Here is a 57,671-nt window from a genome sequence, read left to right as displayed (position 1 = left end):
TTAAAGGTTGACTAAATTTAGAGTCTTCCCATAAATCTTCTATTCCCTCTACGATTCTTTCTGGGGTACGACGAGATTCCCTGAGTAACCCTGCCTCTTTATAAAAATCTTCAACCCATGCAGCATCCTCTATATCAGGTAATGAACCATCATCTTTAAGTTCATTTTTGGCTTGATTTGCTAAATAGCCACGCTTTGCGGATACAGGATAGACTTTTTCTTTTTTGATTAATCCATCGGTTAAACCTGTTATAAATTCTTTAACTTCATCCTCTTTCATGGCATTGCGATCTTTATTATCAAACTTATTCACCAAAGCATAGATACGATTTTTAACTGTATTGCCAATTGCTTTTAAATCATCACGAACTTGTGCATCTGCTTCGGACTTTAACTGGGTATAGTCCATTACCGCCAACACAGCAGAAGCCTTTTTAAGTTGATCTTGTAGCATTAGACGTAAATGTGCTTGCCCTGCTTCATTTGGTCCTGGGGTATCAAGCAGAATCAGTTTCCCTGAACTTTCTTCGACTTCTTTTAGGTGCGTAAACTCCACTTCGATTACAGGTAAGTGATCAATTTCCTGATATTGATCAAATGGAAACTTTTCACCGAACTTAGGGGCGATACGAACTAAATCATTTACAGAAACAAGAAAGTCAAAAATCTCTTTTTCACCTAATGCTTGATTGGCAATCTGAATGCCATTTTGGATTCTTTCAATCGTGACATTCAAATCTTTATCTGATTTAAATTTGTTAAGTTCTTCCTGATACTTTTCATCTTTGAATCTTTCTCTTAAATTTTCTATGAGTTGATTTGCAGGTTGACTGGCTTTTTGGGTAAATGTTAAGCGTGCCTGTTTCTGACCTTTGCTATGTTTAATCAATGTTGGAATCGCTGTCATCGGTGCATTACGATTCGGTAAAATCTCTGTTCCGACAATGGCGTTAATCGTAGTCGATTTACCTGCTTTCATTGTCCCAACAACGGCAAGTACCATTTCCAATTCAGCAAGTTTTAATCCCTCTCCCCTTAATGTCGCAATTTCTTGCTTCACTGATTCGGTATCAATTGTTGCACGATCAGATTGTTCAGTTTCCTCAATTTTAGTATCTTTTGACTTATCTGATTTTTTGGATTTAGCTTTAGTATTATCTAGTTGTTGGATATTCTCATCTGGCTTATCCAAAACACCGTGGTCTGTCATTTGATTTAAAAGACTTTGCTCAAGTTGTAATAAAACTTGTGCTTCTTCTCTTAAGTTTTCAACAAAATTACTCATACACTCATCCCCCTTAAATTCTAAATTACTAAGTTAAGCTATATCAACTAAACGCTTTTTTAATATCTGAGTAGACTTATTTACTAAAGTCATAGTTGACAATATTTCATTTAAATCTTCTCTTTGCCTTATTAATCTCAGTACTTGCATATATTTCTTAAAAATTCGAGTGTGCTTTTCACGTAAACTTTTTATAGTATTTCGCCATTGATCATTCACAAGATTCTCTTTTCTATCTAATATATTTTCAATTTCAGTCAAATCATTTTGTAAATCTAAAACTATTTTCTCTGACTCTCGATTTTCTAAATAAATTGATTTATCAAAAGCAGAAATAACTGGATTTAACTGATTTGTATAATTAGCCAATTTATCTAATGCTGATTCTAAAGCAATTAATGCAGCCTTATCATGTGCAACCTCAATCACTTCTTTCAAGGGTTGCGTAAATTTAGAATCTCCCCACAAGTCTTCTATACCCTCTGCAATTCTTTCTGGAGTACGGTGAGATTCTCTGCGTAGACCTGCTTCCTGATAAAAATCTTCTACCCATGCAGCATCCTCTATATCAGGTAATGAACCATCCTCTAAACAATTATGTCTGGCCCTATTTGCCAAATAGGCAAAGCGTGCAGATACAGGATAAATATTATGTTTTTTTATTAAACCATCTGTTAATCCCTCAACAAACTCTTTTACATCACTTTCCTGTATTCCATTACGATCACAGTTATCAAACTTATTCACCAAAGCATAAACTCGATCTTGAGCAATATTGCTAATTGCTTTTAAATCATCCCGAACCTGAGCATCTGCTTCGGACTTTAACTGGGTATAGTCCATTACCGCCAATACAGCAGAAGCCTTTTTAAGTTGATCTTGTAGTAGTGGACGTAAATGTGCTTGCTCTGCTTCATTTGGTCCTGGGGTATCAAGCAGAATTAGTTTCCCTACATTTTCTTCTGTTTCTTTTAAATGCGCAAATTCCACTTCAATCACAGGTAATTGATCAATTTCCTGATATTGATCAAATGGGAACACTAAACCAAACTTTGGAGCTATACGCACTAGATCATTAATGGCTTGTAATGCCTTAATAACACGATGCTCATCTAGTGCCCGATTAACGACCTTAATGCCTTTCTGTATTTTTTCAACTAATTCATATAAATCATAATCCGATTTAAGTCGCTCAAGCTCTTGTTGATAGTTTTTATCTTTAAAAGCTTTCTTTAAATCCTGAACAAGTTGATTAATTGGCTGACTCGCTTTTTCTGAAAAAATAAAACGAGGCCGTTTTTGCCCTTGAGTATGTTTAATCAACGTTGGAATGGCTGTCATTGGTGCATTACGATTCGGTAAAATTTCCGTCCCTACAATGGCATTAATTGTGGTCGATTTACCTGCTTTCATAGTCCCAACCACTGCAAGCACCATTTCTAATTCTTCAAGTTTGATATGTTCCCCACGAAGAACCTCTATCGCTTGATATGCAGATGCCTCATCAAACTCTGTATTTATTAAAAATTTTTGATCTACAATTTGTTGAATAGTTTTTTGTCCGAGCTGTAATAATGCTTGTACATCTACTCTTAAACTCTGTATTACAGTATTTTTCATTATTTCCAAACCAATATTGTTTATCTTAAGCCCTAAATTAATAATTTGTTAAATAGTCCCTTAGTCCCCGTTCAAGATCGTTTTGTAAACTTTTAGGACTCACAATTTTGATATGTGGAATCCAGTAGCGAACTAAAGGTAATAATTGGGTATGATGAATAATTTTAGAAGAAACCAGCAATCCACCATCATGTAACTCTTTGACAATTTGCTGCTCGGGCAGTATCGGACGTTGCTTAAAATAAAAAGAAACCTGACTATCAATAGATAAAATGATTTCCTGTTTATCCTGTCCAAACCAGATGCTGTCATCATCTTCCACAAGTTTTACAATATTTTGATCTGGAATAAATTGTGAATAATCATGCGAAGAGTGCGTAAGCTGAATATGTGAAATGCGATAAGTACGCAATTGATCTTTTCTAACTGCTGCCAAATACCAACTACCATGATGATGAATCAAGCGATAAGGTTGAACCAGTCTAGGTTCTCCTTTATATACAAAACCAATTTGTCGATATTCTTGAATTGCTTTTCCAAGAACTTTGAATAGTCCTTTAAACTGACTTGCATCTTCAAAAGAGTACCCCTTAGCACTATAAATCTGATGAGCTCGACTATCTAAAAGTTCACGTAGAAAAGACATATCCAATGACGGATACAAATGACTAATTCCTGATAGCTGTGCAAAATTGCGGATATCCTTCGGAGCAATTTTCCCTAAATAATTTGACTCCAGATAATATCTTTTATTTTCAACATCCTGCTGTATCGGCAAATAAGTAGTGAGGCGATCAAAATCTCTCGAAATCGTACGAGTACTTACCCCAAACTCTTCGGCGAGTTCTTTTATACTTAACTGATACCCCATATTTAACTTTGTTAAAATATTGGCCAATCTGTCAGCTAAACGCTCATGAATAGAATCATCACGTTGCATAGATTATCTCTAATTATTCAAAAGTAATACTTGATTTATATTTGAAATATAACACATTAAAAATACAAAAAGTTACACCAATTCACAAAAAAAATAAGCTTCATTTTTCTTTAAATAGAGTTTAGTCGATCTAAATAACGCTCCAAATGCAACATGGCTACATAGTACTTTTTCAACTCAAATTTATTTATTTTTCCAAAAAGAAAAGCCCTAAAAATACGCTTTAATGCCTTCATCTTATGCTTATTGGTAAATGTATAAGGACATATTTTCATGTAAATTTCCTTTCAATATTGCTTTTAAACTTGATTTGCTTAAAGTAACTATTCAACTGAAAGATGAAGATAAGGCATGAAAATGACAGGAGATGTCATAAAAGTTTATTATATTTCTTAATTTTCTTCTTTTTGAAATCGTTATTAAATAAAGGAGGTGGTGGCAATTGAACTCACCCGAAATCTTTAATGAAATCTAACTATTAGAAAATTTGAAGTACTAGATTTTTACCCCAATTTACCCCATCATCTTTTCGAACAATAATTCTCTATTTATAAAAATGTTTAAAACAGAAAATTACTATCGTGTCGATTATTTAGGTGAAGAAGGCATGACAGAAACATGTCTATTAAGCCTGCACAATTTGATCCAAACTCATGCAGATCTAAGTTACGCTCTATTGCTGACAAGTAAACAATCTCATGCCTTTATCCTGCAAGATCTAACCGAAAATTATTACGTCATTCGCTCTGGCTTTACATCTGGTTATTCAGGTGAAGGACCAAAGGGCCTAGCGAAAGCATTAGCTCTTTTAAGCAAACATAGAATTGAAACTGAAGAAATTCTAATACCTACAAAGCTTCTCAATAGATTGAATAACTCATCATTAAATGATCAGGATATCGATTTTATTTATCAGCAAAAAATCATTCGTCCTATTCGTCTACATGATTATATCTATCCCTTCGAAAATGAAGTAGCTCAAAATACTAAGTCAAAGTGTTACTACCCTTTAGAATTACCCTACTCCATTATTGATGACAGAATTTTTGACTTAGCGTTACTGTTTAAGCAAGATCCCGACTCTGCTTTAACAAAAGCGTATAAACGTCTTGAAGATATTATTCGTACACGTACAGGTATTCGTGAGCATAGCACCAAGCTATTTGCTCAAGTCTTTCAAGGTGAAAATGCCATTCTCACTTGGGATGTACCAGACAGTGCCGAGATCAAAGGTCGAATCAATTTATTTACGGGTGCATATATGGCATTCAGGAATGCTCGTGCCCATCGCGAGAAAGATGAAAACTTAATTCATCAGTACCGAGAGTTTTTATTGATCAATGAGTTATACCTACTAGAAGCTGAAGCAATAACAATAGAATCAAAATAAGACAAAGCCATATGGCCTTGTCTTATATCACTATGCTAAATCTTTACCGTTACTTAAGATGAATTTCCGCAACATTGCATCCACTCGAATATTCACTTTGAAAGGAGGAATAGTAGCTCCGTCTTTAGCTTCTAAGTATTGTTTTGATTTGGCTTTATCCACCGAAGCTAGAAGCTCATCAAAACGTCCAAACTCATTGATGTTGTTTACAGTCACCTGCGTATTCATGAGTTGTCTTAACTTCGTTTCATCGAGTCCTAGTGCTTCTGCAAGATCATGAATTCCATCTTCTTGTGCTTGGAATTGATACTCAGTAATGTAATCCCTGAACGATTTACCAACTACAAGAGTCACATCTCCACTCTGTACATCATGCAAGAAGATATTGGCAAACTTCTGTTCTTCGGCACTGAGCATTGCAAAACTCTTATGCAATTCATTTAACGCATCTTCAATAGAAAGTTCTAAATCACCATTACGCAGTGCTTTCAGATATTTATCAAAACGACTGTTCATGTAATCTGAATCGATTTTGTCTGTATCGATTTCTGTTAAATAGCCTTCTACTTCAAAAGGTATGCTCCCACCACCTGATCCGCCACCACCGCCATTCGAGAACAGTTCTTTATAACGCAGTGCCAGAACTAAGAAGGTTTGTTCATCCAACTTTAATTGAATCGTAAATTTCTTTTTATGCTCATCAGTAAATTCATAACTTAACTTATCCCATTTAAAGCCCTGAATTTTAGCCGCTTCAAGATATTCGTTGAGTTGTTTAAACAGTTTTGCAAATAATGCACATGACTGATCGTCTTCTGGTAACTTCTCAAAATTAGATACATTAGCATTTTTAAATAGGTCATCAATTTTTTCGAAGATGTCATTAATGTTTTTTAAATTGCTTGGCAATTTATCGACAAATAAAGCCAATGGCTTATCACCTGAATATAATTTTACCGCAGCATCGATATTACGCTTCATGGTGTGCGGACGACGATAATAACGAATAATGCCAAATGGCTTATCTTTGCCAAACAAGCGATTGGTACGTGAGAAGGCTTGGATTAAGTTTGCATATTCTAATACCTTATCCAAATACAGCGTATTAACCCATTTTGAGTCAAAACCTGTCAGCATTTGATCCACTACAATTAACAGATCAAGCTGTTTTTCAGGCGTATTTTCGATGCGTTTATAGGCTTCTTTGTGTGATAGGCGATCTGCAATATCTCTCTTCATCTTGGCATGAGTAGCTAAACTAAAGTCCACACCATAAAGTGCATTGTAGTCTTGAATAATTTCAACTAAGCCATCCTGTTTAAAGGCAGCATTACCATTGTTATCAATATTTGGATCAAATAAGGCTGTGACTTTTAGCTCTGGCATCGACGTTTTAATCAGTCGATAGTACTCAATTGCTTCAGGAATACTACTGGTTGCAAACATGGCATGGAATTTATGATTTTGGCTAAACTGCATCCAATTGTCTTTAATATCTTCAACAACTTTATTGCGATGCTCAGTACGATGATATTGTGATGTTGGCAGATAGTCTTCGATTCCTTTTATGTATTTGCCAGACTTATCTATACGCCCTGCCATTTCAACTTGCTTACTGTCCATAAAGTGTTGATAGACTGCTTTTTTGTCAGGATCATCGATGGCTTCTTTTTCTGTATTGGCTTTTGCCTGATACAGTGCAACTTCTTTACGCAATTTAGAATCTTTATAGGTTGAAACCAAATAAGGGTCAAAACCTAAAACGTTTTTATCTCGAATACCATCTGCAATGCTGTAACGGTGTAATTCATTACCAAATACCGTTGCAGTGGTATTCATATTTTTTTCGTTTTCTTCTTGAATTGGTGTACCTGTAAAACCAAAGAATACTGCTTGTGGGAAGGTATCTTTAATGGTCATCAACATTTCACCAAATGTAGAGCGATGTGCTTCATCTACAATGATGACAATCCGTTTTTTATTGATCAGTTCAATGTCATGTGCATTTAAACCGCCATCTTCATCTTTGATATTACTCATTTTTTGAATTGAGCTTACGATCAAGACTTCATTTGGATTTTTACTTTTGAGCTTACTGACCAAAGCGTGGGTATTTTCAGTGGCTTGGACAAAGTCTTCAATTTCAGCAAAGTTGTTATATTGCTCAAGTGACTGCACACCCAACTCAATACGATCCATTAAGAAAATCACTTTATCTGCATCTTTGCTCAGCGCAATCAAATGGGCTGCTTTAAAGCTGGTCATGGTTTTACCAGATCCAGTGGTATGCCAAATATACCCCCCTAAACGATCTCGACCATCCAATTCAATACTTGCCACCCGATCCGTGATTTCATGTACAGCAAAACACTGATAACTGCGCATGACTTTTAAAATACCATCTGTTTTATCAGCAATGGTATAGAAACCAATCAGTTGATGTGCCATGGGTATAGAAAGCAGATTCCCCGCAATATCTTTCCAATAGTTCACAGGTTCGTTATTAAAATCTCCCCAATTAAAATAGAAATCTGAGTTAAATGTGCCATCGGGTCCCGGGTTGGCAAAGTACCATGTTTCTTCTGGGTTCATTGCCACGAAGATTTGTACCAATGCAAACAAACCTGTAAAGATGCCCGAACGTGCATAGTTTTCAATTTGGTGTGCCGCTTGACTCACTGGCACGCCTGAGCGTTTTAGCTCGATATGAAACACTGGCATACCATTAATGAGCAGCATTAAGTCGCCACGACGGTCATTTAAGATTGTAGATTTGGTTGGGAATTTCGGTTGTTGCGCAATTTGATAACGGCTTTTACCTGCTGCAATTTCCTGACGGTCGTAAATAGTTAAGCTGACTTCTTTACCACAATGTAGTTCATCATTTGGATTATCACGTTTAATGGATACAGTTTTACCGTTAATAAATCCATTCAGGGCAAAAGGCGTGCGGAGTGTATTGATCTGTTCAATAATCTGAGCCATTTCTCCTTGAGTTAAAGGCTGATTATTCAATCGATCAATTTCTCGGTTATTTTGGAAAAGAATCTCTGCCCAGTTATCGATGAGATCCTGTTCCGTTGGGTTTTTAATGACATCTTGCCAACCTTTTTTTAAAAGGAGGTCAATGAGTGCTTGTTCGAATGCTGTTTCACTTTTAAAAGTCATATTTGTTTGGTTTTATAAAGTCAGTATTTAGATTTTAAAAATCCCCCTTACATCAAGGGGGATATAACAATGATTAAACAAACATTTTTTCTAACAATGCTTGTTTCAGATTTTTTAAGGTTTGAAGTTGTTGTTTTAGCAATAGACATGTTTCATCAATTTTTTGAAAAAACTGACCTAGTGCAATCTGTTCATCTTCATTTGGGAAACTAAATTCCATTTCTTTAAACATTGCCGTAGTAATCTGATTAATAGTAGCGCCTAGATTTCGACTAACAGCGACATCAAACAGATTTGTATCAAATAAAGCATTAATGAAATATGGATTAGACGCTTTCACTCCTGTCATAAAAGCACCAATAACGGTATTTTCCATTTTTTCATTGATAACAGCATGCTTACCTATAAGGTTTCTTGAACCATTTCTGACTACAACTATAATGTCTCCAACTTCAACATTCTGAACATTAATGGCTTCATTATCTACATATACATTATTTTCAGTAACAATCTGATTATCATGTACGTTTGATGATCTTAATACTAAAGTTCCATTTTTATCAGTAATGTCATTTGGTGAATAAGTTAATCCACTAAAAAACTCTACTTCATTTTCTAATTTTTTCTTTTCCCAATCCCCACTAAACCCTTTTAAACGAATTTCAGGACGCTTACTCCCCTGTTTCGGAAACATTTTTTCTAACATCGCTTTTTTAAAGTTTTGGGTTTGAGCTAGTTTTTTTTCATGTAATGCAATGGACTCATCAAGGTTTTGGAAGAAGTTACCTATTTGCCCTTGTTCTGTTTTATCAGGAATATTAATTTCTATCGCATGGATTGCTGAACTTGTAAGACTAGGAACACCCGTCGAAGTATTATGATGGCGCCAATTAATTTTTTGAAAAATCGAATATACGAAATATCCTACTACTTCTGAAGATAATTCAGAATAAAATAAAGTATCTACAGTCCAAAAGGGTGAATTCATATAGTACGGCTTATCAATCGTACCTTTTCGACCAATAAGTACACTTTCTTTATCATAAAGTGCTGTATTTGTTCTGCCAATTTCACCACCAGTAGCTAAAATTGGATAGATACCTTTTTCTACTTCAACATTCTTTTGAGACATACCACTTTTAATTTTGAGTATGTCCTCAATAAGTTTGGAATCCCATAATCTATCAAATTTTTTAAATCTCACTTCAGGGCATTTTTGATTTTCCACATTACACCCCTTTTAACAATGCTTGAAACTGAGCCAAACCTTGCATATCAAACTCATCACCTGTTAAGTCATCAATCAAGTCTGCAAGGCTATGCTCTGCTTCTGTCAGCTTCTGCGTAGTTTCCGTATAGGTTACTGCATACTTATCTGCTAATGCCTGTACCGTATCAGTCAAATGCTCAATCACTTCATTCGGCAATGCCAAAATCGCAGAAACAATCGGTTCAACCCACTTCGCTTCTAACAATGCTTTAACTTGAGCATCTTCTAAAGCTTCAATGGTAGATTTGGTTAAAAGATGCAGTACAGTTTCGTCTTTACTAATCTGTGCTTTTAACTCTTTCTCTTGTGCAAGTAATTCATCGACCTGTACCAAAGTTGCCTCTAAACTGCCTTCTTCAAAACTAAAGCCTGAGCGCAATTGCTTTAAATACGCTTTAACTTTTGGTGCCGCATAAGTACCGTCTTTATTCGCTTCAATATTTGACCATTGCACTTCTGCATGGTCTTTTACAAACTGCTCTTTTGGGGGCTTTTTAGGCTTTGGATCTGTAGCTAAAAACTCAAGATACTCATTGAGTGCCACAATTTCAGGCGTTTCAATTTCGGCATACGCTTGCTTCAAGGCTTTAGCAATTTCAGCAGGCACAAAGGCATCATTGGCTTCATTTAACAATTGCTCTTTATCTTCTTCAGATAAAGACTCCATCAAAGACTCAATCTCTGCACTGTCTTCTGCAAGTTCACGCTCTTTGGCTTTTAATGCTTCCAACTCTTTAGACAATAAACGCTGCTGTACAAGATCAAATGGCAATACATAGCCTACCCAACCTTCTTGTACTTCATGCTCTTTACCATCTTTCTTTTTAATCACGATATTTGGATTAACGATTTTGGCAGCATCCAAACCTTCAGATTGAATAATCTCCAAATCACCTGCAATACCTTGCCATTGGTCATCTAAAGCTTGGTAAGCCTGATATTTATCCACCAATGGAATATCAGCTAAACGTTTAAATATGTCTTTACTTAAAACATTTTCTTGTTGAGCAATATGCAAGCTTTGCATTTTGCCAATGAGTTCGCCTTTTAAGTAATCCTTAAAATCAGCAAATGCGGTATTAAACTGAGTCACAAAGCCCTTCACATCTTGATGGCTGTGAATCGCTTGGCTAATTTCAGTTGTCGCCAAATTCACGTAAGGCGTATCGCTTTCTGTAAATAAGTCTTGGCGTAATTGTGGGAATGCCTTCCAATATGCACTGTGCGCATCAATTTCTTTTTTCGGAATACCGCCAAACATCGTGGCATAGATATCCCATGTTTCAGCCGTTGCTGAAGAGTCTACATAACGAGGAATATTCAGGTTGTAGCCCTGATCCTGAATTTCTTTTTGCGTCACTAGACGTGAGAACTGCTCAACATCTTTACGCTCAATCACAGCATCGACAATTTTCTTAATATTCGATGCTTGAAGATGGTTGTTTTTACCGAGCTTCACAAAGCCTTTAGATGCATCAACAATCAACACGTCTGTAGTTGGACGTTGTTGTTTTAAAATAAGGATGACCGTTGGAATACCTGTACCAAAGAAAATATTGGCAGGTAAACCAATAATCGCATCAATGTGGTTTTTCTTAATTAAATTGGTACGTATACGCTCTTCTTCACCGCCACGGAACAATACGCCATGTGGTAAGACAATCGCCATAATGCCATTTGGTTTTAAATGATATAAATCATGCAACAAGAACGCATAATCCGCCTTAGTTTTAGGGGCTAAACCGAATTCTTTGTATCGAGGGTCTGCATCTTTATTTGCTGGATCCCAGGCTTGTGAATATGGTGGATTCGATACCACTGCATCTACATAGAGTGGTTCGTAAGTATTGATGGGATCATTGTCTTCAAAAAATGGCCAGTCATCTTCTAAAGTATCGGCATTTCTCGCCACAATATTGGCAGGTAAAATACCACGCATCACCAAGTTCATACGGGTTAAGTTATAGGTATTCTCTTTTAATTCTTGTGCGTAGTATTTGATTTTATTGGCATCATTGACATGCTTCGCCACAGAACTACCAATATTAATCAGCAATGACCCCGAACCACTTGTTGGATCGTAAATTTTGATTTCAGGCTGGTCTTTTAAATGATGCGCAATAATTTCAGACATGAGGACTGAAACTTCGTGCGGTGTATAGAACTCACCTGCTTTTTTACCTGCATTGGCAGCAAAAGACCCAATTAAGTATTCATAAATGAAACCAAGCACGTCATAGTCTTGCTTGTTATTCATTGGAATGACTTTGATCAGTTGCAACAAGTCACTGATCGCTTTGGTCTGGCTATTTGAGTTATCGCCTAATTTACTTAGACCTGTCTCTAATGTCTTAAAGATGCCATCAAACACTTTTTTGTGAGAGCTATGAATGTGACGTGAGAAAGCGGATAGCGCATCACGGACATCAGCAACGGTAAAGTCTAAGCCTTTATTGAGCCATGTTGAGAACAGGTCATCATAAGCAATGAAATAACCGATACCATTTTTAATAAATTCTACGGTTTCAGCATCTTCTTCTGTCAGTGCTTCAATATCTGACTGTGCAAAGTCATTGGCTTCTAAAAAACTTAATTCTTTATCAGAGAGAAACTTGTAGAACATGAACCCTAGGATATAGTCTTTATATTCATTCGCCTCAATCTTTGAGCGCATTTTATTGGCTGATTCCCAGATTTTAGAAGCAAGTTGTTGTTTGTTCATAGGGTTGTCTACAGTTCTTAAATAAGGTTAAAGCCTTTAATGACCAGAAGGCTTATGATGCCTGTATTTTCGTTGATTTGGGGGGTATTCTCAATAAGAACCGTCAAATAAGAAATATTTATAATTTTAAAGTGTTTTATAATTCATTAAATTTAATATAATATTTTCATGCATTTAACTTGAATAATACTCACAATATGGCAACTTTAGAAAAAAACTTAGAAATAGCAAATTTAGTATGTAAATTTGGGGATCACAATTTATTAGACTTATATAAAGAAGTTGTGGAGCCTTCATTTTTCAAAAACAAAAATCGAAAAGCTGGCAAAAGTAATTTCTATTTTGATGAAGTTTCATTGGTGAATCTAGGTGACGATATCCTAGGGGAGAAAAATACTCTTGCTTTAGTTGGCCGATTTGTTAAACAGACCAAACTTGAACGTGAGCAGTATCGTGATGCAGCTGGAAAGTTAGTAAAAGATAAGAAAAAACTTGATTCGGCACCTTCTGCGATTTTTGCTTTAATTTTAAACAACCATAGATTACTTTATGCTGCTGAAACGAAATATGCTCCAACTCCAGAAAATTTTAGAAGTACATTGTCATATTTTTTAAGAAATGAACAAATTAATTATAAAGATAGTTTACCGAAAGAAGAAAGAAATCCCTTTTTAAAAGAATTCCCAATTGTTGAGCTGACACTGACTCCGCTGACCAACCAAAAAACTTTAAATGAGAATATATACTTATTCAATAAGTTGAAAAAAGTTACATTTATTCTCAATGATCGTAATTCTGAAATTGATGGAGAGGATATGTTCCGTCAAATGCAAGAAACTTCAGATGAAGCCGGAGGTCAAGGAAAATTTGAAATTACTAATAACAAAGGTTTAAACCAAAAAGTTATTGCGAAAGAAGCTAATAAAGCAACTATACAAGGCAACCAAAATATTATACTTCTTGGTACTGACGCCACTGGAAAAAAATTAAAAATTGACAATGAAGATGTTAAAATTCAAACAACTATTGATGTCGTTCAAAATAATATTTTTGCTACCGTTGTACATATGTTTTCAGCCTTTACAAAACTTATTCAGTCCAAAGAAATTAAAGTCAAACAAACAGATGCGGAAACCCAAGAAATTCTAAATACTATTGATACAAATAAGGTTATGACAATCCATCAGAATGAGACCGAATGATGAACGGATTATTGGAAGAAAAAAATATTCGTGAGATCTATAAAAAATCCAAAGCTATACCTTTGTCAAATTTTAATAAGTTTTTCCCAATCCTACTCGGCCTATTCTTTTTCTTCATCCTTATAATTAATGATGTAAGCATTGAAACAAGTTACACTAAAATTAACGAGTTGGTTTCTTTCTTGTTTTCATCATTATTTGCAACATTAGGTTTTTTAGTAGCTGGATATACAATATTTTGTACAATAACTCCCTTAGATTTACAAAAAAAAATGATTGAATACACTGATAACAAATCTAAGCTAATTTTTTTTAAGAAAGTTCATTTTACATTTATTAGAGTATTCATTTATTTTATAATATTCAGCTTCTTATTGTTTATTATATATTTTCTTAAAGACCTAAATTTAAGTTTAGGAAGCGATACTTTTAAAATAGATACCCTAAGGGACATCTATAAATACACTAACTATTTAGTTCTTACATTCTTAGTAGCTGGTACTACTTTTCTATTTTGCGAACTTAGCTCATTTATTTTCAATATTTATAATTCAGTTGCTACAACTTTGCACTGGTTGATAAATATTAAATCTGATTCCAATAAAGACCATTAAATATATCCTGATGGGAGTAAGGGGTTACACCTTATGATTATCGACTATGCATATTAACTTCAATCAATTGATCCCCAAAACCACATCAAGTAATTATTTTCTTTTCCCTGTGCATAAGCCCACTCCGCCACTTTATGCGACCGCTCCTTATCTGTCAGAAAACCAAGCACTGAGATCCGATCCACAATAATCAAATCGTGTTCTTCATTGCGCTCCTGCCATTTATGCAAAAACTCATCAGATGCGAGCAAATTACTTTTCTTAGAATTACAACTTGAATCTGCTAATACGAAGTTATGCCCTGTATCTGATGGGTACATCGACCAAGGAATAAAATGATCGACTGCATAATTGCCTTTTTTCATTGGCTTATTACAGTAGAAGCATTTACAGTCTTGTAGCTCGACCAAAACATTTACTACTGCATTTAATTGGTTCCGACTTGGCTCAAACATGAATTGTTATAGGTTCGGCAACTGATTCAAGATTGGAGAGTTACTGCTGTTCTTACGGATGTAGTCTATCTTTCCATATCAACGTTTAACGATGCTTGTGCAAACTCACCCGCATGTTGATTGTAATAATTTATTGTTTTCACTCTTAGTACTTAGGCTAAAACTAAGCTTAGTCTACAAAAAAAACAAAAAAATAAGGGAGCAAAGCATCCCTTATTCTCGACTCGCCAACTTATTTTCAATCCACTTATGGATCTCATAAGCTGACCAGCCAATACGGTTTTGGGTAATTTTAACTTTCTTTGGAAATGTCGGATCATAATACGGTGAGTTTTCATCCATCATTTCATAGATCGTAGAACGTGCAACACCTACAATTTCTACAACCTGCTTAATATTGATGAGTTGATTCATTTGAAAAGTTTGACCAACAAACGCATTCATGAGTTTACTCCTAATCATTCATGCGAGCGGTTATTCGCTCAAATGATATGCAGCTCCGTAAAAATTTAATCTCCTTAACCCTCAACAATCATTCAATTCAAAGTTTGAACAGAACGCTGTAACTCATTCTGTAAATTCAAGCTTGTGGTTTTCTTTTGTTGAGCATCATCGATGCCTTCATCAGATGGATAAAACTCTTCAATGACGTCTAACCCATCACCTGAATCCATTTCAAAAACTGCATTTGCATAACCCTGTCTTGCCTTGTGATCTAAAGCTTCCTGATTAAAACCACTCGATTGACTCTGTTGCTCAATTTCTTTAGCAGTCTGTATAGCTTGCTTTAAATCAACGCCTTCACGTAAAGTTAAATCCACGTAATACACAGGCTGGCGATAGCTTTGGGTCGTGGATTTACCCCGAAGTGTAAGTTGCAATGGCAAACATGAAAGTAATCCATTCGATGCAGCATGGTAGTAACTCAGCCGTGCCGCCAAAGTTCGAATACTGTTAAAACCAGTGGTTCTAAAGATGAAGGTGCCAAGCTCATCCGATTCATCTAAATTGACATGTAGCCGTCCATAAGGCTTGCAATTACCGCCTTGGGCCATTGAACATAAATCAGGTGATGGACATGGATGCTGTGCCACACCTTGACTAGTTAAGCGCTGGCAGGTTTCACCATTGCCGACACAAACGGGGCGTCCAGTTTGACGATCAAATAAACTATATTCGGCTCTCAAATTAAGTTCAGGATCATTGAAAATCATCCGAACTGGTATAGTTCTGAGTTTTTGGTTTTGCGCTTTCGCTCGAAGTTGTTCATCAAGTGGATGTTTCACCCAACCACTATCTTTACTTTGGATTTGACTGGTAATGGTGAACTGATCATCTTTTTCAGGCAGACGCTTGCCATTCTTTTCCACCATTCGGCCAATGCTGATTCGCCCTAAAATAGGCGGTGTTATTGCTAAACCTTTAATCATGATATTCCTCTTTTTAACAATGAAATCGGCATAAAAAATCCCATGCTGTTTGGCATGGGATCGTTATGGCCTTAAATTGATTTGCTTGTGAATCGCGATAAATGAATTCATATCAATCATCATTTGGGTAAATATTGAAGCGTCTTGAACCAGATTTACTTTGCGGAAATTGGTTCAGATATTCAGGGTGCTGTTTAAGTAATGCTTTGCTATCCAAGCTAATCGAGTCTTTGGCCTTTTTCCATGTCACCGAACCAGCTTTAAAGGTCGCACGTTCGGCCTCCTGCATCTTGGCCTGCAACTGGTGCTTTAGCAGATCGAATTGCTCTTGGTGCTTTTCAATATGATTGCGTGCTTGAATCAGCTGCTCAAACTGTTGATTGGCCTGTTCATCTAACGATAAATCTGTCGTACTTAGCGGTACATGTTCTGGATACAGTAATTGCAAGGCTTTAGCAGCCGATTCACTGGCATCTGCATCAGGTGGTGTATCCTTTTCCACGCACTCCCAGAAGTAACGCTCTGCATTCACGATATGCTGAATCACCGATTCTGAACGGGTCACTTTAAATATGCGGGTTTCGTGCCCACAAATCAGCACACAGATATGTGCTGCCTTCCTCCCCGTCACAGCCAGTTGATGCTGGACCTGACACAGTACATATAGAGGCACACCATCCCGCCAAAGCTTAGCGCCATATTCCCCTGCAGTTTTACATTCTAGAATCTGCACATCAGCATCACCCACTACAGAATAATCTAAGTTGGCTAACATGAAATGCTTGTCTGGGTCAGGATGCTGCAGCACAGCATTCACCCGACGGACTTTATAGTTGGTATGCATGCTGTAATACTCAGCGACCAAGGGCTCTAAACGCTTACCCCAATACAGGGGCGCATGACCTTCGCTTTCATCTTCAATCGATTGCTTGATCCGTCCAGTTTTGATCATCCAGAGTTCCAGCATCGACATATAAGGGTTGAGCCCACAGGCTGCGGCGCAGTCACTGCTGCCGATGCCTTGCCTTCGCACTTCCAGCCATTCGGCCTGACTGAGCTTCTTAGTCTCCACAAAACGTTTCGCATTTAAAAGTTTAGGGGGACTGAATACTTTAGGCAGTACAGATGCTGCAGGTAGATTTGATAAATGATTCATTGTGAATTCCTCTATTTTAGATTTTGGGCATAAAAAAGCCGTGCCTAAAGACACGGCTTTAAGAGCTTGGTATTTGGGTCATTAGTGAAGAAAAATATTTGCCCTTGTTCTGTGATACTTAGGCTAATTTATAAAAAGAGAACTATTGAGCTTAAGCAAGCATACGCAGCGCTTGTTCGAGTCCACGTTGCTTCAACCCAGCACCTGCGCCAAACCAAGCTGAATCGAGTCGGTGATCTTGACTCATAGCCCGGCGTTCATGATCGGCAAATTCTGTAATACTGCATAGCAAGCCATAAGCAGTATCTTTGGCTGAACTGAGTTCTGCCCCACGACCATGTCCATTAAACATGCTCATGACTTTAGACATGGCGCGTCCATTAGGTTCAGTCTTGTTTTCAGCTTTATTGGATTGGCTTCCTTGCGCTGCCACATTACGATAAAACTGAATAATACTGTCATCCTGTTCGGTTGGACTGAGGCTCGTGTTATTAAACACAGCATCGAAATAAGCAGCCGCTTCCTGTTGAGTGACTTTACGTTGACTCAGTTGTTTCATTTCATACATGTGCTCATTCCATACACGGACGGATATACCGAGTTGCTGTTTAATTTTCTCAGCATCAAACTTGGTGCTGTGTGGCACTTTAACTACGCCTGAACTAGCGTTCTGACCTTTTAAGGCAATCGCTAAGGTGTTATTACACACCACACGAATACTGGTGAATTGTGCTGTTGTTGCCAATGTACCATCACACGCCGTAGCCAAGAGAATGTAACCATTACTGACATCTTTACCCTTTAATGCAGAAGTCTGCCCTGTTTTAGCTAATGCCCAAAATTTCTTTCCTCCTTTAAGTACCCCAGCAGTTTCCAGTTCAAAGCCCGATTGTTCAGTCAGGTCTTTGTAGAAATGCAGAATTTCTTTAGGTTGAACTTCCTGATAACGCTGACTCACCACAGATAAAGGGGCATGCGTATCAGAACGATAAAGTACTCTCTGTTCTTCATAAGGCATGATGATGTTTTGCCCACGTTGATTTTGAGACATATAACTGACGTTGGATGATTCTATACGCCAGTCCATGCCTGCCTGCTGTGCCCAGACTTCAATTGGTTGGTTTTGGGTGAGTTGGTTACCTAAGCCATGCCAAGGGGTTTCACCGACATAGGCCATTTGTTCAATTTGATGTGCCATCGTTCTTTTTCCTATTGAATGTAAATTTTGGTTTTTTGTGTGTTTTAAAGTTGCGAGGTGTTTTGTGGGGGCTAAGCTCGATCTGTAAAGCTCTGGGCAAAGTGATGACCACATTCCAGACACTCATACAGAATTTGTGCTTGCGCGGTTTCTTTCAGCATGGGATTGGGTTGCTGTTCTTGGACATAATTGAGGAAACATGCAGCACAGCCGACTGCTCCACCAATAACAGCACCGACCACATAGACCATCGGACGTTGCCCTTTGATCAGACGGGCACCTGAAATACCCATTGCTGCATAATTGACGATATATTGCATCAGGCTCTGCATCGGTGGTTTAAGTAGGGTTTGACCCAATGAAGGGTTGGGATTGGGTATGTGTGGTGCAGCAATTTCTATTTCATCGCTGGCACACATCGGACAATAAATTCGAGGCATATCGATAACTCCATAAAATTTCAGGCATAAAAAAACCATGCCCCCAAAGGGCATGGTTTTTGATGAGCTTATCTTTGATTCAGTACTTAATTACTAAGGTAGGGTCTCAAGTTTCAGATTTAGTTGAACTGATAACTTCCATTACCCTTGTTCGTTTCAATGTCCACTTGTACTACATTTTCAAAACTGCAACCTCGTAATCGAAGACGAAATACCTGTCCCATTTTGAAATGTAATGGAAAGTTAAATTGCTTGTCATGTCCAATATAGGTACATTGCCCATTATTCACCGTGACATTGGTCACTTCTATCGGTTCTGCTACATTCGAACGAATGGTAATTACTGGGGTACTCCATGAGTATGTCCCTTGTTCATTCAATTCGACCGAAAAAGTTTCAGGTTCCAGCCCTGAACTACATCCTTGAAAAGCCAATGCGGATAACGAGAGTAATGTGGTTAGACCCAAAGTTTTGATTAAGTTGTGCATTTTGGATTGCTCCTAAATATTGTATTCAGATGTAGAGATATGGATGATTTCCCTCAATTGATATCGAGAAGAGAAAGCCCTTACATCTGGGTAATATGTATTTGAAATTTCTTTATTTTTGAAAAGTACTCAACAGCAGATTTGATCATTTTCACCCGTCCTCCAAATACTGAAGCTCATTAGGTTCTTTAGGAATTTCTGGCTTGACGTATTTTTGTAATAGCGATTCTGGAGACAAATAATTTTCTAGACCAAACTTAAATTTCCATATCGGTGATGTCAGCACATCTTTAAAAGGTACGGTGTCAACTTCCTCAACAGCATCATTGTTTTTCCAAAACACATTAACCGCACTTTTTTGCTTAAATGTATTCGGCTTTATGATTGGTGAGAGATACAATCTAGAAGTATTGTTCTTCCGATCAGGATTACCGTAGCGTATTAAATAAAAAAATATCCCATCCAAATTCAAGGTATTATTTTTGGGTGTAAATACATAGCCGACTTTAAGTTGGCCAAAGTTGTCTGCGAGGGTCTTAGCTAAATCAGGCGCAACCTTGATGATTAGTTCTGATTTAACCACAGAAGAAAAATATCGACTTTTCTGTTCAAAGTTAATTGTCATTAACTCTTTATCAGCATCATATTGGTAAGCGCCTTCGCTTCCGATCGAAGTAATATCAGGAGCAATATAATTCAAAGCTCTTTCCAATAATTCAGTATCATAGTCGATTACATTATTTAGGGAATTTTGCTGAGCTTGTTTAACTCGTTCCTCATAATCCTGTGTTTTTTCAAATTCCTGCTTGGGTTCAACCTTCGGAACTTGTAAAGCGCGTATATAGTTTATGGCGAGATTGTTAGCATATTTGAAATATTCATCATTACTTAAATCAACTAACATATCGTTATCCAAGTTATGCCCTTGCATTCCAATAACAAGAAGCTGAAGCTTATCTAAATGTAATTGCTTCTTGATAAATTCATGATTTTCGGGGAAGTATAAATCATTCGCAAGCTTGCTCGGTTCTTTGTAATTGAGTACATTCATCTTTTCAGGATAAAAGTAAATCAAATTACTTCGCCGCACATCACTGTCTATTTTGTCCCAACTTTGATCAGGACTAATTTGTGCTTTCGGCACAATTACAGTTGGTGTTTCAGTGATATTCTGCAAAGCTTCACTGCTTTCTGTGGTTTGACCTTCTACAGCGGGATCACTTTTAGGCTGATCTTTACTGGAACAGGCACCCACTCCCATCAATAAAATACATAAAGACAGACACTTTAGTTTTGTTGTCATCGTGCATCATTCTCTTTCATTGTCCATAAGCACCTCTCAGCAATGACCAAGCTGGGCTCATGGTATTTTGATGTTCTTCTTGGAGTTCTGCTTTTTCTTCTGACGTGACTGTTCCGTAGAATAAGTAGCTCTACAAATCAGCAATAAAATGATTCAGATGTGCAGGCCAATAAAGGAGCAAGCACCTTCATTGAGCGTTCCCCAATTGCTAAATTTATAAAATGTAGGGTTTACCTGGCGAAGACAACGCCATAGAGAGCACTGGGGTAAAAAAGAGAATGAGCATTTAAAAATGTAGTACGCATGGCGGACTCCTTTGGGTATAAAGAAGTTTCACCACATTACTGTCAAATAATGGTGGCGAAACGAAAGAGGGTTGACAGACTGATACCCAAAAAGATCAGCACATCCGAAGATGTCCCCCTCCCGTTCCGCCGCAGAGGGGGCACGTAGGGATGCCCACAAAAAAGAGAGACTTTTTCGTGTGCTTTGGGTAAACGGTCTGTCAAAACCGACTGACCATGAGGGCCAGCAACTTAAGGATAATTGGCAGGATTTAAAGTGTCAACGTTGTATTTTTACTGGAACAATCAATTGAGTGTTTTCGCTATGCTTCTGATTCAGAATGACTATTGAATAATCAACATCATCTAAACTTCAACTGAAGCTATAATTTCAACCTGAATTAAACAGCACACTCAATTATAATGGTGCTTAGCGTTATTAAAGGAATCTGTGCATGCAGCGATTGAAGTGTATTGGAGGTCCACTGTATGGACTCGAATATTCACATTCGCAGGATAAGTTTACGTTCTTTGATAAACAAACGGGCGAAGATACCCTTTATTACAAACAAGTCTTAGACTTTACCCCACCTCAGTCATTCTTCATTGCAGAATCAATTTCTCCTGATTTTGCTTATGCACTGGCATTACAACTGATGGGGCAAAAATCTCATTTATAGCTTTGAATTTTATCTCAATTTGTGATCATTCTACGTTCACTGATCTTTTGAGCAATCCATGCATTGACCTCATGTGCAATCCAACCGACTCGATTGCTGGTTAAATTGATCTGCTGAGGAAAACTGGCATCATAATACTTGGATTTAGGATCTAGCAGTGAATAAATGGTGGCACGACTCAATCCGGTGATTTCAACCAATTGCTTGATGTTTAAGATTTGGTTGATCTGAAATGTTTGTGAATTTAGCGCATTCATCTGATGAACTCCGATGTGGTATGAAGGCGTGCGTTCTGCACATATCATGTCCATCACCGTAAAAAAATAGGTACGCCTCGAAAGCCCACCGTATCCATTGGATTGGATACAGGAGACGCTCTATTTCGATTTACTTTAATGGGATTAGAATCACCATTTCTTGCCATTAAAGATTTTAAAGCCACGTGTTGCGATGCAAATCTTATTCATCTGCTCATTTACACTTGTCACCGTATCTGGCAAGTCACCAAGATCATCCAATGGGTTTTTAGGCTCAGGAAAGTTAAAAAGCCCATCTGGGTCAAATCCGAATGGATTGCCATTTGAGTGCTGTGTTTCTTCATCTGGAATTTGCAATAAAATACCCATACCATGAGTGGCATCCTGCCACAGTCTTAATAGGTCAACTGAATAGTCAATATCATTGCAATAAAAGACTTTTTGAAAGGTCAGGTAGAATCTAATCACGTAACAGTTTCGGGTACTGTCACGAATTAAGTGATAATAGCTAAATATAACTTGTGCACGGAACCAAGGTAAGGATGTTAGCTTCTTTTCAAATACCCGAAATGATTGAATCACTTGATCGACTGATTGCAACAGTTCAGTACCCACTGGATAACTCAGATAGAATTTTAAATCAGGCGCATCTACACTCAATTTGCTGACTTCTGAATAAAGCTCACGCAAATGATCAACTCTCTTCTCGTATTGCTCATTACTTTGATGTAAAGCCTCATGAAAACCCGTCGTTGCAAATAACTGTTTCAGTTTATTTAATACATGCTCCGCCAGCCATTTTGCAGTATGTTTGGCAGTTGGATTAAAATAATGCTGACGTGAGTCGAATTGCTGTAAGACGGTAAAATAGGCGTTTCTGAATTGTGTCACCCAAAAACTGCAATCTGAATCTCGATGATGAAACATCAGCTCATTCCACTCTCGAAAATACACCAGCAAAACTTGAGCCGTTTGTTCAATGATTTTCTGAATATGTTCATCATGAGTCATGGGCGGGATGGGTGAACCAAATCGCACTTGAGTAAAGAAGTTGTGTATATCTTGCTCTAAACGTGGTGCAGTCTGATGTTCAATGTGTGTAATGTCCATGGAAAGTCCTATGAAGTGAAATTTTTCATAGAACTGTCCACTCCATATTTTTTTACAGTTAATTGACGATTTGCTCATCCAATAAGTCATCTACATCTTGTTCAGACCAAATTCCTGCTTCTGCTGATATTGGATGATTGTTTTTATACTTACGCCCATGCTCGTGGTAAATGCCTTTAAAGAAAGTTCTTTTACCCAATGGCTTAATCAACATCCGCTGTAAATACTTTTCAGGCTGAGTCAGATAACTGGCTACATTCAAAGCATTCTGCATTTCTAAGGGCTGATTGCGATGGATCATGCCTATCCCCAATAAACCTCGATCAGCGTATTGTTTTTTCTTTTCAGGGGTATTGTTATTGAGTCCGTAACCTAAATCCTGAGTTATCTCATGCCACTTCTGAATCACTTCATTAGCCAAGTACCAGTCCTGACAACGCTCAGAACCGTTGTAGATCAGCATCAGATGCGCATGGTAGCCTTTTGTTGCACCCTGCTCTAATGCTAACCCATAACCCAATAAATGCTTAAAACAGCCATTCTTGTCTTTCAATAGATGACGAATTGATTCAATATGGTTATAGAAATCCTGCACCGTAATATTCGGCATAAGCTCTTTCAAATACCCCAAATCAACACGCACAACCAAAATCTTATAATGATCGTTAAGAATCCTCTGCACATATTCTAAAAAGCGGTCTTGATTCTCTTCCTCTTGCTGTTTAAACAAACGAATTTCAGCCAAGTGCTGTGACCTATGACTTCGTAATAGATTTCGAAGATTGGATATTTCTATAGATGATAACTGTGTCAGATATTCTTCAATCCCTAAATCACCTCGATGGGCTTCAACTAATTGCACCACGTCTTTAAACGTAGCAAGCAAAGTACAGTATTCAATACCCTCTTGGTCAAAAACCTGAAATGCAGGAATCAATACACAAAGGTGAGTAATAAAGTCTGTCAGGTTAAAACCATCGTTCAGTTGGTAATCGACAAAGTTATTCACTGCGGTCATTACAGCAGCTTGATGAGAGAGATCGTATTGCAACATGTCGATATTCCTTAGTTATGTTTGATGCATAACTAAGGAGGAAGAGTTATTTATTATGTATACGTGATCTACTTTGTAGATATCTATGATCTGTATGAGTGAATAGATTTATAATTAGTTAATTAATAATATTATTTACCGACTTAGTCTGCAGGCTAAGGGTAACAAAACTGACCTGTATATAAGATAGTCTACTTTTCGCTCTCACTGCATTCATGCATTTTTACTCAAATATCCATTTACGAGAGTTAAGGCAGAAATTAGCTTTTATTGTTATTTTTAGGATTGAACAGCTCATACCGCTTCTGATCCTCTAAGCTTAAATTCAACTCTTTGCAGTTAAGCGCTACTCTACAGGATCAACTGATATTTGCTCAAACTCAAGCATATGAAAGGCATCTTGTTCTTTTTTCTGCTTTATCTCTTCAGCATCATAACGACAAAAATAAACTCGGTCACAGAGGTCCGAATTTTGTAATGGTAATACTGCATGATCAAAGTAAACTTTTGAATTCTCCAACTTGCGTACCTCTTTAATGAAAGGCTTCATTTCACTACGGAATAATGCTTGGCAAATGGCAAATAAGATTTTTGCTCTTGATTCTTCAACGAGCTGCTTTTTCAAAGACATTTGGGTTTTCTGGCTATTTCCTTTATTAGATTTAACATTTGTATTGACTTCAGGTAATTTAATTTTAGTTAAATACTGATCAAACCGTCCTATCAAAGACATTGGCATTGGCGAGCTTAGCCATATTTCTGCCTGGCCTAAATTGGAAATCATTAACTGAATAGAATAGTTGAGTAAAAAATCAATTCGTGCAACATTCGCTTGATCCGTATTCAATAATGATTTCCCCATACGAAAGCGGGGTATCACAAGTTGTATATACTGACCAAAATTCTCTTCAGATTTGCTCACAAAATTGAATTCCTCTCGAATCGCATTACCCAGTTTACTTTGAATAGTTTGATCAATAACTTCATCGAATACTTTGGCAAGTTCATACACAATACTATTGCAAGAAGATGATGCTTTTTTTGCTTGATCCAGTGCAGCCAGATATTGAATAAAATTAAATGCTTGTTCTACGATAGATGTATATTCATTGGGGAATTTCAAAAAGTAATAATGTCCAAATATCCGCTTTTCACCCCAAATGGCAGCTGAAAGATTTAAGCAATACACAGGAGCAACTGAATTAAGTAAATTATTGTTCAATGTTCCATCTAGTTTGGAGCGAAGAATTCCCATATCAAATAAGTCAGCAATTGCTCGTTGCAATGCATTACGGCTCATTCCAGTCCATTTAGATAATTCATACGTTCCAACATCAAAAACGATTCCATTAGCGTCACTAGACAGCACCATGTTCACTAAAACAAGCCACTGCTTATAATTGAGTTCCATCAACTCGTCAGCATTTTTTTGCTTATGGCTAATTTTGACATCAAACATTAAGCCAAATAAAATTTCCAAAAAATCATATCGTGGATAACTAGCGACAAGCTCAGAAGCAGTTTTTTTAAACCTTATTTTTTTTATACTTTGTTTAGCTGATTTATTCTCTTTTAACCCTACTGCAGGTTGATTGCCCTCTTTTGCTTTATCCAAAGCAATAATCAACTGATCAGATGGTTTCCAGCTCCATCGATAATCTACTTGTCTCGGTAGTAGTAGTACTTTATTCAACTTTATAACTTTTTCTTCTAGCTGCTCGCATAATCCTTTTTCAACCAATACATCTAATGATTTTTTTAATGTTAACCAATTCACCTTCACTTCTTTAGCCAAAGCTTTTAGGTCCGATATTGAAATTCTACGACCTCCATAACAGATCAATAATCTTAGAAAAATAATTCGATCAATCGGCGATAAAGTAATTTCCATATGCCTTAGCATAAGTATAGATATTGCCCTTAGTTCCCCTTGTCTATTTAGCAATTTTTCGGAATTTTTCATAAAAACAACTATTATTGATTAATAACCATTATTTTAATTTAATATATAATGTTTATTAACATAAATAATTTAATATCGATTTAACCATCATTTTTATGATTTAAAATCGTTTAATTAGATATAACAATTGGAGCTAAAAATGGGACGCCCTCAAATTTACTTAAAAGATTGGTGTTTAGAAGACAGCCTACTTAAAGCTGAATTTCTGAAAAAGGAATCGGAAAATCCGAGAGGTCTTGTTGTTATAACATCCCATCAAGGCTACTTACCTAATATCAATATCTATCCTCATTTTCAGTCAGGCAATTTTGACATCGGAAGATTGAGTAATGGTTTATCAATCCAAGTCACTCCCAGCTGTTATGAAAAATTAAAAGCCAAATTCCGCACTTTTAAGAAAAATGACAACGACAAAAATAAAGTTAAAAAGCAGTATCATTTTGAGAAAGAACTATCAGCTCGAATTCAATATCTCAAAAATGAGAATGGCTGGGCAAAAGAAGAAATAGTCATTGAACATGTAATTAATGCATATACTAATTCCATGGCTTACAACAAATCTAAAGCAAAAGTAGATACAAAAATAATCAAACTTCAAGTTCTTAATGAAGAAATCAATAAAAATCTTTTAGAAATCCAACAGCTCAAAACTGAAGTTTTTGAATTAAAACAAAAACTTTTAAAAGAATCATCCGCAAAAGAACATTATGAAAATCTTTGCAAAGAACATGGTATTGATGGAGAAAACTTTCAACTCACAGAAAACTCTCCATCTTAACTAATCTCTTTGTTAATGATCTCTAGGAGTAGATCTGGGAGTTTCCTACATGGTTAATGATCATTTGAATTGAAGGCAAATTTCTTATGTAAAACATCCGTAACATTTTAAGCCTTAAGACCCAAATCATCGAATAGCTTGAATTGAAAAAGATTAAAGTAGCATAAGAAACAGCCTGTCATAGACAGGTTGTTTCTTTCATATTAAATTAGCGCATGGCATTTCACATAAAATGTTTTTTGTTAATTTCAGAAACATGAAATAGTCTAGAGTAATACAAAAAGTAGCAACCTAAAAATTTAGGTTAGGAGAGTTACTTTTTTCATAACATGGAGTTGTTGTGATGTTGCAAGACAGTTTAATTCAAGATTGTCGTGGAGAAATCATTCCTCAGGCACATAAAAATATCTCAATGGATTGGGATGAAATTAAGAATTGGTCTGATCAAGTCTATATGCCCTACAATGCACAACCTGTAGGTAAGGGACTATTGCCAAATTCAAGTATGCACTCTGTATCTGTGGCAGATATGATTGTGACTCGTTTTAAATATGGCATCCCCGTTTATCTTGATCAATGGAATCAAGATAAAGGTCATATTATTCTTCTGACTACTATAGAGGGGCATGGAAAACATGCAATTACTCCCAACAACTGGCAGACAACCAGCGTCGGTGAATCTTTTATTGTAGATTGTAGCCAAACAGATGATTATGCTGTGCACTTCGATCCACAGCATTTACAGTTGAATTTGACGATCCCACATGATGTCTTAGCCCGTCTGGTACTTGCAAATTTTGGACATGAAGCCCCTATTCACATGTGGCAGTTTAAAACTTTTTTCGGGGGAAGTGATTCAAGCTGGCTATCCTTGCTGAACTATCTAAGTAAAAGTATTTCGGAAATCCCATTAGCACAATTAAAAAAGAAAGCAGGTGAACATTTACAACAAATGATTGGTCTGCATATTCTCAATGAATGGTCAATTCGTGCAAATATAGATTTAAATCAAAAAATATGGATCACACCTAAATTTATCGAACGCGCCGAGCAATATATGCGTGAAAATTTACGTGATAGTCCTACGATTGCTGAAATTGCACAAGCGATTGGAATCAGTATTCGAAGCTTGTCCAGTGGTTTTAAAAAATATCGACAGTCTAGCCCAGCTCAAGTTATGCGAAATATGCGTATGACTTTAGTAAGACAAGAATTATTAGAAGCATCACCAGAACAGACAGTAACTGAAATTGCTTTGGCTTGTGGTTATCTCAATTTGGGTGATTTTGCACGTAACTATTATCAGATATACAATGAATTACCCTCACAGACATTAAAAAATAGATATTAATTATCAAATAATTGCCGTTTTTCGATAAAGCTTGCCTATTTGCGGTAGAACCGCTGAAACATTCCTTTTTAGACTAAAGATGTTGTCATATGACATCAATTAAGTAATAACTCAAATGGAATGGAGTGTTTCTTCATGAAACAGCAATTACAGCAAATTCTCGATCCTATCTTAGATCAGGTTGTTAACAGCATTCATCCTGTTGCAGGAGTTGTAGCAGGGGTTACAAATAGAGATGAAACCCTGTATTTAAATCATGCAGGTGAGCGGGATATTTCAACACATACGGCAATGACGGATGACAGTGTATTCGCAATTTTTTCAACAACGAAAGCAATTACAACGACTGTGGCTTTGCAACAATACGAAAAAGGACTACTTGATTTAGACGCCCCTGCTAAAGAGTATATTCCTGAAATCGGTCAACTTCAGGTTCTTCATGGCTTTGATACTCAAGGAAAACCAATTCTTCAAGCCCCGAAAATAGATGTAACTACTCGAATGCTGTTATTACATACAGCTGGTATGGGTTATGATTTTTTTAATCCTGAGTATCAGAAGCTAACTTCTGAACATGGTTATCCAAGTGTCATCACTTCATCAAAAGCATCTTTAAAAACGCCTTTATTGTTTGAACCAGGAACACAATGGGAATACGGTTCAAACATCGATTGGGCAGGATTAGTCACAGAAAAAGTTGGGGGCAAACGCCTTGGTCAACTCATGCAGGAACAAATTTTTAACCCTTTAGAAATGAATGACACTGCATTTACCTTAACATCCTCTATGCTTGAACGTCGTGCGAGTATGCACCATCGTCAAGCAGATGGCAGCCTAATTGCCGACCCTGATTTCATATTGCCACAAGAGCCAGAAGTACATATGGGTGGGCATGGTCTTTATTCTACTGTCTGTGATTATTTAAAATTTATTCGTCTTTGGCTAAATCGTGGCGAAGTCAACGGTCACCGTTTACTACAAGAAAGCACTCTTGAACTGGCTCTTAATAATGGCTTGGCAGATATTGCCATGAAAAATTTACCAGGCTCGATTCCTACTTTGTCCAATGACGTCAATATCTATCCTGAAGCTGAAAAAGGCTGGACACTTGGTTTTATGGTCAATGAACAAGTGACTGACTCAGGACGTCCAGCAGGTACTATCGGCTGGTGTGGTTTAGCAAATCTCTATTATTGGATTGATATCAAAAATAACATCGGCGGGTATTGGGCAACTCAGACACTCCCATTTGTTGATCCTACAGCCTATAACGGATTCCTTTCTTTTGAGAAAGCGGTCAATTCTCTAACCCATTAAAAATTCAAATTATTCCTAAGCCAAAATCTGGCTTAGGTCATCATGCTAATTGAATTTACTCAGTCAATAACATCATAATTTTGGTGTCCGACAAGGAACTGTTATGAAAAAAATACACACGTTGGCAACCGGCTTTCTTGGATTATTATTTCTACAAAATGTATATGCTGTCGATCTAGATGCTGGTGATTATGACTATGCACCTAGTGGTACAAATTTAGCTATGCTCTACTACCAACATGCTTCCAGAGATTCGCTTTATAATGGAAATAATCGAGTATCAGATAACGTTGAACTTAAATCCGATATTGGTATTGCACGTTATGTACACTATATGGATGTTGCTGGGCTTCACATCGCACCTCAAATTCTAGTGCCATTTGGACGTCTAGATGCTGGAAAAGATATCGCTTCTTTAGGAAGTAGCAGTGGTTTAGGCGATATTATTTTAGCAAATACTTTCTTTATTTATCATGATAAAGATACAAAATCGACATTTGGTATTACCCCCTATCTCTATTTGCCAACAGGAAAATATTCAAAATATGATGATTTGAATCTCGGTGAGAATAGAGTCAAACTAACTGTTCAAGGGGCTTATACAACCCAGCTTATAGATCGTCTAAACTGGGATATCGCTGGAGATTTTACAATTTATGGTAAGAATGATGATGTTATAAATGGAAGCTTAAAACAAGATTTAGGCTTTCAAGTTCAAACTAATGCCAGATATCGTTTAACTGATATTGCTGATTTGCGTGCTGGATTCTCATACAGTGATGCTGGAGATACAAAACAAGATGGTGTAACGACAGATTCAAATAAACAAACTAAATTTTGGATTGGTACTGGAATTTCACCCACAGCAACAACACAGGTTATTTTAAATTATGGTCGTGATCTCAAGGTGGAAAATGGTTTTAAAGAGGACAATCGTATCAACCTTAGACTTATGAAAGTATTTTAATATCAAAAATGATACTAGCTTTTTGCTAGTATCAACCATTCAATTTAACTTAAGTTTACCTGAAGTCTGAATTAAAAGAATCCAGAGGATTAAACTATTTTTTATTGTGTCTGTCAGTTTATTTTCAGCCCTTCTTATTAGAAACTCATTAGACTCCCCCACAATCTTTATCCAATAAAGTCTATTTCGGTATATTCCAATCCAAAATTTTATGTGGGTTTTTATGTGGGACAAAAGCATAGGTAAGAAAAAAGCCCTTGCGAAAACAAGGGCTTAATTCAAAATTTGGCGGAAGCGGTGAGATTCGAACTCACGGAGGGGTATAAGCCCTCGTCGGTTTTCAAGACCGGTGCATTAAACCGCTCTGCCACGCTTCCATGTGCGCCATCATACGGAGATTTCCCCATGATGACAAGTAAAAAATTCAGTTAAACCATTCAAATGAATATTGTTTCACCAAAAACATTATAAGCTGGCAGCCAATTCGGCACCTTCGCGAATTGCACGCTTCGCATCTAACTCAGCCGCCAATTTCGCACCACCAATAATATGATAATTCGCAAGCGTATGTTCTGTAGACTGAGGCATAATATCTTTTACGGATTCCTGCCCTGCACATACCACAACCGTATCTACGCGCAACAACTGATCATGCCCAGCTGTTTCAATCCATAAGCCTTCATTGGTTACCGCTTTATATTGCACACCGCGTAGCATACGTACAGCATGTTTTTTTAACTGAGCACGATGAACCCAACCAGATGTTTTGCCCAAGCCTGCACCCAATGGCGTAGTTTTACGTTGTAACAAGTAAATTTCACGTACAGGTGGATGAACCTCTGCTGGTTGCATCCCCCCTTCAGATACATAATTTACATTCGGATCAACGCCCCATTCACGTTGCCATTCATTTAAAGGCTGTGGCTGTTTCTGATGTGGTGGTTTCAGTAAATACTCTGAAACGTCAAAACCAATACCCCCTGCCCCAATCACAGCCACACGGTCACCGACAGGTGCTCCACGCAGGACTTCAGCATACGATAAGACTTGAGGTGCATCACTGCCTTCAATTTTTAAAGCACGTGGCACAACACCTGTTGCCACAATCACTTCTTCAAAGCCTTCACGTTCAAGCTGTTCGCGGTTTACTTTAGTGTTTAAACGTAAATCCACGCCAGTTTTTTCAATTTGCACTTTAAAATAGCGAATCGTTTCGTGAAATTCTTCTTTACCAGGTACTACTTTAGCTAAGTTAAATTGACCGCCGACTTCACTGCTCGCTTCAAACAAAGTGACTTGATGGCCTCGGCTGGCTGCAACCGTTGCTGCTGACATACCAGCCACGCCACCACCTACCACTGCGATACGTTTAACTTTCTTGGTTTTCACATAAACCAATTCTGTCTCATAAGCTGCTCGTGGGTTTACTAAGCAAGTCGCACGCTGGTTTTTAAAGGTATGATCCAAACACGCTTGGTTACAGGCAATACACGTATTAATTTCATCAACACGATTGGTCGCAGTTTTATTTACCCAAAATGGATCGGCCAATAAAGGGCGGGCCATTTGCACCATATCAGCTTTACCAGCAGCCAATATTTCTTCGGCAGTTTCTGGCATATTAATGCGGTTAGATGCAATTACTGGCACAGACACATGCTTTTTCACTTCTGCGGTGTAGTCTACAAATGCCGCGCGAGGCACAGAAGTCACAATAGTTGGAATACGGGCTTCATGCCAACCAATCCCTGTATTCAATAGTGTTATGCCTGCTTCTTCTAAGGCCTTCGCCACCGTAATGACTTCTTGCATAGTGTTGCCGTCATGCACCAAATCTAACAATGACAAACGGAAGCAAATAATAAACTTTTCACCTGCTTGTGCACGAATCGCTTTCACAATTTGCACAGCAAAGCGCATACGGTTTTCAATATCACCGCCCCACTGATCCTGACGTTGGTTCACGTGGCGACTTAAAAATTGATTCAGCAAATACCCTTCTGAACCCATAATTTCCACACCATCATAGCCGGCCTTTTGTGCAAGGCCTGCGGTATGTGCATAGTCCTGAATAGTATCTAAAATTTGTTTTTCACTCATTTGACGCGGTTTGAATGGTGAAATGGGTGATTTGATTGGACTTGCCGACACTACAAATGGCTGATAACCATAACGCCCTGCATGCAAAATTTGCATCAGTATTTTTGCGCCATGTTTATGCACAGCATGTGTAACCAAACGATGTGGCGCAATATCACCTAAGGTATTCATTGTACCACCAGCAGGTAACAACCATCCCGAACGGTTAGGTGAAATACCACCCGTAATAATCAGTCCAACCCCACCTTTGGCGCGCTCACCAAAGTAAGCTGCTAATTTAGGATAATTATAAAAACGGTCTTCAAGCCCTGTATGCATAGAACCCATAACCACACGGTTTTTAATAGTGGTAAATCCTAAATGCAGTGGCTTCAATATATTTGCATAGCTAGTTGTCATGGCGAATCCTTATAATGGGCTTTGCAACTTGTTGCATACTACTTTAAATCGTTTTTAATTTTTGTTTATGGCATTTTTATTTTTTTATCAGTAGAAACTGTCAATAAAGTCAATTTATTCTTTTATATCTTCAATTTAAATCCACATCAAATGCAAGATCAATTTCATTTTTTATTACAAGAAAATCGCTTTAGCCCACTTATTTTCATGTTGTGTATCAATACAATAACCAAATTTCATTAAAGATTAATTTCAGTTTAATTAAAATATGAGTTAAATATCCCACTGAGATTTTAAACTTTTCCACAATGCAAAAGCACCAAGTACTGTACCAATAGGAAAGCTCAAAAGCATGAGTACAGCTAAAATACGAGACAGAATAAGCCCCTGATTTTCACCTTTCTTTACCTGAACACACGCCACAATATTTAGTGCAATCAATAGCCCAATGCCACCACATAATACGCTAAGTTCTACTACTGTCATGGTATTTTGCTGATACTCCAAATACAGCACAACAGCCAATGCACAGCTCAAAAGGCCTGCATAAATACCATGAATTAAACTTAATGTTTCATTTTTAGTTTTTAAATGCGGATAAAGTGGTGGCAATTTGTTGTTAAGCATTCATTATCCCCAATAGGTAATTTTCCTGTCTTTAATTAGGACACATAAACATATAAACCAAACTGAGCATAACACGCTATAAATGTTTATTAAATATAAAAAAAGCAGTCTGAGCTGAAGACTACAGACCACTTTAAAATCTAACAAATATCTAGCGCCCAGCTTGCCAAAATGCCTCACCAGCTTGAATCGGATCTTGAGTTTCTGCCAAAACTTTAAGCCATACATCGTATTGAGCAATCACAGGATGCTGACTCGGGTGAAAATCACGCTTAAACCATGACATAAATTGACGATTCATTTTTGGTAAAAGCCCTTTAGCTCCCATAAACCAAGGTAAACCTTGCATAAACATCTGTGCTCGCTCACGGCGAGAATATCCATCGTAACGAAGCAATTCATTGGTGCGAATTAAGCCGATCCCAAACATGTGCAATACCGCAGCTGGCAATGCCAATTTACGCATGAGTTCTGGCACATCGCCGACCGTTTTCATCACATCGAAAGCCACGTCGCGATGTTCCATTTCCTCAATAGCATGCCAAGCCAACAATGCACGTACATAAGGATCAGCCTCCGCAAAATCTTTTTTATCACCAAAAAAACTCTCAGCCATAAGCGCGGTAAGATGCTCAAAAGCTGCGGTCAGCGCCAAATTAAATCGCGGTGAAAAGTTTCGAGTCATCCACAAAAAGATTTCATTGGCCTCAGCCGTGATCTGAGTTACGGGTAAGCCATGAGATTCCAACACATCATTCATTTTGCTATGTGCAATACTGTGCTGCGCTTCTTGCTGAATAAAATGTTTAACATCTTCTTGTAATTTAGGGTCTTCTATACGTTCCCGAAAACCACGTACTGACTCAATAAAATAACGCTCACCATCTGGAAAAAGTAAACTCACCGAATCAAAAAAGCGCGATTTAAACGGATCATTGCCAAACCAATGTCGCCCAATATTATCTAAAGCGAAATCGAGATTTTTACGCACTACAGGGTCGACCTTAAAATGTATATTTGCATTCATTGAAATATGCTCATTGTTTTAATGACTTTATATTCATTGAAAAACTGCTTTACATCTCAACGCCAAAAGCCATATTTTATACTTGAGATGCCAAAATTATTAAAAAATGAACAATATTTATATTTCTCATGCCTATTTTCAGTTGCTACAACGTTATTTGCATAGGCAGAATCGACTCGATGTTTTGAGCTCTGCCCATCAAGCACAGCTCGAACAACTCGCTCAGCAAAAACCTTTAAATAAAGCACCACTAACAAATTTCAACGCCATGTTGCACGATGTGGAAAGCGCCAAAATGTCCGATACTTTATATTGGGATATTGCACAGAACTTAGAGCTGAAACATTTTGGCTTAGTGGGCTATATTTCATCACATGCTGAAAATTTATTTGAAGCGACACAATATATTGAAAAATATGGCAGTTTAATCATTGAGTCACAGCCCGAAACGAGTATTCACTTAGCACATAACACTCGTGAGGCGATGCTGACTTGGCCACGTTGGCAAGCCGAATGCACTGCCTTAAATGAAATTAATTTATTTTCAATTCATCGCATGATTCAACAATATGTGCCTCAGCCTGATGCCCACTACTTACGCATCGAAGTTGCTCATGCACCACAGATGCCCATAAAGTATTACCAAAGTATCTTCAACTGTCCTGTTATTTTCAATAGCCCTCATTATGCCTTTGTCTATGCACAGACCAGCCTAAATACTGCCTTGGCACAGCCAGACCAAACTTTAATTGACTTACTGAGTCAACAGGCAGAGCAATATCTTGCACAGCAAAATTCTACTCAACTCACATTGAAACAGCAGATTGAGGCCTTACTTTTACCGCTTTTAAAACAAGGTTTGCCCTTACCCAATCTTCAGCAATTAGCACAACGCTTTCATCTCTCTGTCCGAAGCTTACAACGCAAATTAGCTATGGAAAATCTGATTTATCGTCAGCTCATAGAGCAACTGCGAATGCAGGTTTGCCTACAACTACTTCAACAACAGCAAATGACTTTCACTGATCTGGCCTTGCATTTAGGCTACGCCGATCAATCATCATTAGGACGTGCCTTTAAGAAAAACTTCGGCCATTCATTAGGGCAATATGCTATGGTTTCAGCTCAATCGGGTAGCAAATTTGTCCTAACTACACACCATCAAGATCTTGATTTTTAGTCAATGCTAAAAACATATAGATGCAAAGCTAGATTTCCTGACTTGAGTATCTATAAGGCAAATGCAGACTTACTTTTCATATACTCCGACTTCCGTGAGCCAGCGATCAATCACACGTTTGTTTTGGCGTTTTAATAGTGAAATATCCCACTGCCCTTCATATTTATATAAGAGTTCTTTTGACCACGGCAAAGCAGCACTAGAAAGAACGCGCCACTTCCAATATGACTCAAATCGCTCAATAAGTTCGATAGTCCATTCGATATGGCACCCTCTAGACAGCTGTTCCCAATCCCAGCGGTCTTGATAGTCTGCGATAAATTCAATTGACCAAGGTAGCTTAATGTTACTGATCAATGCAGACCAATCCCAATAATCCTTAAAATAGGCAATAAAATCGGTTGACCAAGGCAACAGCCAGTTCTTGGATAATACTGACCAATCCCAATGCTCTGAAAAGGTTGCAATGAGTGCTTCAGACCACGGTAAATTCGCTTTCGAGAGCTTTGACCAATCCCACTTGTTTTTATATTGCGCTATAAATTCAATTGACCAAGGCAAATTATAATTTTGTGATAATGAAGCCCAGTCCAATACATCTGCATACTGTTCTACAAACTCAAGTGACCACGGTAAGCTTGGATTTTTAGATAACTCTGTCCAATTCCATTGATCTTTAAACTGCTCAACTATTTTTGCAGACCATTCAACCTTTTGATTCGAATAATCAAATTTTGAAAGCGTAGACCAATTCAATTTGTCTTTAAATTGTTGTAGAAGCTCGGCAGTCCATACATCAGATTGATTTTCACATAGAATTTGCCAATCCCACTGCTCGCTATATGTTTCAAGCAACTTCGGATGTAGCATGCTAAATCGAGATAAACCCGACCAAGACCATTTAGACATATATTTTTCAATAAACGCGACATCCCACAACATTTTTCGTCTATGTGATATACCTTGCCAATTCCAGCAGTCCTGATATCGATCAATCAATTCCATTGTCCAAGGAAGTGAATCATTCCATGATAAATTCGACCAATTCCAATGGTGCTGAAATTGCTCAAGCCACTCAACCTCCCACTTTAAATCCTCTCTTCTGGAAAGTACGCCCCAGTGCCAATATTGCTGAAACTGTTCAAGCATTTCAGTGGTGAGTTTAACTGAAGAGTTTTGACTTAAAGCAAACCAATCCCATAGGTTTTTATAGTCTTCAATTAATTCTACAGACCAAAAATTATTTTTTTTATTGGCAATTTTTTGCCAGTCTTTCGGTGTTTTTGCATCAGCAATAAGTTGCATAAACTTAGTGCGCTTTTCTGCCTTTTTTTCTTGTAAAGATAATTTTCCAGTTGCCATGAAATGAAATTTTCCAAATTGTTATATTTTTTGAGCCATGATCTGCCTGAAAAATGGAGTTATTCAACTATGCTCAAATAGTTTAATGAGCAGTATTACAACAATTTAGCACAAGGATGTTGAATTAAAAATTGATTTCATCGATAGAAATAAAGTTAAAACAGAATGAGTTTCAAGCACCAATTTTAAACATCTTAACAATGCGATAATTATTGAGTAAAAACGAATATTCCATGTTTGCATAATAAAAAGCTTAAGATCTAAGCAATTTTCATCATCCTTTTTAATATTTATTCTATTTATTCGATTAACTTCTCAGTTTTAATCTATTAATTTTTTTGAGCATAATTTTTTTTGAAAAAATTTAGCGCTAAAAGTGCTACAATCAAAGAAATATGTATTCTCTCGGGCCACCCACTCTAGGTGCCTATATTAATATCGTTAGGATTAACAATGACTGATAATGCAACTATCTTGCAGAATGTCCCAGTTGGCAAAAAAGTTGGTATTGCCTTTTCTGGTGGTCTAGATACTTCAGCTGCTCTTTTGTGGATGAAGCAAAAAGGCGCAGAGCCTTATGCTTACACAGCAAACTTGGGTCAGCCTGATGAAGACGACTATGACGCGATTCCACGTAAAGCTGAAGCTTACGGCGCTGTTAAAGCACGTTTAATCGACTGCCGTTTGCAGCTTGCATTAGAAGGTATTGCAGCAATTCAATGTGGCGCATTCCACATCTCTACTGGTGGTGTTCCTTACTTCAACACAACTCCACTAGGCCGTGCAGTAACAGGTACTATGCTTGTTACAGCGATGAAAGAAGATGACGTTAACATTTGGGGTGACGGCTCTACTTACAAAGGCAACGATATTGAACGTTTCTACCGTTATGGTTTATTGACTAACCCTGCGCTTAAAATTTATAAGCCTTGGCTAGACCAAACTTTCATTGACGAACTAGGTGGCCGTGCAGAAATGTCACAGTTCCTGATCGACAATGGTTTTGACTATAAAATGTCAAAAGAAAAAGCATATTCAACTGACTCAAATATGCTAGGTGCTACGCACGAAGCAAAAGATCTTGAATATCTAAATGCTGGTATCAAAATTGTTGATCCAATCATGGGCGTTGCGTTCTGGAAAGAAGACGTTGAAATTGCTCCTGAAGAAGTATCAATTACTTTTGAAGAAGGTTTCCCTGTTGCAATCAACGGCAAACGTATTGAAGATCCAGTAGAATTTATTCTAGAAGCAAACCGTATCGGTGGCCGTCACGGTCTTGGTATGTCAGATCAAATCGAAAACCGTATTATCGAAGCTAAATCTCGTGGTATCTATGAAGCTCCGGGTATGGCGCTTCTTCACATCGCTTACGAACGCCTTGTAACTGGTATTCATAACGAAGATACAATCGAACAATATCGCATTAACGGTTTACGTTTAGGTCGTCTTCTTTACCAAGGCCGTTGGTTCGATTCCCAAGCGCTTATGCTTCGTGAAACTGCACAGCGTTGGGTTGCTAAAGCAATCACTGGTACTGTGACTTTAGAACTTCGCCGTGGTAATGACTACACAATCATGAACACTGAATCTGAAAACCTGACATACGAAGCTGAACGCTTGACTATGGAAAAAGGTGATTCTATGTTCTCTCCTGCAGATCGTATCGGTCAATTGACTATGCGTAACCTTGACATCACTGATACTCGTGCAAAATTAGGTATCTACACTGGTGCAGGTTTACTTGCAGTAGGTACAGCTTCTGCTGTTCCACAACTTAAAGACAAAAACTAAGCTTTAGTTGAGTCTAAAAAACCGCGCTTAAAGCGCGGTTTTTTTATTTGTGTTTTAAGCTTATCTACAGTTCATTTTTAGATGAATAATTTGGCTTATAACCATGTGCACTATAAGGAAGATGTCAGTGTGACTGAACGGATAGACTGATAATAAATTTGGTTACGCCCAAGTTGCTTCGCACGGTAAAGCGCTTGGTCTGCAATACTTAAAAGATCGTCTTGGTTTATATCTTCACCGCGGTATACGGTAATACCCAAACTGATTGTAATTCGGTTTGAAACCAGTGATTTTTCATGTGGAATTTCGAGTCGATCAATGGCTTTATAAATATTTGAAGCCACAGCATAAGCACCATGCGCATCTGTTTCAGGTAACAATACCACAAACTCTTCACCACCATAGCGTGCAACAAAGTCCATGTGACGAATGGCATTTTTAATATTTTGTGCAATTGCTGAAATGACATCATCGCCCTTTTGATGCCCGTAAAAGTCGTTATAGTTTTTAAAATGGTCGACATCAATAAACAGTACAGCAAGCGGTGATTCATCCACTCGTGACTGCGTATAAAAGTTATGTAGCATTTCATCGAAAGTACGACGGTTGGATATCTGTGTCAGTTCATCGTGCTGACTCAAATGTAAAAGCTCTGTGTTATGGATTCGATGAATTTGTTCACTAATTTTAGCACGTGCGGTATATAGGTAGATCATCCGCTCACGTGCAAAGATCATGTGACTAATAACAAAACCTAAAAAGCTCGCCCCAACCAGCACACGCGCTAACAACAAAATATTCACTTCTATGGTCAGCACCAAAATAACCACAGAACAGATTGCGGCCAACACACCAATGGCAAGCATGTGCAACGGTCGTATACCCGTTAAAATATAGGCTAAAATATAAATAACACTAATAATAACTAAAGCCTGATGCTTTAAGTCTTCCGTTTGAACTGTAAAAGTCAGCCAAGACATTGAGACAATTGTCCAAAAGAACACCAGCATCGAAGCTATTTTAAAATAGGGTTTTAATTTCTCTTGCGAAGAAAAAAAATAAAGAGTTAACAGACTAAGCGCACCATTTAATAAACCCAGTAAACATTGGGTAAAATCATGCTTAAAATAATTCGGATCGACAATCCAATAATCTGTGGGTACCATCACTACAATAAATAAAAAGTACACCAAAACCCCAGACCATAAGTTTCTTTCAATGTGCTTACGGGCCCGTTCTAGGTTTTTTTGCCAAAATTCATGTTCCATTCTTTTTGGGAACACGCGTCCAATACCACTGCCTTGCTGTGCAATCAGCTCTTCAACTTTTTCTTTGTCATATTGCAACTTTGCAAGGTGATACTTGTATTCCATTTCCAAGCATACATGTTGTTTTTTTATTCATGTCAAAATAACACAGAATTGTCATTTTATTTATAAAAATCACACCATTTGTCTTTAATTCTCGTTACCATTTTCACACTTTTTGCATTATCATCTGTTTTATTTCCAAGTTTGAATTCGCCTTGAATACGATTACTCTTCTCCAGCCAGATGATTGGCACGCGCATTTACGTGATGGTTTAGCCTTAAAACGAACAGTTCCAGATTTAGCGCAACAGTTTTCTCGCGCGATTTGTATGCCAAACCTAGTTCCACCCGTTAAAACTGTAGAAGAAGCCAATGCATACCGCGAACGTATCATGGCGCATGTTCCTGAAGGCGTTCACTTTGACCCGCGTATGGTGTTGTACTTTACGAACAATACTTCACCAGCTGAAGTGAAAAAAATTAAAGATTCAGAATTTGTTAATGCCATTAAGCTTTATCCTGCTGGCGCAACCACAAACTCTGACAGTGGCGTAAGCGACATTTCTAAAGTGTACGGCGTGATTGAGCAGATGGAAGAACATCAAGTTCCTTTACTGCTCCACGGTGAAGTAACACATAATCACGTCGACATCTTTGACCGTGAAAAGCGCTTTTTAGATGAAGTACTGTCTCCACTTTTAAAACAGTTCCCGAAACTCAAATTAGTATTGGAACACATCACGACAAGTGAAGCAGCCAACTTTGTACTTGAACAAGACCGTAATGTGGCTGCAACCATTACGCCACAACATTTATTATTTAACCGTAATGACATGCTTGTGGGTGGGATTAAGCCTCATTTCTACTGCTTACCTATTTTAAAACGTCAAACGCATCAGCAAACCCTCCTGGAAGTTGCGACGAGTGGCAATCCTAAGTTCTTCTTAGGTACAGATAGCGCACCACACTCAAAAGATGCTAAAGAAAATGCATGTGGCTGTGCAGGATGTTATAGTGCTCCTACCGCAATTGAGCTGTACGCTCAAGCATTTGATCAAGTCGGCAAAATTGACCGCTTAGAAGGCTTTGCTAGCCATTTTGGTGCAGACTTCTATGGCCTGCCACGTAATACCAATACCATTACATTGGTAAAAGAAGATCAAGTGATCCCTGAAAGTTTTGACTATTTGGATGGTGAAAAAATTATTCCGTTGTATGCGGGTAAAACCATCCAATGGAGAAAAGTGTGACTGATGAAACTCTACCAGTAATTGGTCAGCGTTTCCGTGGATTTTTGCCTGTTGTTGTCGATGTCGAAACTGCAGGCTTTAATGCACAGACTGATGCCTTACTGGAAATTGCAGCTATACCCATTGTGTATGATGCAGAAGGCAAATTTGTACCGGGTGAAGCGCACCACGCGCATATCAACCCCTTTGAAGGTGCAAACTTAGACCGCAGATCATTGGACTTTATTGGTATCGATCCATTTAACCCAATGCGTATGGCCATGGCTGAAGACGAAAAAACTGCGATTAAACGGATTTTTAAAGCAGTCAATGAAGTACGCCGTAAACAAAATTGTACCCACGCTGTACTGGTTGGCCATAATGCGCATTTTGACTTAGGCTTTGTGCAAGCAGCGATTGCACGTACTGGCACTAAAAATCAAAATCCATTTCATAGTTTTTCTGTGTTTGACACAGTGACTCTAAGTGCTGTTATGTTCGGTCAAACTGTTTTGGCAAAATCATGCATTCAAGCAGGTATCGAATTTGACGGTAAAGAAGCACATTCTGCACTGTATGACACACAAAAAACCGCTGAATTGTTCTGCTTTATTCTAAATAAACTCGGTCCACATTTGCTCGACACATTGGTAGCGGAATAATAAGCTTCCGCGCCTTCTATACGTCCCTGCCCGACTTAAAATTAGCTTATAAATTTTAAGCCCCTCCTGCGCAGGGACGCTATTTTCTGCCTCCAATGACCTATTTGTTTGTTTTTTAAACCAAATTTGCATTTTATTATTGTAAATAGTTCTCAGTTGCATTGATCTCAAGCAAATATGTAATGATAATCATTTTTGTTTTCAATTACTAATTTTTGCTATGCGATTTGCTCCTTCTACTTTAACGCTTGCTGTACTCAGCATACTAAGCTCAAATCTTTTGGCTGAAACAAATCAACAAAGCGACGCCATCTCTGATGATGAATATTTAAAGTTATCAACCATCGTAATACAGGCAAAAGCAGCACCAGAAATTGGCAAAACGAGCTATTCTCAGCAAGATCTACAACGCACACCTAATAGCTCTAAAAATATCACTGATTTTTTAAAAGTTAATCCAAATGTTCAGTTTAGTAATGATCATCTTGCTGCCAGCTCACAAGCCGATTTAAAGCCAGCAGAAATTTCGATACATGGCGCGCAATCATTTCAAAACAAATTTATTATTAATGGTGTAAGTAACACCAATATTTTAGACCCTGTTGGCACAGGTTCGGGGATCTACGGTGGTATTAATGCAGGTTCTCAAGGCGTTGCAATTAATACTGACTTATTATGTAACTTAGAAGTATTAGACAGTAATGTCAGTGCTAAACATGGTGGTTTTACGGGCGGTGTTATTAGTGCAGACACTTGCACACCACGGTCTGAAATTGGCAAAATTCATGGCACAATTTCCTATGACTACACCAGTAGTGACTGGGTTTCCTACCACCTAAAGACAGATGCCGACAAAGGCCTTTTTGATGGTGAATCCTCACAAGGCAACCAAAAGGAATATGCTCGCCAAGGAGTGAGTACTAATATTTATAGTAAGCTGTCAGAACACTCTGGTATTAATCTGTTTGCCTCACATCGCCAATCTGATATTGAGGTACTTAGTGGTTTAGACAGTCCAAAAACAATAAATCAGAAAAAGATCAATCAAAACTTAGGTGGCACTTATTTTTACGACCCAGACCCACTCACTTCAATGAAGTTTGGTGTAACTTTAGGCAATTTAGAAGACAATAACTATGCAGAAAATCGTGTTAATTCACACAGTAATACCAATAATGAATCAGCCTTAATTTTTGGCCAGCATAGTAAAACTTATGATGCTGTTAAGGTCACACAAAAAATCAACTATCAACAAATTGATAATGCTCGTTTGGCTGATAAAAACTACGGGATTAATTGGCTATATGCCCCTGACTCCAAAAATTGGTCTAACCCCACTGCCAAAGCAATGGAAGGTTCTCCATCGGCAAGTATCGAATTTGCACAACATACTTTTAACTATGAATTAGACAGCGTATTTAACACAATTAACTTCGGCTCAACTGCACATCATTTTAGCCTTGGTTTAGGCTATCACCGCAATGATGTTAAATGGGAACGACTAAATGACTATATGACTTTTTACGGCGTCACTTCTGGTAATACTCAAAACCTGTTTGATCTGAATGGTGGACAATGTCAAGCCGATGATTGGCTCTGCGATGAGGCAACTACAGGTGTATTCACTAGTTCTAAAGTACCAACCATCTTTAACGGACAATATTTTAGAAAGGGATCCTTGTATAAAGCAGGTACATTCAAAAAGACCTATCAGCAAGCCTATATATATGCTGAAGATGATATCCATTGGAAAAATGTCAAAGCGCGCTTTGGTGTTCGTGCAGATTATGATGAGTCAAATAACCAACTGAACATTGCACCTCGAACCCGTTTCAGTTATCTGCCCTTTCACAATGAAACTATGGAGTTAACCGCAGGCTGGAACCGGTATTATAGTGCACCAACCTATGCTACCGACTTAAGTCAGGCATTGATGGACTTAGACCTTAGCATCTCTCGTGAGGATCAAAATTCGGCATGGACTGAAAAACAAAACTACAATACAAATGCAACACGTAAATCTGACTTGAAAACACCTTATGCAGATGAACTAATTTTAGGCGTAGCTAGCCAGTATAAAAACACGAATATTGCACTGAAATGGGTAAACCGACAGTACAAAGATGAAATCTCACGTGACCGAAGCAATATTTCCGTGGGGGGTGGCTTTAATCGCTCATTTGAGTATGCCAACAGTGGTTATGGTAAAAATGACACAGTGACCTTAGGTATTAATACCGTTGAACCTCTTAAATTTATGGGCTCTCAACATCAATTAGGCTTAGCTGTAAATTATAGCCAAAGCTTCCGTGGCACACCTGACTATACAGAGGACTATACCGAAGCAAACATGGAGGAGTTGGTATCCTTTAATGGCAAAATTATTCACTATGCCGACCGCCCTGCTTCTAACTTTAATCAGCCTATTACTGCACGGGTAAAATGGGACATGCATTTTGATCGTCTTCCAATCACGATTTCTAACTTTTTTAGCTATAAAGACACTTATGAGCAAGTTCTTAGCTCAAGTGATAAAGTCATTCATGACGGCGCAAAACTTGATACTTATGTGATTCAAGACGTTAAGCCACGTTTTAGCTGGGATATGCGTACCAGTTATGAATGGAAAATAGCAAAAGACTACTCAGCGATCTTTGGATTGACTATTAACAACTTAACCAATCGAAATAATCTATACGTTTCAGGCTCTAAGTTGTATTCTGAAATCGGACGCCAATTTGTGGCAGATGTGACCTTTAAGTTCTAAAATCCTTAAGATGAAGAATATATAAATATTCTTCATCTTCTTTTTTACCACAACCAAACAGCATCATATAAAGTGTTTAAAGATGAATTCTCTTTTCGAACGCTGAACTCAATCCATTAGTGTCTAAGAAAAAAGCATTTGCATTGTTAAATAAAGAAATTATTTTGACTTTTATCGGAAATCTCTCTAGTATTCGCTCTACCTCACAATGTCCCTATCGTCTAGAGGCCTAGGACATCGCCCTTTCACGGCGGTAACCGGGGTTCGAATCCCCGTAGGGACGCCATATCTTTTCCTATAAAAATTTCTACTTATATACATTTTTAAATTTACTGATTGTTTTTTTATATTACTGACATCGTTTTTTTAAATTGAAAATAATTCTCATTTATATTGATTAATTACATAAAGTTAATGATAATCGCTTGCATTACGTTTCAACCCATTTCCCTCTATGCGCTTTTGTCACTCTCCCCTTTATATTGCAATGTTTACCGCACTTCCATCTGCACAAATATTTGCCGCTGAAACCAGTCCTTCACCCATCGAAATTCAAATGAATACCATTGTGGTTGAAGCAGATCAGCATAAAGAGGTTGGCACAGCGAAATATAATCAAGAACAACTCAAAGATATGCCGAATGGCAAAAAAAGTATCAGTGACTTTTTAAAAACGCACACTAACGTACAATTTGATCGTGATGCTTATAGTAGTGGTAATCAAGCTTCTTTGGCTCCAGAAAAAATTTCCATTAACGGCGCACCCAATTTTGCCAATAAATTTACCGTCAATGGTGTAAATACCTCAAATACCTTTGACCCCGTAGGTGAAAGTGCAGATTCTAACTACTACGGTGCACCGAGTAACTCTCAAACAGCCAACATTAATACCGACTTGATTTGCGAACTTGAAGTTATTGACAGTAATGCTAGCGCAGAGCATGGTGATTTTCAGGGGGGTGTAATTACGGCTAAAACCTGTGCGCCAAAATCTGAAATTGGCAAATTGCACGGCTCAATTAGCTATGATTACACCAATTCTGATTGGTCTCGCTTTAATTATGTAGATGACGCTGAAGAAGCTGATTTTGAAGATCAAGATACTGACCATCATAAGGAATACACCACTCAAGGTATTAGCGCCAATGTTTACGGTCGCTTAAATGAGGAATGGAGCTTTAACGCCTTTGGTGCTACGCGCGGTTCACGTATTCCTGTGATGAGTGGCTTAGCTGAAAATGATAAAATTAAAACCGAAGAAATCAATAATAATGCAGGTTTCACTGCCTACTTCAACCCAAATGATCAGCAAGCCTATCAATTTGGTATTGAACATTATGAATATGACAAAGAAGGCTATTACAAAAACAAGATCAACTCTGATTACACCATAGACACGATTACCGACACACTGTTTTTTAATGCCAAAAATAAATTCAATGGTTTTCAGCTTGAACAAAATTTAAACTATCGTACAACTGAATTAGACCGACGTTTAAAAAGTAATACTTCGACAATTTGGAACTATGCTGCGGGTTCAAAAGATTGGCTTCCAAATTCAAAAGATGGCGATACCCTGACTGACGGTGGTTTTGGTGGCAACATCATTAACCAACAGTCGACCCTATCTTATGACTTAAAAGCCATTTTCGATCCGATTAAGTTAGCTAATACCACACACCGCTTTAAGACAGGTGCTGGCTATCAGCATAATGAAGGATCATGGGAACGCCCCGACTCGATGTCTGTATACACCACACGTGCAGATTTAGGTACGGCATCATGTGCCGTAGGCGATGCTCAATGTGATGAAGCAGACTTACAATACCGTGCAAGTTCAACTAAACCGTGGGAATCATGGTCAGGTCAGTATTCGCGCTCAGGCACATTTTATAATGCAGGCAAATTCACAGCGCGCCAAGACCAATGGCATGTATTTGCTGAAGATGATATCAGTTGGAATAATTTCCGTGCGCGCCTAGGTTTACGTGCAGATTACGACTCTTTAGCATCGAATCTCAATATCGCACCGCGTTCGACATTTGAGTATCTACCATTTTCAAATGAGTCACTTAAATTTACAGCGGGCTTTAACCGTTATTATGGCAATGTCTTCCTAATGACTGAGCTAGACGAAAAGGCCTATACAACCTATGCAAATTTATCTCGTTTAGCGACCTATCAAAATAGCTGGGATGAAAGTAACAATTACGGTTGGGTGACAACTTATCCAAACTCACAAGCAGCCGCAGTACGTGCTACAGATGTAAAAACACCGTACAGCGATGAAAAAGTTTTTGCGATCAGTAGTCAAATCAAAAATTTAGATTTAAATCTAAAATGGGTAAACCGCCAATTTGAAGACCGCATTGAAGAAACCCGTATCTATAAAACCACAGCGGCTGGCACAGAAGCATTAGATTATCGTACCTATAGCAATGTCGATGGCGGTCATGCTGATACTTATACGTTCAGCATGAGCAATATTAACCCTTGGGAAATTGGACAAACACAGCACAAACTAGGGCTTGGCTTAAGCTATATCGACAACGAAACTACCCGCGGTTCATATAAAGATATGGACTCGGATTCCCGTAACGCTTATGTGTCTTTAAATGGTTCTATTGTTCCTAAAAGTCAGCTTCCCGTTAAAGATGCGCCATTTACAGCACGCTTAAACTGGGAAATGAAAGGTACAGCATTGCCATTTACATTGCATAACTTCTTAAACTTCCGCTCTGCTTCAACAAATTATGTTGCAACAGGTGATAAAGTGTCGTGGAATGGCGAAAATATTTCAGTCATGGAAGAACAAGATTTTTCTAGCAAGTTTACATGGGATACTCGTGCGACCTATGACTGGAAAATCACACCACAACAAAGTATGACCTTCGGCTTGACGGTTTCAAATCTATTCAACAAGCACAATAAAAACGCCACAGATAATGGCAAGCTTTATTCAGAAGAAGGGCGTCGCTTTATCGCTGACGTGACCTATAAATTTTAATCACCATCCTATCAAGAGCGTCTAAAACGCTCTTGATTCATTTTAAAATAGACTTAAAAACAAATGAATAAAATAATTGTATTGGTTGGACTGTGCATATTGGGTATTGGCTTATTGGTCTATTTTTTAAAACCAGAGCCAAACTCTCAGACACCGCAACAACAAGCTGATAAATCCGTTGCAGAACAACACAAACCAATGACTTCAAATGACTCACATGAGCAAAATGCTCAGGCTAAGAATAATCAGTCGTTAGAAAACCCAGCTTCTGTAAAAGCAAAAAAAACCAGTGATGAAGCACTGCGTTACTACAAAACAGCGTATAAGGATGGTTGGGAATCCATCGTTCGTGATTTTGAAAACGGTACAATTGCCAATAGCAAAATGACTGATGCTGAAAAAAAGAAACTTTGTGAACTAGCCTTATACGGTACGAATGTAGAACAGACTAAGCGTTTATTTGCTGTGAACTGTACGCCAGTAACCGGTAAAATATCTTTTATGAGTATTAATACCCAATTAAAAGATGCCAACGGTCAAGTTGATCAAGCAGAAATTATTGAAAAGCTTAAACTCCTTCAGGACGAAAATATTCTTCAAACTCACGGTGCATATAAGCTTGGTCCTTATGAGGAAAAATTTAATTTGCAGTCAGATGCTGTTTCACGGGGGCTTGAAGAGGTCTCAGATTATTTGCTCAGCATTGGGATTGGCTATTCAGGCAACACTGAAAATTTAATTAATAGTAATCTCAGTGGCCGCAATCCATCTGTTAGCCTTGTGAATAAACTTTTAAAAGCGGGGATTTCACCAAATGCTGCCACCTACACATTGCTAGAAGAAAGAAAAATAGCAATGAAAAACCCTGAACTCTACCAATTACTCCAGCAAGTAAAACCATAGCTAGAGATGCTCAATTAATGTCAGTGTGAATTTAACTTTCACACTGATATTCAAATCCTTTTGATTTATAATTTCGGTACATTATTCAATTGTACTCAATATGCTTAAGAAAATTTTATTGGTTCTGCTTATTTTATTTCCAGCAGCTCTGTACATATATTTTGTTTCTAACAGCAGTCCATCTGCAACAACATCACCTCAACAGCAAACTCCACATTCTCAGAATCAACAATAGATTTAGGTTTTACCTGCTTTTTGCAATCACGTAAGTGATTGCGAAGGTATCTATTTTATAAATCTACTTTCAGCTTTTATTTGAAAATAACGATATATGTGAATTTTCACACAATGAAAATATAAAATATCTTTTTCAAATCTAAGTTATTGTATGTCAACTCCTTCTGATTCTACGCAGACCTCTGCAAGTGGGGATTCACCTTCCTTAAAACGCGCAATGACCACGCGCCATCTGATTATGCTTTCGCTTGGTGGCGCAATTGGTACAGGCTTGTTCATGGGCTCTGGTGAAGTTATTTCTCAAGCTGGCCCGTTAGGTGCTGTATTGGCCTACATTATTGGCGGTCTCATTGCCTACATGGTCATGCTGTGTTTAGGTGAATTGGCTGTGCACCTCCCTGTTTCAGGTTCATTCGGTGCTTTTGCGACTAACTATATTGGCCCGGGTACAGGCTATATGGTGTCTTGGATGTACTGGCTGGGCTGGTCAGCGACTTTAGGTACAGAATTTACCGCGGCCGCGATCTTAGTCCAAGAGTGGTTTCCACAAACCTCCATTTGGCTCTGGACGTTGATCTTCGCGGCAGGTGTACTCATTTCCAACTTAAGTTCAACACGTGCTTTTGCTGAATCTGAGTTTTGGCTTTCAATGGTGAAAGTTGCAACCGTGCTGGTGTTCATCTTACTGGGCTTTTCATGTATTTTTGGCTTTATTCCATTTGATGGTTATAGCTCAGCCCCCATGTTTAACAACTTAACTGAACATGGCTGGCTACCCAATGGTTTATTTCCGCTCTTTGCAACTTTATTGATTGTAAACTTTGCCTTTAATGGTACAGAAATGATTGGTATTGCCGCAGGCGAAACTGAAAACCCTGAAAAAAATGTACCTAAAGCAATTCATGCCGCTGTATGGCGTTTGATTATTTTCTTTGTGGGTACCATTGTTGTCATTAGTTCATTACTTACGTATACAGATGCAGGCTTAAACGTTGGCGGTCACGGTGGATTAAGTAGCAGTCCTTTTGTATCCGTCTTCCAGCACATGGGCATTCCTTATGCTGAAGATATTATTCGATTCGTCATTATTACTGCATTACTTTCCACTGCAAATTCAGGTTTATACGCAGCTTCACGCATGATGTGGGCGCTTTCAGCTCAAAAACAATTGCCACGTGTATTTTCCAAAGTGAACAAAGCAGGTGTTCCTGTAGTTGCCATTTGGGTCACTATGATTGGCGGTTTACCTGGCTTACTTTCAGAGCAATTCGGTGCCGATGTCATCTTTAAAAACTTGATGGGTGTTGCAGCCTTTACCATGGTCATTGTGTGGATGAGTATTTGCTGGAGCCAATTTAACTTCCGCCGTCAGTGGTTAAAGCAAGGGCATAGCGTTTCTGAGCTTAAATTCCATACGCCATGGTTCCCATTGGTGCCGATTCTTGGTTTTGTGTGCTGTACCGCAACAGGTTTAAGTATGGCTGCTGATCCTGAAATGCTTTCTGGTTTTATTGGCTGTCTGCTGTTTATGGCTGCCTGTTATGCAAGTTATTACTGGTTATATCATAATAAAAATTAATTTAATCTTTTTTCATTAATAAGGACGCAACTTCTAAGTTGCGTCTTTTCATTTTGGCAAGTCCTTCTTGCTTCATATTATTTTGAGTTTTATATATTAAAATCTTCAAACACATTGTCATATTTTAAATATTTGTTTGAAAATAATTCATTTTTATTAGAATTGCTAATTTTTCAATCAATCAACATAAAAGTTTAATATTTTAGCTATTACATGTTTGACACTAAAAATAAAAATCCCTAATATACGCATCACCTCGCAACGTCCCTATCGTCTAGAGGCCTAGGACATCGCCCTTTCACGGCGGTAACCGGGGTTCGAATCCCCGTAGGGACGCCATATCTTGATCGCATCTGATCGGCACTTATTCAAAATTACTATTATTCCATTGCAGATTTGTAGTTTTTCACTACAATAGCTCGCTTCATTCTCTTGATATTTTAATCTCTTCCTATGCACTCATCTCCGAATGATGCTTCGCATCAGGGCAATTCTGCGCCTTTAAAACGCGCTATGAGTACTCGACATCTGGTCATGATTTCGCTTGGTGGCGCAATCGGAACAGGCCTATTTTTAGGGTCGGGTGAAGTCATTGCACAAACGGGGCCTGTAGGTGCCATCATCTCTTATTTCTTAGGCGGTATTATCGCCTATATGGTCATGCTCTGCTTAGGCGAGTTGGCTGTACACATGCCTGAGTCTGGCTCATTTGGTGCTTATGCCAAACGCTATATTGGACCAGGCACGGGTTATACCATCACATGGTTATATTGGCTTACTTGGTCGGTCACGCTTGGAACAGAATTTACTGCTGCAGCACTGCTTATGCAGGAATGGTTCCCAGACAGTTCTATGTGGATGTGGACCCTAATCTTTGGTGCTTTTGTATTTACTTTAAATATGATTTCAACCAAATGGTTTGCAGAATCTGAATTCTGGCTCGCTTTGGTTAAAGTGATTACGGTTGTAGCATTTATTTTGCTCGGTCTATTGGCTATTTTTGGTGTGCTTGGCTACCAAGGTCAAGAAACAGCACCGCTATTTAATAACCTGACCGCCCAAGGCTGGTTCCCAGAAGGCCTATTCCCAATCTTTACCACGATGTTGATTGTGAACTTCGCATTCTCTGGTACAGAATTGATTGGCGTGGCTGCGGGTGAAACCAAAGATCCTGCTAAAAATGTACCTAAAGCCATTAACACAGCAATTTTCCGCTTGCTAATTTTCTTTGTAGGTACAATTGTTGTGGTGACGTGTCTATTGCCACATCAAGAAGCAGGCCTTGGCAACAATGGCGTAAGTAGCTCACCGTTTGTAACGGTATTCCAGCATATTGGTATTCCATACGCTGAAGACGTTATCCGCTTTGTGATTATTACTGCGCTATTATCAGCAGCCAACTCTGGCTTATTTGCAGCTTCTCGTATGATGTGGTCATTGTCATACAACAAGCAATTGCCTGCTGTATTTTCGAAAGTTAATTCACGTGGTATTCCTTACGTCGCGGTTATTGTAACCATGATTGGTGGTATGCCTGGCTTACTCTCTGAGCAATTTGCACCTGAAGCGATTTTCACTAACTTACTGGGTATTGCTGCCTTTACCATGGTGGTTGTATGGATGAGTATCTGTTTAAGTCAGCTCAACTTCCGTCGCCAATGGTATAAAGATGGTCATAGCAAATCAGAGCTTAGCTTTGCTGCACCATTGTTCCCAATCGTGCCAATTTTAGGTTTTGTCTTCTGCTTTATTACCTGTATCAGTATGGTATTTGATCCAACGATGCGAATCAGCTTTTTTGGCTGTTTAACATTTATTGCAACATGCTATGCAAGCTACTATGCGTTTTATCACAATAAAAACGCATCTTAAGTATTTTTATTGCTGACAATTCAGCAGCAAATTAGAGCAGCCTAGGCTGCTCTTTTTTTATTTATACTCAAAAGTAATCAACACATTTCACAATGTGAGAATTGCTGATGAATATCATTTTTATTCACGGAATGAACCAACAACATGAAACAGCCCAGACGCTTAAAAAGCGCTGGCTTGGTTTACTTGAAAATGCACTCATTCAAACACAGCAACAAAATCTGTTGCCTGACCTCATAAGGCATTTCCGCATGCCCTTTTATGGTGATTTACTGTCCCGATATCATCTGAATAACATGCTAAATGCCAGCACACTGCTACCACAAACATGGCCACATATTCCTTTTTTACATACGTCAACTCGTAAAACACCTACCAAAACATCTATAAAAAATGAAGTTAAAAAATACCCTCAGCACGATTTACATCATAAATTTCATCAATTGAGTGCGATCAGCAAAGATTATGCCTTACATGGCTTCGCTCTACTTCTCAATGATTTTCCCAAACTGCATGCCACTTTGCTGCATCAGTTTTTGGTTGAAACCGATTTATATTTATCAAATCCACATTTTCTGCATGCAGTTCATCTGCGTATTCATGAGCAACTGCACGACACCAAACCCAATATTATTGTGGCGCACTCATTAGGTTCAGTCATTGCCTATCATTATCTACTCGAACACCCAGAAATGAATATTCATCGTTTAATTACACTTGGTTGCCCACTCGCATTTCACACCATTCAACAGCGATTACCGCAGCCCATTCAACGCCCTGCATCACTTAAGGGTGATTGGATTAACTTTTATTCACATGATGATTTTCTAGCAGCCTTAGCTCTACAACCATCACTTTTTGATTTTCAACCCGCTATTTTAAATTGTGAAATTCGAACATCTATTGAACATCCACACGATATTGCTGGTTATTTACAACATCCTGAGGTGATTCAAGCTATTTTAAACACGCTTAAAAATTAATCCAAAACAATGTATTTTTCCCATATTATCGTAATATTGTTTTAATTTTATGCACTCAGCACATAAAACTGAAATTATTTATAGAAATGCGTTTGACACCCCTCTATTTTCACCCTATTATACGCCCACCTCTGAAACGTCCCTATCGTCTAGAGGCCTAGGACATCGCCCTTTCACGGCGGTAACCGGGGTTCGAATCCCCGTAGGGACGCCAATTTTCAGAAGTACATTTTATTAAGTCCCTATCGTCTAGAGGCCTAGGACATCGCCCTTTCACGGCGGTAACCGGGGTTCGAATCCCCGTAGGGACGCCATTACTTCAAATGATTTTATCATCAAGTAACGGTTTTAAAATTTATCTTCTGTACTGTCCCTATCGTCTAGAGGCCTAGGACATCGCCCTTTCACGGCGGTAACCGGGGTTCGAATCCCCGTAGGGACGCCATATTCGAGTTGGTTCTTCACCACTCAATCAAAAGCCCAAGCATAATGACTTGGGCTTTTTTTGCCTTCTATATTTTAGAAATTTACATCTGCTCGCCATACAGCATAAGATGAACACATTCACGGTGCTTCATTCATTATTCAATAGCCACATAAAAATTATGCAGATCACATTATTTCATTTACCCAATTCCCGCTCCCAACGTATTGTTTGGCTTTTAGAAGAATTAAAACTGGATTATCAACTGGTCATTTGTGATCAACCCAGCTCTAAAACAGATATGAAATTTCCAACTGTGCAGATTGAACAACAGGGACAAATACAGTTGCTGAGTGAAAGCAGTGCCATTGTGGAGTACCTCTGTCAGCGTGAGCAAAAACTACTAATTCCGCCATCGAATCTCCATTATTGGCATTATTGTTTTTATAAAAATTTCGCCGATGCCAGCTTCATGCCCAATTTAGCGTTAAAGCAAGTGTTCGCACAAATTGCGCAGCAAACACCGTGGCTGGTGCGTTTTGTGAGTCTCGCATTTAAGGTCGCATTTAACCGTGCCTATTTAAATCCAGAACTACATAAACAAATGCAAATGCTCAATCACCATTTTATGCAGCACACATGGCTAGCTGGTGATGTATTTAGCAGTTCAGATCTATTACTGTGGTTTCCATTACAGGCCTGTGAATTTGCGCATCCAAAATTTAGCGACTATCCAGCCCTTGCTCAATATTTAAAGCAAATAAAAAGCAGACCCGCATTCCAAACTGCATTGCAGAAAGGACACTGGTCTGCTGTAGAGTTTCAGCGCTATTGGCAGATTACACAGTAAATCTAGCCCATAGCCCAAGCTTCATAAAACTGCGATCTACCTAATCGACTTAAGCCGATTTACGCGAATTCACTCGGCCTTTAATCACCGCAGTTAAATTACCTTTTAAATATTTAAAGAAGACTTTTAACGGTGACAGTTTTGGATTTGGCTGCTTACCCTCGCCAATCGCTTTAAATTGTGCAGCATACCAAATAATTTCCATAATCGCCATTTTATCAACCATTGGAATGCCTGTTTTAATTTTGTCTACGCCATAACGTACATCTTGCCCAGCAATTAGTCGGTCTGCCAATGCAGTTTCCACAGCAAATGGACGTGCAATACCAACAAATTCACATGCACCGCTATCTAGTGCTGCATTCATCGCTTCAACGGTACGGAATCCACCAGTTACCATCAAATGGCATTTCACTTGCTTACGGATTTTATCTGCAAAATCTAAGAAATAAGCTTCACGGGCAATGGTTGATGCCTTGCGTTTATCTTCCTTCGCACCCGCCATTGCTGGCGCTTCGTATGTACCACCCGAAACTTCAATCAGGTCAATACCCGCTGCATCAATGGCTTTAAACACGGTAATCACATCTTCTTCTGTAATACCACCACGCTGGAAATCTGCTGAGTTTAACTTCACCGAAATAATAAATTTGTCTGACGTTGCTGCACGTACAGCCTTATAAATCTCTAGCAAAAAGCGCATACGATTTTCAATCGAACCGCCCCATTGGTCGCTACGCTGATTGGTTAAAGGCGATAAAAACTGGCTAATAAGATAACCATGCGCACCATGTAACTGTACACCCTCAAAACCTGCTTTCTCACATACTGCTGCTGCCGTAGCAAAACGCTGGATAATATCCAAAATTTCATCTTCACGCAGTGCGCGCGGTGTACCAAAGGTAGTTGCAAGCATCGGGCTAAATGGCACTGCCGATGGTGCAACCGTTTCTTTATTCAAGCCTTTTGGACATTGGCGACCTGGATGCGATAACTGCACCAACTGCACCATGCCATGTTTTTTGCCGACTTCAGCCCATTGGGTCAATAGTGCCAAATCACGTTCGTTTTCAACCCCAACAACGCCTGGCTCATTTTTAGCGCGTAAATCAACCATGACGTTGCCAGTAATAGCACAACCTAAGCCATCTTTTGCCCACGCTTCATATAAACCAAAATGCAAATGATTCGGCTGTCCTTGAGTATTAGCCAGCGCTTCACTCATTGCGCCTTTAATAATACGGTTTTTAAACTGCGTACCACGGATCTTTATCGATTCTGCAAGATGGCTCATTTGAAATTCCATTATTTTCTTTAAATAGTGCTTTTACTCTAAACTTATTCAACCCAAGGTCAATAGCAGATAGACAATTTATATTGTCAAATTATCTATAATTGACTCAATATTGACTGGATTCAATCAATTTACGGGTGTAATCCGTCTGTGGCGCTAAAAATAGTTGCGCTGTCTCTTGAAATTCCATAACTTTGGCATGATGTAGCACTAACACTTTTTGACATAGTGCCCTCACCACTTGCAGGTCGTGGCTAATAAACAAATAACTCATTTGATATTCTTGTTGTAAACGACGTAACAGTCGCACAATTGCCCGTTGTGTCGTACGATCCAGTGCAGAAGTCGGCTCGTCCAAAATCAATACTTTCGGTCGTAGCACCAGCGCCCGTGCCAAGGCAATTCGTTGACGCTGCCCACCTGATAACTCATGCGGATAGCGTGATTTAAACGACACAGACAATTCTACTTTTTGCAAAGCTTCGTCTATACGTTGCTGTATTTCTGCGTTGGACATCTGCTTCAGTGACAAACCCTCGCCTATGGTCTGCTCTACATTTAAACGCGGATTTAAGCTACTAAATGGATCTTGAAACACGATTTGAAAATCACTGCGTAAGGGCCGTAGCTGCTTCTCCGACAGTCGATTCAAGTCTTGACCTTGCAACAGTATTTGCCCATCTGCATCAATTAAACGTGCAACTGCTAAAGCCAGAGAACTTTTGCCTGAACCACTTTCACCTACTATGCCAATCGACTGACCTTGTTGCAGTGCCATGCTTAAGGGTTCAACCGCAACGAAGTAATCTTTGACACGATTGAGCAGACCTTGCTTGATGGGAAATTTCACACCAACATCAGACAACTCCAGCACTGTAGGTTGCACTTCAAGTGTTAAAGCATGGCCAAAATCGTGATTCAGCAAATCCTTGGTGTAATCCTGCGTAGGCGCATTAAATATCTGTTCGACTGCACCCTGCTCAACCGTTTGACCCTGATGCATCACAATCACTTGATCTGCATATTTATGCACCAAGTTTAAATCGTGACTGATTAATATCATGGCCATTTTGTGGCTCTTTTGCAGTGATTTCAGGAGTTTTAATATCTGTGCCTGCAACGTCACATCTAAAGCAGTGGTTGGCTCGTCCGCGATTAAAATGTCAGGATCTAACGCTAAGGCCATCGCAATCATCACCCGCTGACGCTGGCCACCAGACAACTCATGCGGATAACGCCTTAACTTTTGTTCAGGCTCTGGTATACCCACATCATTCAGCAATTCAAGCACACGTTCACGGGTTTTAGCTTTTGACCAACCGCGCAATAGTAAACTTTCACCAATAATTTTTTCCACACGGTGCAACGGGTTTAGCGCTGTCATCGGCTCCTGAAAAATCATCGCGATTTTCTGACCACGTATGTCACGTAGCTGTGCTTGGCTCATCTCCAATAGATTTTGACCATTCAGCTTTGCTTGGCCTGTAACACGTAAGTTTTTGGCTAATAAGCCCAATACAGCCAAACTGCTGATGGATTTACCCGAACCACTCTCACCCACAATCGCCAGTGTTTCACCTGCCGAAAGCTCAAAATTCAGCTGTTGCACCAAGGGCTGTGCTT

At 38.4% G+C, this 57,671-nt stretch carries 43 protein-coding genes, 6 tRNA genes and 1 pseudogene (2 of these 50 cut by a window edge); 24 read left to right on the top strand and 26 right to left on the bottom strand.

Going from position 1 to position 57,671, the window contains the following annotated elements; all coding sequences use genetic code 11:
* The 3 genes in view from D9K81_RS06345 to D9K81_RS06335 are tightly spaced (at most 37 nt apart) and all read right to left on the bottom strand, a layout consistent with a single transcriptional unit that may run on beyond the window.
* A protein-coding gene (locus D9K81_RS06345; RefSeq protein WP_120376014.1) for a dynamin family protein crosses the window boundary here: on the bottom strand, positions 1-1,285 show its 5' portion. 1,199 nt of this gene lie to the left of the window's left edge; only the first 1,285 of its 2,484 coding nucleotides appear in the window; it begins with the start codon at positions 1,283-1,285; its stop codon lies off the left edge, out of view.
* Positions 1,286-1,318: 33 nt separating this feature from the next.
* A complete protein-coding gene (locus tag D9K81_RS06340) occupies positions 1,319-2,905 on the bottom strand; it encodes a dynamin family protein (protein ID WP_120376015.1) in 1,587 nt (528 codons plus the stop codon).
* 37 nt (positions 2,906-2,942) lie between these two features.
* Complete coding sequence (locus D9K81_RS06335; protein WP_120376016.1) at positions 2,943-3,845, bottom strand: helix-turn-helix transcriptional regulator; 903 nt, start codon at positions 3,843-3,845, stop codon at positions 2,943-2,945.
* A gap of 556 nt (positions 3,846-4,401) precedes the next feature.
* On the opposite strand from D9K81_RS06335, the gene D9K81_RS06330 reads away from it, so the two are divergent.
* Positions 4,402-5,235, top strand: coding sequence for a TIGR02391 family protein (locus tag D9K81_RS06330; protein ID WP_120376017.1), 834 nt, complete (start codon positions 4,402-4,404; stop codon positions 5,233-5,235).
* A gap of 30 nt (positions 5,236-5,265) precedes the next feature.
* On the opposite strand, the gene D9K81_RS06325 is transcribed toward D9K81_RS06330, so the two are convergent.
* The 3 genes from D9K81_RS06325 to D9K81_RS06315 form a co-directional block, all read right to left on the bottom strand.
* Positions 5,266-8,403 carry a type I restriction endonuclease subunit R gene (locus D9K81_RS06325; RefSeq protein ID WP_120376018.1) on the bottom strand — a complete coding sequence of 1,046 codons (3,138 nt, stop codon included), beginning with the start codon at positions 8,401-8,403 and terminating at the stop codon, positions 5,266-5,268.
* Positions 8,404-8,476: 73 nt separating this feature from the next.
* Positions 8,477-9,631, bottom strand: a complete 1,155-nt coding sequence (locus D9K81_RS06320) for a restriction endonuclease subunit S (RefSeq protein ID WP_117008083.1) — start codon at positions 9,629-9,631, stop codon at positions 8,477-8,479.
* 1 nt (position 9,632) lies between these two features.
* Positions 9,633-12,395, bottom strand: a complete 2,763-nt coding sequence (locus D9K81_RS06315; protein ID WP_120365104.1) for a type I restriction-modification system subunit M — start codon at positions 12,393-12,395, stop codon at positions 9,633-9,635.
* A gap of 197 nt (positions 12,396-12,592) precedes the next feature.
* Between D9K81_RS06315 and D9K81_RS06310 the strand changes: the two genes are divergently transcribed.
* Together D9K81_RS06310 and D9K81_RS06305 are read left to right on the top strand one after the other, a co-directional pair.
* Complete coding sequence (locus D9K81_RS06310; RefSeq protein ID WP_121523161.1) at positions 12,593-13,597, top strand: hypothetical protein; 1,005 nt, start codon at positions 12,593-12,595, stop codon at positions 13,595-13,597.
* Positions 13,594-14,211, top strand: coding sequence for a hypothetical protein (locus tag D9K81_RS06305; protein WP_120374435.1), 618 nt, complete (start codon positions 13,594-13,596; stop codon positions 14,209-14,211). Before D9K81_RS06310 ends, D9K81_RS06305 begins: the two co-directional genes overlap by 4 nt.
* A 59-nt stretch (positions 14,212-14,270) precedes the next feature.
* Here the strand turns inward: D9K81_RS06305 and D9K81_RS06300 are convergent.
* The 8 genes and pseudogenes from D9K81_RS06300 to D9K81_RS06265 form a co-directional block, all read right to left on the bottom strand.
* Positions 14,271-14,735: pseudogene (locus D9K81_RS06300) on the bottom strand (HNH endonuclease domain-containing protein); the annotation flags it as partial.
* Between the two features lie 144 nt (positions 14,736-14,879).
* On the bottom strand, positions 14,880-15,110 hold the full coding sequence (locus tag D9K81_RS06295; protein WP_117008170.1) for a helix-turn-helix transcriptional regulator: 231 nt from the start codon (positions 15,108-15,110) through the stop codon (positions 14,880-14,882).
* A gap of 92 nt (positions 15,111-15,202) precedes the next feature.
* On the bottom strand, positions 15,203-16,096 hold the full coding sequence (locus D9K81_RS06290) for a recombination directionality factor (protein WP_117008171.1): 894 nt from the start codon (positions 16,094-16,096) through the stop codon (positions 15,203-15,205).
* A 112-nt stretch (positions 16,097-16,208) separates the two neighbouring features.
* Entirely contained in the window at positions 16,209-17,252 is a 1,044-nt protein-coding gene (locus tag D9K81_RS06285; protein ID WP_117008172.1) for a YqaJ viral recombinase family nuclease, read from the bottom strand.
* Positions 17,253-17,403: 151 nt separating this feature from the next.
* Positions 17,404-18,450 carry a DUF932 domain-containing protein gene (locus tag D9K81_RS06280; RefSeq protein WP_117008173.1) on the bottom strand — a complete coding sequence of 349 codons (1,047 nt, stop codon included), beginning with the start codon at positions 18,448-18,450 and terminating at the stop codon, positions 17,404-17,406.
* Positions 18,451-18,521: 71 nt separating this feature from the next.
* Positions 18,522-18,890 (bottom strand): hypothetical protein, encoded by a 369-nt coding sequence (locus D9K81_RS06275; protein WP_117008174.1) that lies wholly within the window; start codon positions 18,888-18,890, stop codon positions 18,522-18,524.
* Between the two features lie 119 nt (positions 18,891-19,009).
* Positions 19,010-19,378, bottom strand: a complete 369-nt coding sequence (locus D9K81_RS06270) for a hypothetical protein (protein WP_117008175.1) — start codon at positions 19,376-19,378, stop codon at positions 19,010-19,012.
* 151 nt (positions 19,379-19,529) lie between these two features.
* Complete coding sequence (locus D9K81_RS06265) at positions 19,530-20,681, bottom strand: hypothetical protein (RefSeq protein WP_120374434.1); 1,152 nt, start codon at positions 20,679-20,681, stop codon at positions 19,530-19,532.
* A gap of 739 nt (positions 20,682-21,420) precedes the next feature.
* On the opposite strand from D9K81_RS06265, the gene D9K81_RS06255 reads away from it, so the two are divergent.
* Complete coding sequence (locus D9K81_RS06255; RefSeq protein WP_120374433.1) at positions 21,421-21,645, top strand: hypothetical protein; 225 nt, start codon at positions 21,421-21,423, stop codon at positions 21,643-21,645.
* A 14-nt stretch (positions 21,646-21,659) separates the two neighbouring features.
* Here D9K81_RS06255 and D9K81_RS06250 read toward each other — a convergent pair whose 3' ends face one another.
* The 4 genes from D9K81_RS06250 to D9K81_RS06235 all read right to left on the bottom strand — a co-directional run bounded on the left by D9K81_RS06250 (position 21,660) and on the right by D9K81_RS06235 (position 26,029).
* Positions 21,660-21,902: a helix-turn-helix transcriptional regulator gene (locus D9K81_RS06250; protein ID WP_120374432.1), complete on the bottom strand. Its 243-nt coding sequence runs from the start codon at positions 21,900-21,902 to the stop codon at positions 21,660-21,662.
* A 150-nt stretch (positions 21,903-22,052) separates the two neighbouring features.
* Positions 22,053-23,012 (bottom strand): hypothetical protein, encoded by a 960-nt coding sequence (locus D9K81_RS06245; protein WP_120374431.1) that lies wholly within the window; start codon positions 23,010-23,012, stop codon positions 22,053-22,055.
* Positions 23,013-23,070: 58 nt separating this feature from the next.
* Positions 23,071-24,066, bottom strand: a complete 996-nt coding sequence (locus tag D9K81_RS06240) for a YagK/YfjJ domain-containing protein (RefSeq protein ID WP_228199825.1) — start codon at positions 24,064-24,066, stop codon at positions 23,071-23,073.
* 346 nt (positions 24,067-24,412) lie between these two features.
* Positions 24,413-26,029, bottom strand: coding sequence for a hypothetical protein (locus D9K81_RS06235; RefSeq protein ID WP_147433933.1), 1,617 nt, complete (start codon positions 26,027-26,029; stop codon positions 24,413-24,415).
* 139 nt (positions 26,030-26,168) lie between these two features.
* Between D9K81_RS06235 and D9K81_RS06230 the strand changes: the two genes are divergently transcribed.
* The 4 genes from D9K81_RS06230 to D9K81_RS06215 all read left to right on the top strand — a co-directional run bounded on the left by D9K81_RS06230 (position 26,169) and on the right by D9K81_RS06215 (position 30,442).
* Positions 26,169-26,807, top strand: coding sequence for a hypothetical protein (locus D9K81_RS06230; RefSeq protein ID WP_120374429.1), 639 nt, complete (start codon positions 26,169-26,171; stop codon positions 26,805-26,807).
* 343 nt (positions 26,808-27,150) lie between these two features.
* A complete protein-coding gene (locus D9K81_RS06225; RefSeq protein ID WP_120374428.1) occupies positions 27,151-28,158 on the top strand; it encodes a helix-turn-helix domain-containing protein in 1,008 nt (335 codons plus the stop codon).
* A gap of 135 nt (positions 28,159-28,293) precedes the next feature.
* Positions 28,294-29,475 (top strand): serine hydrolase domain-containing protein, encoded by a 1,182-nt coding sequence (locus D9K81_RS06220; protein ID WP_120374427.1) that lies wholly within the window; start codon positions 28,294-28,296, stop codon positions 29,473-29,475.
* Positions 29,476-29,578: 103 nt separating this feature from the next.
* Positions 29,579-30,442, top strand: a complete 864-nt coding sequence (locus D9K81_RS06215) for a transporter (protein WP_120374426.1) — start codon at positions 29,579-29,581, stop codon at positions 30,440-30,442.
* Positions 30,443-30,728: 286 nt separating this feature from the next.
* On the opposite strand, the gene D9K81_RS06205 is transcribed toward D9K81_RS06215, so the two are convergent.
* From D9K81_RS06205 to D9K81_RS06185, 4 genes are all read right to left on the bottom strand, one after another.
* Positions 30,729-30,819, bottom strand: a tRNA-Ser gene (locus tag D9K81_RS06205).
* 88 nt (positions 30,820-30,907) lie between these two features.
* Positions 30,908-32,941: an NADPH-dependent 2,4-dienoyl-CoA reductase gene (locus D9K81_RS06200; RefSeq protein ID WP_120374424.1), complete on the bottom strand. Its 2,034-nt coding sequence runs from the start codon at positions 32,939-32,941 to the stop codon at positions 30,908-30,910.
* 273 nt (positions 32,942-33,214) lie between these two features.
* Positions 33,215-33,568 carry a hypothetical protein gene (locus tag D9K81_RS06190; RefSeq protein ID WP_120374422.1) on the bottom strand — a complete coding sequence of 118 codons (354 nt, stop codon included), beginning with the start codon at positions 33,566-33,568 and terminating at the stop codon, positions 33,215-33,217.
* 151 nt (positions 33,569-33,719) lie between these two features.
* Complete coding sequence (locus D9K81_RS06185; RefSeq protein WP_120374421.1) at positions 33,720-34,595, bottom strand: metal-dependent hydrolase; 876 nt, start codon at positions 34,593-34,595, stop codon at positions 33,720-33,722.
* A gap of 106 nt (positions 34,596-34,701) precedes the next feature.
* On the opposite strand from D9K81_RS06185, the gene D9K81_RS06180 reads away from it, so the two are divergent.
* Entirely contained in the window at positions 34,702-35,775 is a 1,074-nt protein-coding gene (locus tag D9K81_RS06180; RefSeq protein WP_120374420.1) for an AraC family transcriptional regulator ligand-binding domain-containing protein, read from the top strand.
* Positions 35,776-35,844: 69 nt separating this feature from the next.
* Here D9K81_RS06180 and D9K81_RS06175 read toward each other — a convergent pair whose 3' ends face one another.
* Positions 35,845-37,137, bottom strand: a complete 1,293-nt coding sequence (locus D9K81_RS06175; RefSeq protein ID WP_120374419.1) for a hypothetical protein — start codon at positions 37,135-37,137, stop codon at positions 35,845-35,847.
* Positions 37,138-37,590: 453 nt separating this feature from the next.
* On the opposite strand from D9K81_RS06175, the gene argG reads away from it, so the two are divergent.
* Entirely contained in the window at positions 37,591-38,931 is a 1,341-nt protein-coding gene (gene argG, locus D9K81_RS06170; RefSeq protein ID WP_120374418.1) for an argininosuccinate synthase, read from the top strand.
* A gap of 110 nt (positions 38,932-39,041) precedes the next feature.
* On the opposite strand, the gene D9K81_RS06165 is transcribed toward argG, so the two are convergent.
* Complete coding sequence (locus D9K81_RS06165) at positions 39,042-40,304, bottom strand: GGDEF domain-containing protein (RefSeq protein ID WP_120374417.1); 1,263 nt, start codon at positions 40,302-40,304, stop codon at positions 39,042-39,044.
* 152 nt (positions 40,305-40,456) lie between these two features.
* Between D9K81_RS06165 and pyrC the strand changes: the two genes are divergently transcribed.
* From pyrC to D9K81_RS06095, 14 genes are all read left to right on the top strand, one after another.
* Complete coding sequence (gene pyrC / locus D9K81_RS06160; protein ID WP_120374416.1) at positions 40,457-41,491, top strand: dihydroorotase; 1,035 nt, start codon at positions 40,457-40,459, stop codon at positions 41,489-41,491.
* Complete coding sequence (rnt, locus tag D9K81_RS06155) at positions 41,476-42,132, top strand: ribonuclease T (RefSeq protein ID WP_120374415.1); 657 nt, start codon at positions 41,476-41,478, stop codon at positions 42,130-42,132. Before pyrC ends, rnt begins: the two co-directional genes overlap by 16 nt.
* A gap of 280 nt (positions 42,133-42,412) precedes the next feature.
* A complete protein-coding gene (locus tag D9K81_RS06150; protein ID WP_227601944.1) occupies positions 42,413-44,899 on the top strand; it encodes a TonB-dependent receptor plug domain-containing protein in 2,487 nt (828 codons plus the stop codon).
* Between the two features lie 210 nt (positions 44,900-45,109).
* Positions 45,110-45,185, top strand: a tRNA-Glu gene (locus D9K81_RS06145).
* A gap of 201 nt (positions 45,186-45,386) precedes the next feature.
* Positions 45,387-47,906, top strand: a complete 2,520-nt coding sequence (locus D9K81_RS06140; RefSeq protein WP_171406888.1) for a TonB-dependent receptor plug domain-containing protein — start codon at positions 45,387-45,389, stop codon at positions 47,904-47,906.
* A gap of 63 nt (positions 47,907-47,969) precedes the next feature.
* Positions 47,970-48,809, top strand: coding sequence for a hypothetical protein (locus tag D9K81_RS06135; protein ID WP_121523157.1), 840 nt, complete (start codon positions 47,970-47,972; stop codon positions 48,807-48,809).
* A 388-nt stretch (positions 48,810-49,197) separates the two neighbouring features.
* On the top strand, positions 49,198-50,625 hold the full coding sequence (locus D9K81_RS06130) for an amino acid permease (protein WP_120374411.1): 1,428 nt from the start codon (positions 49,198-49,200) through the stop codon (positions 50,623-50,625).
* 263 nt (positions 50,626-50,888) lie between these two features.
* Positions 50,889-50,964, top strand: a tRNA-Glu gene (locus tag D9K81_RS06125).
* Positions 50,965-51,078: 114 nt separating this feature from the next.
* On the top strand, positions 51,079-52,497 hold the full coding sequence (locus D9K81_RS06120) for an amino acid permease (RefSeq protein WP_120374410.1): 1,419 nt from the start codon (positions 51,079-51,081) through the stop codon (positions 52,495-52,497).
* A gap of 107 nt (positions 52,498-52,604) precedes the next feature.
* Complete coding sequence (locus D9K81_RS06115) at positions 52,605-53,480, top strand: alpha/beta fold hydrolase (RefSeq protein ID WP_120374409.1); 876 nt, start codon at positions 52,605-52,607, stop codon at positions 53,478-53,480.
* A gap of 138 nt (positions 53,481-53,618) precedes the next feature.
* Positions 53,619-53,694: transfer RNA gene (locus tag D9K81_RS06110), tRNA-Glu, on the top strand.
* 24 nt (positions 53,695-53,718) lie between these two features.
* Positions 53,719-53,794, top strand: a tRNA-Glu gene (locus D9K81_RS06105).
* A 55-nt stretch (positions 53,795-53,849) separates the two neighbouring features.
* Positions 53,850-53,925: transfer RNA gene (locus D9K81_RS06100), tRNA-Glu, on the top strand.
* 160 nt (positions 53,926-54,085) lie between these two features.
* Entirely contained in the window at positions 54,086-54,754 is a 669-nt protein-coding gene (locus D9K81_RS06095; RefSeq protein ID WP_120374408.1) for a glutathione S-transferase, read from the top strand.
* 49 nt (positions 54,755-54,803) lie between these two features.
* Here the strand turns inward: D9K81_RS06095 and D9K81_RS06090 are convergent, their stop codons facing one another.
* Together D9K81_RS06090 and D9K81_RS06085 are read right to left on the bottom strand one after the other, a co-directional pair.
* Entirely contained in the window at positions 54,804-56,048 is a 1,245-nt protein-coding gene (locus tag D9K81_RS06090) for an NADH:flavin oxidoreductase/NADH oxidase family protein (RefSeq protein WP_120374440.1), read from the bottom strand.
* Between the two features lie 106 nt (positions 56,049-56,154).
* A protein-coding gene (locus D9K81_RS06085) for an ABC transporter ATP-binding protein (RefSeq protein ID WP_120374407.1) crosses the window boundary here: on the bottom strand, positions 56,155-57,671 show its 3' portion. Its footprint extends 76 nt past the window's final position; the window shows 1,517 of its 1,593 coding nt (coding positions 77-1,593); its start codon lies off the right edge, out of view — the gene reads right to left on this strand; its stop codon occupies positions 56,155-56,157.

Source organism: Acinetobacter chengduensis (assembly GCF_003664645.1).
In the GTDB taxonomy this organism is placed as follows: Bacteria; Pseudomonadota; Gammaproteobacteria; order Pseudomonadales; family Moraxellaceae; genus Acinetobacter; species Acinetobacter chengduensis.
Note: the sequence above shows the minus strand (reverse complement) of the source record. Positions and strands in the feature narration are given on the sequence as shown.

Coding starts and splice junctions, on each gene's coding strand:
- D9K81_RS06295 (WP_117008170.1), bottom strand. CDS start 15,110: ATGAATGCGTTTGTTGGTCAAACTTTTCAAATGAATCAACTCATCAAT.
- D9K81_RS06090 (WP_120374440.1), bottom strand. CDS start 56,048: ATGAGCCATCTTGCAGAATCGATAAAGATCCGTGGTACGCAGTTTAAA.
- D9K81_RS06280 (WP_117008173.1), bottom strand. CDS start 18,450: ATGGCACATCAAATTGAACAAATGGCCTATGTCGGTGAAACCCCTTGG.
- D9K81_RS06325 (WP_120376018.1), bottom strand. CDS start 8,403: ATGACTTTTAAAAGTGAAACAGCATTCGAACAAGCACTCATTGACCTC.
- D9K81_RS06290 (WP_117008171.1), bottom strand. CDS start 16,096: ATGATTAAAGGTTTAGCAATAACACCGCCTATTTTAGGGCGAATCAGC.
- D9K81_RS06230 (WP_120374429.1), top strand. CDS start 26,169: ATGGGACGCCCTCAAATTTACTTAAAAGATTGGTGTTTAGAAGACAGC.
- D9K81_RS06340 (WP_120376015.1), bottom strand. CDS start 2,905: ATGAAAAATACTGTAATACAGAGTTTAAGAGTAGATGTACAAGCATTA.
- D9K81_RS06285 (WP_117008172.1), bottom strand. CDS start 17,252: ATGAATCATTTATCAAATCTACCTGCAGCATCTGTACTGCCTAAAGTA.
- D9K81_RS06130 (WP_120374411.1), top strand. CDS start 49,198: ATGTCAACTCCTTCTGATTCTACGCAGACCTCTGCAAGTGGGGATTCA.
- D9K81_RS06310 (WP_121523161.1), top strand. CDS start 12,593: ATGGCAACTTTAGAAAAAAACTTAGAAATAGCAAATTTAGTATGTAAA.
- D9K81_RS06135 (WP_121523157.1), top strand. CDS start 47,970: ATGAATAAAATAATTGTATTGGTTGGACTGTGCATATTGGGTATTGGC.
- D9K81_RS06315 (WP_120365104.1), bottom strand. CDS start 12,395: ATGAACAAACAACAACTTGCTTCTAAAATCTGGGAATCAGCCAATAAA.
- D9K81_RS06200 (WP_120374424.1), bottom strand. CDS start 32,941: ATGACAACTAGCTATGCAAATATATTGAAGCCACTGCATTTAGGATTT.
- D9K81_RS06175 (WP_120374419.1), bottom strand. CDS start 37,137: ATGGCAACTGGAAAATTATCTTTACAAGAAAAAAAGGCAGAAAAGCGC.
- argG (WP_120374418.1), top strand. CDS start 37,591: ATGACTGATAATGCAACTATCTTGCAGAATGTCCCAGTTGGCAAAAAA.
- D9K81_RS06225 (WP_120374428.1), top strand. CDS start 27,151: ATGTTGCAAGACAGTTTAATTCAAGATTGTCGTGGAGAAATCATTCCT.
- D9K81_RS06180 (WP_120374420.1), top strand. CDS start 34,702: ATGAACAATATTTATATTTCTCATGCCTATTTTCAGTTGCTACAACGT.
- D9K81_RS06140 (WP_171406888.1), top strand. CDS start 45,387: ATGTTTACCGCACTTCCATCTGCACAAATATTTGCCGCTGAAACCAGT.
- D9K81_RS06215 (WP_120374426.1), top strand. CDS start 29,579: ATGAAAAAAATACACACGTTGGCAACCGGCTTTCTTGGATTATTATTT.
- D9K81_RS06190 (WP_120374422.1), bottom strand. CDS start 33,568: ATGCTTAACAACAAATTGCCACCACTTTATCCGCATTTAAAAACTAAA.
- D9K81_RS06235 (WP_147433933.1), bottom strand. CDS start 26,029: ATGAAAAATTCCGAAAAATTGCTAAATAGACAAGGGGAACTAAGGGCA.
- D9K81_RS06115 (WP_120374409.1), top strand. CDS start 52,605: ATGAATATCATTTTTATTCACGGAATGAACCAACAACATGAAACAGCC.
- D9K81_RS06245 (WP_120374431.1), bottom strand. CDS start 23,012: ATGGACATTACACACATTGAACATCAGACTGCACCACGTTTAGAGCAA.
- D9K81_RS06335 (WP_120376016.1), bottom strand. CDS start 3,845: ATGCAACGTGATGATTCTATTCATGAGCGTTTAGCTGACAGATTGGCC.
- rnt (WP_120374415.1), top strand. CDS start 41,476: ATGGAGAAAAGTGTGACTGATGAAACTCTACCAGTAATTGGTCAGCGT.
- D9K81_RS06330 (WP_120376017.1), top strand. CDS start 4,402: ATGTTTAAAACAGAAAATTACTATCGTGTCGATTATTTAGGTGAAGAA.
- D9K81_RS06265 (WP_120374434.1), bottom strand. CDS start 20,681: ATGACAACAAAACTAAAGTGTCTGTCTTTATGTATTTTATTGATGGGA.
- D9K81_RS06270 (WP_117008175.1), bottom strand. CDS start 19,378: ATGCACAACTTAATCAAAACTTTGGGTCTAACCACATTACTCTCGTTA.
- D9K81_RS06185 (WP_120374421.1), bottom strand. CDS start 34,595: ATGAATGCAAATATACATTTTAAGGTCGACCCTGTAGTGCGTAAAAAT.
- D9K81_RS06275 (WP_117008174.1), bottom strand. CDS start 18,890: ATGCCTCGAATTTATTGTCCGATGTGTGCCAGCGATGAAATAGAAATT.
- D9K81_RS06240 (WP_228199825.1), bottom strand. CDS start 24,066: ATGTTGCAATACGATCTCTCTCATCAAGCTGCTGTAATGACCGCAGTG.
- D9K81_RS06220 (WP_120374427.1), top strand. CDS start 28,294: ATGAAACAGCAATTACAGCAAATTCTCGATCCTATCTTAGATCAGGTT.
- D9K81_RS06255 (WP_120374433.1), top strand. CDS start 21,421: ATGCAGCGATTGAAGTGTATTGGAGGTCCACTGTATGGACTCGAATAT.
- D9K81_RS06095 (WP_120374408.1), top strand. CDS start 54,086: ATGCAGATCACATTATTTCATTTACCCAATTCCCGCTCCCAACGTATT.
- D9K81_RS06165 (WP_120374417.1), bottom strand. CDS start 40,304: ATGGAATACAAGTATCACCTTGCAAAGTTGCAATATGACAAAGAAAAA.
- D9K81_RS06250 (WP_120374432.1), bottom strand. CDS start 21,902: ATGAATGCGCTAAATTCACAAACATTTCAGATCAACCAAATCTTAAAC.
- D9K81_RS06305 (WP_120374435.1), top strand. CDS start 13,594: ATGATGAACGGATTATTGGAAGAAAAAAATATTCGTGAGATCTATAAA.
- D9K81_RS06120 (WP_120374410.1), top strand. CDS start 51,079: ATGCACTCATCTCCGAATGATGCTTCGCATCAGGGCAATTCTGCGCCT.